The organism is Streptomyces geranii, from assembly GCF_002954775.1.
In the GTDB taxonomy this organism is placed as follows: domain Bacteria; phylum Actinomycetota; class Actinomycetes; order Streptomycetales; family Streptomycetaceae; genus Streptomyces; species Streptomyces geranii.
Window position 1 is genome coordinate 345,252 of the sequence record NZ_PJME01000003.1, and the last position, 57,671, is coordinate 402,922.

Below are 57,671 nucleotides of genomic sequence, written 5' to 3' on the forward strand. Positions count from 1 at the left end.
CCCCACCTCGCGCGCGTGCCGGACGCGGACCGGCTCCTCGCCCCCGTGGACGACTACCTCCTGGTCTGCCCCGGCCTCGCCGACGCCTGGGACCCCGACACCGACGACGGCACCGCGCGCCCCCTGCCCCCGCTCAGCACCGCCCACCTGGCCACCCTGCGCATCGCCGGGCGGAAACTGGCCCTGCGCACGGCGGGACTGCTGCACCAGCTGGCGTGCGCCGCCGGTCCGGGGGCCGCCGACGTCCGGTGCGCGCTCGACCGGCTGATCGACGAATGGTGCGCCGACTACCGCGACGGCTGCGGTGCGCGCTGGATACCGGTCGCCCGTCAGGTGGAGTACCAGTCGCGGGTGGTGCTCGCCGCGTTCGAACTGGCGGGCAGGCACGCGCGCGTGGGCTCACGTTCGGGTGAGCCGGGCTGGGGAGCGGGGGCCGCGGTGCCGATGCACAGGGAATGACCCACACGATCGACACCGGCGCCCCCGGCCGGACCGACAGCACCCTCAGGACCACCGTGCGAGCCGTACGCGGTGCCCTGCTGGCCGTCGGCCTCCTCGCCGCGGCCTCCGCCCCCGCCCAGGCCGCCTCCCAGTACACCGCCGGGGACAACTGGCTCTACGTCACCGTCACCCGGGGCGAGTCCGGTTCCGGCGGCACCCGCGGCACCCTGGTGCTGTGCGACCCGCCCCAGGGACACGCCCAGGCGGACCGGGCCTGCGCGGACCTCGACGCGGCGGACGGCGACATCGCCGGCATCCCGCCGCGGAAGGTCATCTGCCCGATGCTCTACGCCCCGGTCACCGTGCACGCGCACGGCGAGTGGAACGGCCGCCCGCAGGAGTACGACAGGACCTTCTCCAACGGCTGCGAACTGGGCGCGAGGACCGGCTCCGTGTTCGCCCTGTAGCGGTCCGCCGAGGGCGCCCCGCGGAGGCCGAACCGCCTAACTCCTCGGGGCGGCCCCCTCGCGCGCGTGCCGGGCCGCCGCCAGCACCGTGCGGGCCTGGTGCTCGACCTGGTGCTCCAGGGGCACCCAGCGGGCGCGGAAGCGGTCCATGAAGGCCTCGCTCCAGACCGTGACCAGGTGTTCGAGACGGGGTGCCGCGCGGTCGTCGGTCTCCCGCAGGACCCGCAGCAGCATCGCGGCGGCCCGCAGCGGCAGCCGGCGGCCGAAGGCGTCCACGCTCCCGACGTACGCCATCGTCGTGTCGGCGGGCGGTGTCCGCGTCCAGTCGGCGGCCAGTCCCGGCACCAGCTCCAGCGCCCACCGGGCGGCCCGCAGCAGCGGCACCTCGGGGCCCGCCGGCCGGGGCAGCGCGTCCGCGAGGACCCGCTCGACCTCCAGCCCGTCCCGCAGCAGACGGTCCGCGAGCCGCCGTATCGCCGCCGCCGGGGCGGGATGCGGGGCCGGGTCGTCGACCAGGTCGCTGGCCCACATCGGCACCTCGACGACGGCGGTCAGCCCGCCGTACCGGTGGGCGTGGTACCAGGTGCTGTGCCGGGCGTCGTCCGGCATGCTCGGGTACGCCGCGTGCGAGCCCGGCGCCGGCATCACATGCACCCCGGGTCCCGACGCGGGCCAGCCCGCCGCGTCCGAGGCGCCCGTCTCCACCGGGATGTGCAGCTCCGCCGCCGACTTGGCGAACGGTTCGGCGAGCCCGGGGATGTCCTTCGTGAGCTGTACCCAGCTGCCGCCCACGTCGGTGCCGTGCAGGGTGACCTGGAGGTAGGGCCGCACCGCGTCGATGACCCCCATCAGGGCACGGGTCTCGGGCGGCAGCCGGTCGGGCGGCAGCACCGAGGGCGACCACTCCGGCTGCTCGGGCCCGGCGGGCCGGTAGAAGCCGAGGTGGTAGTCGAGCAGGCTGCGCGGCGCCGGAGTGACATGCAGGCTGGCGCCGTCCGGGTCCGCGCACAGCAGGAAGTGCCAGGCGGTGTCCGCCCGCAACTCCCGGTCGCGCAGGGCCCGTTCGGCGAGGGCGAGGAGCGTGGAGCCGCCCGTGGGCTCGTTGGCGTGGGCGCCCGCGACGACGAGCACGGCGCGCTGCGCGTGGCCCACGGACAGCAGGTGCAGGGGCCGCCCCGCGCGGGAGGAGCCCACCTGCCTGAAGGAGCACAGGCCGGGCCGGTGAGCCGCCAGCGCCCGGGCGGACGAGACGAGTTCGTTCACACTGGGGTAGCGCAGCTCCGGCAGGAGACTCACCCCCGTCTGGTCCACCCTGCGTCGCAATCCGCAGTACCCCATGGCGTCCAGGAACTGTCAAGAAGGTGACGGGGCGGCTCCAGGGGGCGCCAAGGAGCATTCGCCGCCGACGCGGCGGACGGACACGGTCCACGGGGGCGGTCGGCGGGGGCACCGGCCGTACGGACGGCACGCGTACACCCGGCCGAGGGCACGCGCGCGTGCCGCCCACCGGGCGCGAGGCGGGCGACGCCGGTCACGACCACGCGCCGGTCGTCCCGCACCCGCTCCGGGCCCGCGCGCGGCCGTGAGCCGGGCGCCGGAGCGCCCGCACAGGCGCGCGAAGAAGCCTCACGCGCTCCACCAACCCCGCGCGCGCCCCCTGGTGCCGTCCCGTCACTCCTCGCCGACCCGCTCCAGCAGCGCCACCGGCAGCCGCGCGAAAAGCTCCGCCACGCGCGCGTGCCCCGTGAACTCCCGCTCCGGGGCCAGCAGATCGGCCCACCGGCCCGGCGGCAGCGGCAGCCGCGTGTCCTGCCAGCCGCCCGTGTCCGCCAGCCGAAGCGACAACCGCGTGATCGCCGTGACCACCTCCCCGGAGCGCGCGAACGCCAGACAGTGCGCCGCCGCCGGACCCTCCGCGACAACAGGCGCGTATGTCGCCGTGTCGCCGAACACCCCGGGACGCCGCGCGCGCAGCCGTAGCGCCGCCCCCGTCAGCTCGGCCTTCACGCCAGGCACCTCCGGAGGGAAGCTGGCCGGGCGCCGGTTGTCCGGGTCCACCAGCGCCCGGTACTCGCTCTCCGTGCCCTGGTAGAGGTCCGGCACGCCCGGCATCGTCAGATGGACCAGGGCCGCCCCCAGGACGTTCGCCCGGACATACGGCTCCAGGACGCCCCGCAGCGCCGCCACGGCCTCGCCGGGCGCCCCGCCCGGCCCCGCCGCCACGAAGGCCGCCACAGCCGCCTCGTACGCCGGTTCCTGCTCCGTCCAGGCGGTGTGCAGGCCGGCCTCCCGGACGTGCTTCAGCAGGGCGCCCTGGAGCCGCTCCGGGTCCGCCGGGCCCAGCCCGAAGGCCGTCTGCCAGGCCGCCCACGCCAGCTGGGCGTCCGGCACGCCCTCGCCGGTGCGCGTGACCTCCGCCAGGACGTCCGCCCAGCGCTGCGGGCACTCGGTGAGCACGGCCAGCGCCGCGCGGACGTCGGCGCTGCGCTTCGTGTCGTGCGTCGACAGCACCGTCCCCGTGGCCGGCCAGTCGCGCTGCACGCGCGCGCAGTAGGCGTGGAAGTCCTCCGGCGACACCGCGGGGCTGCCCGGACCGCCGCCGACCTCGGTCGCCGACAGCAGCGGCACATAGCGGTAGAACGCCGTGTCCTCCACGGACTTCGCCCGCAGCGCCGACGCCGTCTGCGCGAACCGGTCCCGGAACTCGGCCTGCCCGGGCCCGTCCCCGCAGCGCCCCAGGAGCAGATTCCGTACGACGTCCACGGCCCCGCCCTCCTCCGGGACGGTGAACGTCCGCCGGGCCTCCTCGGCGGCCTCCTCGGTGACCAGGGAGGCCGCGTCGCCGGGGGTGTAGGGGCGGTAGACCTCCAGGCGGACCAGCAGCTCGCGCAGCGCGGTCCGCAGGGCCCAGGGGGCGCGGTCGCGCAGGGCGGGGTCCGGGGAGGTGGCGCAGATACGGTTCGCCACCCGGGTCAGCCGGTCCACCTCGGTGGCCAGCTCGTGCGTCACCACCTTGTACGCGGCCCGCCGTACCGTCGCCTCCCAATGGCCGCCACGGTCCGCCTGAGGGGCCGCGAAGCGCCGGTACTGGCCGAGGAGTTCACCGGCGCCCGCCGGGTCCGTGAACAGGCCGTCCACGTGCCGCAGGGCGTCGTACCCGGTGGTACCCGCGACCGGCCAGCCGGCCGGCAGCCGCTCCCCGTCGGCCAGGATCTTCTCGACCACCGTCCAGCGGCCCCCGCTCGCCCCGTGCAGCCGGCGCAGATAGCCGCCCGGGTCCGCGAGACCGTCCGGATGGTCCACCCGCAGGCCCTCCACGACCCCGTCGTCGAGAAGTTCCAGCAGTTTCCCGTGGGTCGCCGCGAACACCTCCGGGTCCTCGACCCGCACCCCGATCAGCTCCGAGATGCTGAAGAAACGCCGGTAGTTCAGCTCGGTGCGGGCCAGCCGCCACCACACCGGGCGGTACCACTGGGCGTCGACGAGCTGCGGCAGCGGCAGTTCCTCGGTGCCCTCGCGGAGGGGGAGGACATGGTCGTAGTAGCGCAGGACATGACCGTCGTACCCCAGGTGCGCGTCCTGCCACCGCTCGACCTTCAGCTCGTCGCTCACGGCGCCGAGCGGCTGCCCGAGCAGCGGCATCAGCACCTGGCCGCCCTGCGCCTCCCAGTCGATGTCGAACCAGCGCGCGTACGGGGAACCGGGGCCCTCCCTGAGCACCTCCCACAGGGGGCGGTTGTGGCGCGGCGACATGGCCATGTGGTTGGGCACGATGTCGGCGATCAGCCCGAGACCGTGCTCCCGCGCGGTGCGCGCCAGTGCGCGCAGCCCGTCCTCGCCGCCGAGTTCACCGCGCACGCGCGCGGGGTCCACGATGTCGTAGCCGTGCGTCGACCCGGGCACGGCCTCCAGGAACGGCGACAGATGCAGGTGCGAGACGCCGAGCGAGGCCAGATACGGCACGGCCGCCGCCGCTGCGTCGAACGGGAACGCGGGCTGGAGCTGCAGCCGGTAGGTGGCCGTGGGCACGACCGGGTCAGGGCGCTCAGGTGTCATGGGAACCTACGTACCCGCCCAGCAGCCTTTCGTGTCATGGGGTCGTGCATCCGGTCGCCGGACGGGCCCTATGCAGGGCGCTGCAGCACCGTCAGGCTGCGGTCCGTCAGGGTCAGCCGGTCGCCCGCCTCCACCTTCGCGCCCGTGCCCGGGGGCACCCCCTCCGGGCGGGCCGTGTCGATCACGACCTGCCATCTGCGGCCGTGGTTGACCGGCACCACGAACTCCAGCGTCTTCGGGGAGGCGTTGAACATCAGCAGGAACGAGTCGTCGGCGATCCGCTCACCGCGGGCACCCGGTTCGGAGATCGCGTTGCCGTTGAGGAACACGCTCATCGCGCCCGCCTGCGACGAGTCCCAGTCCCGCTGGACCATCTCCTCGCCCGCCGGGGTGAACCAGGCGATGTCCGACAGGTCGTCGTGAGTGCCCTCCACGGGACGGCCGTGGAAGAAGCGGCGCCTGCGGAAGACCGGGTGGTCCTTGCGCAGCCACACCATCGCGCGCGTGAAGGCCAGCAGATCGGCCGGCCCGGCCTCGCCGTCGTCGTCGCCCGCGGTGCCGCCGTCGCTCTCCCCGGCGTCCGGCCACGGCACCCAGGAGATCTCGTTGTCCTGGCAGTACGCGTTGTTGTTGCCGCCCTGGGTGCGGGCGAACTCGTCGCCGTGGCTGATCATGGGCACGCCCTGGGACAGCATCAGGGTCGCGATGAAGTTCCGCAGCTGGCGCCCCCGCAAGGCGAGGACGTCCGGGTCGTCGGTCTCGCCCTCCGCGCCGCAGTTCCAGGACCGGTTGTGGCTCTCGCCGTCCCGGTTGTCCTCGCCGTTGGCCAGGTTGCGCTTGTCGTTGTACGACACCAGGTCGTTGAGGGTGAAACCGTCGTGGCAGGTCACGAAGTTGATCGAGGCCAGCGGGCGGCGGCCGTCGTCCTGGTAGAGGTCCGAGGAGCCGGTCAGCCGGGACGCGAACTCCGCGAGCGTGCGCGGCTCGCCCCGCCACATGTCCCGTACGGTGTCGCGGTACTTGCCGTTCCACTCGGTCCACAGCGGCGGGAAGTTGCCCACCTGGTAGCCGCCCTCGCCCACGTCCCACGGCTCGGCGATCAGCTTCACCTGGGACACCACCGGGTCCTGCTGGACCAGGTCGAAGAACGACGACAGCCGGTCCACCTCGTGGAACTGCCTGGCCAGCGTGGCCGCGAGGTCGAAGCGGAAGCCGTCCACGTGCATCTCGGTGACCCAGTAGCGCAGCGAGTCCATGATCAGCTGGAGGACGTGCGGGGACCGCATGAGCAGCGAGTTGCCGGTGCCCGTGGTGTCCATGTAGTAGCGCTGGTCCTCGGCGAGCCGGTAGTACTGCGCGTTGTCGATGCCCCGGAAGGACAGCGTCGGGCCCAGGTGGTTGCCCTCCGCGGTGTGGTTGTAGACCACGTCCAGGATGACCTCGATACCGGCCTCGTGCAGCGCCCGCACCGCCGACTTGAACTCCAGGACCTGCTGGCCGCGGTCGCCCCAGGAGGCGTACGCGTTGTGCGGGGCGAAGAAGCCGATCGTGTTGTAGCCCCAGTAGTTGTTCAGGCCCATGTCGACCAGCCGGTGGTCGTTCACGAACTGGTGGACCGGCATCAGCTCCAGGGCGGTGACCCCGAGCTTGGTCAGGTGTTCGATGATCGCCGGGTGGGCGAGCGCCGCGTAGGTCCCGCGCAACTCCTCGGGCAGCGCCGGGTGGCGCATCGTCAGGCCCTTCACATGGGCCTCGTAGATCACCGTGTGGTGGTACTCGGTGCGCGGGCGCCGGTCGTCGCCCCAGTCGAAGTACGGGTTGACCACGACGGACGACATGGTGTGCGGCGCCGAGTCCAGGTCGTTGCGCCGCTCGGGTGCGTCGAAGTGGTAGCCGTAGACCTCCTCGCCCCAGGTCACCGCGCCGCTGATCGCCTTCGCGTACGGGTCGAGCAGCAGCTTCGCCGAGTTGGACCGCTGGCCGCGCTCGGGCGCGTACGGGCCGTGCATCCGGAAGCCGTACCGCTGGCCCGGCATCACGCCGGGCAGATACGCATGCCGGACGAACGCGTCGCTCTCCCGCAGTTCGACCGCAGTCTCCGAGCCGTCGTCGTGCAGCAGACACAGTTCGACCCGGTCGGCGGCCTCCGAGAAGACCGCGAAGTTGGTGCCGGCGCCGTCGTACGTGGCACCGAGTGGGTACGCCTCTCCTGGCCAGACCTGCATGCACCCGACTCTTTCAGTTGTGGTTCGACGCTGGGGCGACTCCGCTCCGAGTCTCCCCGAAAGTGATGGAACCACCTACGACTTACGTCCCTCTTACCGGTCGACCAGTGCGTACCCGCTCACCCGGGTATGTCAAAACCTTCCTTCTTCACATACTCCCTGGGCTGTGAGGGGGAGTAAGGGGACAATGTGCGCAAGATCGTGCGCCGCCACCTGGGCAAGGTGGTGGCGGGTACGGGGATCGCGGTGGCCGGTACGGCCGTCATGATCGCGGTGACGCTGCCGGGACCGGCGGGGGCCGACGAATCGGGAGGTACGGGGAGCGCGGGGAACTCGGGCAGTCCGACGAGCACGGGCGGGAGCGCGGACCAGTCCGGGCAGCAGGCCGCCGTGCCGCCCGGCGTCGTCGAACAGGTGCCCGCCGAGGGCGCGAAGGGCACCGGCCGCGACCCGCTGACCGACGGCGAGATGGCGAAGGTCGAGCGGATCGTCCTCAACCGCCAGCTGCTCGACTCCAGTGAGAACGTCGAGGGGGAGCGCGGCCCGCAGCGGATCGGCGTCGACCTCGCCGACCCCGAGGCCTCCGAGGTGGACAACGCGAACGCGCCCCGGCGCGCGGACGTGTCGTACTACGACTACAAGGACGACACCCTGGTCACCAGGACCGTCAACCTCGACACCGGCAAGGTCGAGCGGACCGGCACCCAGCACGGCGTACAGCCGCCGCTGACCCGCGCCGAGACCGCCGAGGCGACCGTGCTGCTGATAGCCGACCCGCTGGGCGCGGGCCTGAAGGCCGACTACAAGGACGCGACCGGCAAGGACCTCACCGCACCGGACCAGCTGCTCGTCACCAGCATGATCTACCGGGCCGTCCCGGGCGCCCAGCCCGCCGTGCTCGCCTCCTGCGGTGAGCACCGCTGCGTGCGGCTCTTCCCGAAGGTGAAGAACGGGCCCTGGATAGACGCCCGTTCGCTGGTGATCGACCTGAGCACGCGCAAGGTCGCCGCGCTCGGCTGACCGGGGGCTCTTCCTTCCCGCCCCCTTCCCTCTTTCCCTCTCCTGTCCCTCCCCTTACTCCTGTTACCCCTGTCTCGATCTCTCCTCCTTGGGAGTCTCTTCGTCATGCGCGAAAAGTATGTGCTCGCCGGCCTCTCCGCGGTCGCCCTGGCCGCGGGCCTCACCACGGCGGCGGGCCCGGCCACCGCCCAGCCGAAGGCGGGCCCCGTGCCGCCCGCCCCGTGCAGTGCGCCGTACCGCATCGAGCAGAAGCTCACCACCGGCACCACCTGGCGGATGTGCTGGCGCTACGAGAGCGAGGCCGGGCTCGTCCTGGAGAACGTCACGTACCAGCCCCCGGGCGAGTCCCCCATCAAGGTCCTCAACTCGGCGAAGCTCGGCCAGATACACGTCCCCTACGACGACGGCAAGGCCGAGTACAGCGACCTCACCCAGGCGGGCTTCGGCCAGGGCCTGATGAACCTCGCGCCCGGTGAGTGCCCCGGCGGCACCATCAAGACCGTCAAGGTCCCCGAGGCCTGGGACCCGGACAACGCGAACGTCAAGGGCCTGTGCACCACGACCCGTTCACGCGGCCACGCCTACCGCATGCAGGGCGACACCGCGGGCAAGGTCTGGCAGACCCAGGGCAAGGACCTGCTCGTCTACACCGTCAACCAGGTCGGCTGGTACGAATACATCACCGAGTGGCGCTTCCAGGACGACGGCACCGTCAACATGAACGTCGGCGCCACCGGCAGCCTCGCCCCCGAGGACTACGACGCGGGCGACGGCCGCGGCTGGCCCATCGGCAAGGGCGCCAAGGCGTACGCCACCAGCCACAGCCACAACGTCTTCTGGCGGCTCGACTTCGGCCTCGACGGCTCCTCCAAGGGCAAGATCGAGCAGTACGACTCCGTGGTCAGCCCGCCCGCGAGCGGCGACGAGGGACCCACGAACAGAACGACCCGCACCCAGGTCAAGAAGGAACTCGCGGGCGACGCCAAGAACATGCGCTGGTGGCGGATCGTCAGCGCCACCGGCAAGAACAAGGACGGCCACGCGCGCTCGTACGAGATCGTCCCCGGCGCCAGCACCAAGTACCCGGGCCGCGGCTTCACCAAGCACGACATCTACTTCACCGAGTACAACAAGTGCGAGCAGTTCGCCAGCGACAACCTGGGCAACTGCGGTGCGGGCGCGAAGAAATCGGTCGACGGATGGGTCAACGGACAGACCCTCACACACCCGTTGGTCTGGGTGAACGTCGGCTTCCACCACATAGCCCGGGACGAGGACCAGCAGCCCATGCCGGTCCACTGGCAGGGCTTCGCCATCGCCCCGCGCGATGTCACGGCTATGAATCCGCTCACTCCCGCCGCCCTCGCCGATCAGAACGGGCATGTCGAAAGCGGTAGTTGAGAAACGACCCTGTCCATCCTGCTGCACCGCCGACCGCTCCCGGAGTACCCTTCCTTGATCGTTGGCCGGGACCGGCCACGGGGAGAAGCTCGGGGGAGCGGAAGGCGGTACACGGGTGGGCTCGGGAGGGCTGGAGCTGCCCCCTGGTGACGAGAGTCACGAGGGGAACTCCACAGAGGTCCCGCCCGGCGCGGTGTCCCTGGCACGGCCGATGGAGACGGGTTCCATTGGACCGGAACTGGACTGGGACGCCGACGCCTGGCGCGAGGTGCGTACGCGCGCCCAGCGGGCCGGCCGGGCCTACATCTGGCTGAACCTGGTCGAACAGCGCCTGCGCGCGGTCGTGGCCGCCGTACTGCGCCCGATCTACGAACCTGTCCACGGCGACGAGTGGGTGGTCGCCGCCGCGGGCCCGGCCGGTCAGGAGTGGGTGCAGCGAGCGGTCGCGGTACGTGAAGTCAGCCGCCGCAAGGGCTACTTGCTCGACCCCGCCGACGACAACGTCCTGAGCTTCCTCACCTTGCCCCAGCTGCGCGAGCTGATGGTGCAGCACTGGCCGTGCTTCGAGCCGTACGTCGACGAGCGCCGCGACGTCGAACTCGCCCTGGACGAGCTGGAGGTGACGCGCAACGTCGTCTCCCGCAACCGCGCCCTGTCCGAGGCCGTCCTCAACCAGGCCGAACGCGCCTCCGGCAAGCTCCTGGAGACCCTCGGCGCGGGCGGCGACGTACCCTCCGCGCGCAGGCTGCCGGTGGACGCCGTAGAGGACCTGGTGGGCGACCGGTACGGCGACGTGGTCGCCGTGCACACCGACCGGGTGCGGCTGATGCGCCAGTTCCCGGCCGAGGACATCTTCGGCGGCGCGCGCCGCCTCGACGCCATCGGCATCGGCCTCAACCTGCTGGTGCAGAACTTCTCCGGACGGCGACTGGTGCGCCTCGCGGAGTCCGGCTGCCGGGTACGGCTGCTGTTCCTGAACCCCGCGTCCAGCGCGGTGAAGCGGCGCGAGCGGGAACTCGGCCTCAAGCGGGGCGAGTTGAGCCGAGCCGTGGAAATGAACATCCTGCACATGCGCCGGGTGCGGTCGAAGCTGCGCGACCCCGGCGCCTTCGAGATCCAGGTCTTCGACGAGACACCCCGCTTCACCGCCTACCTCGTCGACGGGGACGGCTCGGACGGGGTCGCGATCGTGCAGACCTATCTGCGGCGGACCCGGGGCATGGAGGCGCCGGTGCTGGTGCTGCGGGGCGGGAGCCGGACGGTCAAGTCGGGCGAGGTGGAGGAGATCGGTATCTTCCCGACGTATCGCGAGGAGTTCGAGGTGGCCTGGGCGGATTCGCGGCCGGTGTCCTGACCTGACCGGCCTGTGCGGCTCCGGCAAGCGGAGTGCGGTCCTCTGATTGTCAGTGGCTCGTGGGATCGTGGAGACCACTGGGGGAAAGCACCACCAAGAAGGGGGGCCAGGCATGGGCTGGCACCAAGAGCTGCTGATCGGCTTCGACCTGGAGACGACCGGGACGGACCCGCGCGAGGCGCGCATCGTCACCGGCGCGGTGATCGAGGTGAGGGGCGGGGAACCGCTCGGCCGCCGGGAATGGCTGGCGGATCCGGGCGTCGAGATCCCGGCGGACGCGGTGGCCGTGCACGGCATCACCAACGAGCGCGCGACGAGCGAGGGGCGCCCGGCCGACCAGGTCGCGGACGCCATCGCGGAGGTGCTGGTGGGGTACTGGAGGACGGGCGTACCGGTCGTCGCCTACAACGCCAACTTCGACCTCACCCTGCTCTCGGCGGAGCTGCGGCGGCACGAGCTGCCGTCCCTGCGGGAGCGGTTGGACGGGCTGGAACCGGCGCCGGTGATCGACCCGTACACGATCGACCGGTCCGTCGACCGCTATCGGCGCGGGAAGCGGAACCTCGAAGCGGTGTGTACGGAGTACGGGGTCGCGTTGGACGCGGCGCACGACGCGTCGGCGGATGCGTTGGCGGCGGCGCGGTTGGCGTGTGCGATAGCCGAGCGGCATCCCAAGGTGGGTGGGTTGGGGCCGGTGGAGCTGCATCGGCGGCAGGTCGAGTGGTATGCGGAGTGGGCGGCGGATTTTCAGGGGTTCTTGCGGAGGAAGGGGGAGGTGGGGGCTGTGGTGGATGGGAGTTGGCCTGTGCGGGAGGTTGGGGTCGGGGTTTGAGGGTGGGGGTTCAGCCTGTCCGGCGTTTGAGGACAAGGCTCGTTCAGCGCCGTAGCGGGGGTTCGGGGGCGGAGCCCCCGAGGATGGTGGGGGTCCCCCCTCTGGGGGAGGGTAGGGGCGGCGGGGGCGAGGGAATTCGGGGGGTTCGGCGGGCCCGGTGGGCCCGTTCCACCGACTGGCCCCAGTAGGTGCCCGTCACCATCAGGGTCGCCCCCAGCGCCGTGAGCGGCGTCAGGTGTTCGCCGCCCAGGGCGATTCCGATCGCCGCCGCCCAGATCGGCTCCGTCCCCAGCAGCAGACTCGCCCGGCTCGCCGACGTCCGCTGTACCGCCCACGTCTGTGCCAGGAACGCGAACACACTGCAGAACAGGGCGAGATACAGCAACTGCGTCCAGGTGCCGGTGTCGGCGCGGGCGAGTGCCGGGAGGTCGGGGGCGGCGGCAGGCAGGAACAGGGCCGTGCCGATCACCGTCTGGAGGGTCGTCAGGTGCAGGGGGCGGATCGGGCGGCCGGCGGTGAGGCGTCCGACGAGGGCCACGTGGACCGCCCGTATCAGCGCCGCGCCCACCATCAGCAGGTCACCGAGACGCGGCGCGTGGAAGCCGTTGCCGGACATCAGCAGGCCCACCGCCAGGACGCAGACCCCGGCGGCTGCGTAGAACGCCGGGGGCAGCCCGCCGGGGTGTCCGGCGCGGTCGAGGAGAGGGGTGAGCACGATGGTCAGGCTGATGATCAGGCCCGCGTTGGCGGCGGTCGTGTGGGCGACCCCGTATGTCTCGATGACGAGGACCGCTGCCTGCGTCAGCCCGAGTGGGAGGCCGGCCCGCAGTTCCTCCCTCGTCCACAGCCGGGAGCCTTGGCCGCGGACCCGGACGCGGACCTGGCCCCGGCCCCCGTCCCCGGCTTTGCTTCGCTCCCTGCCCTGTCCCGCCGCGACCAGGCCCAGACAGGCGACCGCGGAGAGGGCGTACCGCGCGAGCAGGACCACCAGGACGGGCAGGGCGGTGGTGGCCGTCTGGGCGGACAGGTAGCTGGAGCCCCAGACGAGCGCGACAAGGAGGAGTACCGCATCGGTACGGCGGGAGTCGGACACGCGACTACGGTGCACCGGCGGAGACCTTGAAGCCTAGAGCCACCTTCTTCAACGATCTTTTAGTTTCACTACACAGTCCGCCTACACTGGGTCCGTGGACGAACGTCAGCTGCGCATCCTGCGCGAACTCGGCGAGCTGGGCAGCGTCACGGCTGTCGCCGACGCGCTGCTCGTCACGCCCTCGGCGATCTCCCAGCAACTGCGGCTGCTCCAGCGGGCCATCCCAGTCCCGCTAACCGAGCGACAGGGGCGGCGGCTGGTGCTGACCGACGCCGGACAGGCGCTGGCGGGCGCGGCGACCGAGGTGGAGTCGGCGCTCGCGCGGGCCCGGCACACCGTCGAGGAGTTCCTGGACCGGCCGGACGGGGAGGTGTCCGTGGCGGCGTTCAGCAGCGCGGGCGCCGCCTTCTTCCCACTGCTGCTGCGCGCCCTCGCCGGACCGGACGGGCCGGTGCTCGCGCTGGCCGACGCGGATGTCACGCAGGACGACTTCCCGCCGCTGACCAGGGAGTACGACCTAGTCCTCGCCCACCGCCTCGACCACGCCCCGCCCTGGCCGCGCACGGTGACGGCGACCCCGCTGCTGAGCGAACCCCTCGACGTCGCCCTGCCCGCCGGTCACCCGCTCGCCGCCAAGCCACGGCTGACCCCGCGCGATGTGGCCGACCAGCCCTGGATCGCCGTACACGACGGTTTTCCGATCATGGCGACGATCGAGGCCATCGCCACGGCGGCGGGCCGCCGGCCCCGTCTCGCCCACCGCATCAACGAGTTCTCGGTGGCGGCGGAGGTGGTGGCCGCCGGGGGAGGCCTCGCCCTGATGCCCCGCTGGACCTCGCGCCCCCACCCCGACCTGGTCCTGAAACCCCTCAGCGGAGTGCAGGCCAGACGCCGGATCGACGCCCTCCACCGCCCGGAACGTACGGCCAGAAAGGCCGTACGAACGGTGCTCACCGAGTTGCGCGGAGCGGCACGCACGATCAGGGACGGACTCGCCCATGACGACGACGGCTGAACTCCTGCTTCAGTTGCTTCAGTTGTCCGGTAGGAGGAAGCTGCGTCGCTCGTCCTCCGTCAGTCGGCGGAAGACTCGGGAGCGGGCCAGCGCGAGCAGGGTTTCGAGATCCGCCGTCGGGTCCCAGATCCTTGCCGTGCGGTCGCGGGACACCGTGATCAAGCGGGAGCCGTCGGGGTGCCAGGCCAGGGCGTTGACCTCGTCGTCGTGGACGCCGACGACCTTCGACTCCCGGCCGTCGACGGGGTTCCAGAGCCGGACCGTCCGGTCCCAGGACGCGGTGGCGAGGTGCCGGCCGTCGGGGGACCAGGCGACGCCCTGGACCCGTTCGCGGTGGCCGGTCATGACGCGGAGGGCGGCGCCCGTGACCGAGTCCCAGACACGGACCGTGTTGTCCCGGGAGCCGGTGGCGAGGCGTGTCCCGTCGGGGGACCAGGCAATGCTCCAGGCGTAGTCCGTGTGCCCTTCGAGGGTGGTCACGCGCGTGCCCCGCTCGGGGTCCCAGACGCAGACCGCCCGGTCCGTCCACGACGTGGCGAGACGACGGCCGTCGGGCGACCAGGTGGCGCCCCCGAGCCAGTGGCCGCCGCCCCGGAGTACCTTGAGTTCCCCGCCGTCCGAGGCGGCCCAGACGCGGGCGGTGCGGTCCCGTGACGTCGTGGCGATACGGGTGCCGTCCGGGGACCAGGAGATCGCGGTGATCTCGTCGTCGTGGCCGCGCAGTACGGAGAGTTGGGTGCGGTCGCTCGCGTTCCAGAGGGTGGCGACGCCGCCGAGCGAGACCGTGGCCAGCCGGGCGCCGTCGGGCGACCAGGCCACGCCGGACACCTCACCGGCGTGCCCCAGCTCCGCCTCCGCGGCGCCTGCCGCGAGGTCCCAGATCGTCGCCGTACCGTCCTGGGAAGCGGTGGCGACACGGGTGCCGTCCGGTGACCAGGAGACGCCGGTGACCGATGCGGTGTGGCCGCGCAGGGTGGCGCGCTGACCGCCGCGTGCGGTGGCGTCCCACACGGCCACCGTTCTGTCGCGGGAGACGGTGGCTATCCGGGAGCCGTGCCAGGCGATGGCGTTGACGCTGTCGGTGTGGCCGGACAGTGTGCGTTCCGCGCCGGTGTCCGGTTCCCAGATCCGGACTGTCCGGACCTCGTCCCCGACCGCCAGGTACCGGCCATCGGGGGACCAGGTGACACAGCTCAACTTGTCCCGGCACCGCAGCAGTTGGAGCTGGGTCAGGTCGATGGCGGACCAGACGACGACGGTGCGGTCCTCCGACACCGACGCGAGCAGTGTCCCGTCGGGGGACCACGCGACGCCGGAGACAGCGGCCTGGTGTGCAGCCCTTTGGCCGGCCGCCCCACCGGCCTCCACGGACCAGACGCGCACCGTACCGTCGTCCGACGCACTGGCGACCCGCTCCCCGTCCGGCGACCACGCGAGGTCCCGCACCTGTCGCTCGTGGCCGGTGAGCAAGGTCAGTTCCACGAGGGCCGTCGGGTCCCAGATCCGCACTGTGTGGTCACTGCTCGCCGTGGCGACCCGCCGGCCGTCCGGTGACCACGCGACGGCCTGGACGGCGTCGCCGTGCCCGGTGAGTGTGCCGAGCGCGGTACCCGTCGCGGCGTCCCAGACGGTGACCGTGCCGTCCCGGGCGCCGCTCGCCAGGTGGTTCCCGTCCGGCGACCAAGTCACCGTCTGTACGCGGCTGTTGGTGCCGTCGGGTGCGAGGACCGTTGGCCCGGTGCGGGGAGGGGGCCGCTCGTCGCCGTGCCAGATCCGGATCGTGCCGTCGTCGGAGGCCGTGGCCAGCCGGGTGCCGTCGGGCGACCAGGCCACCGCGTTGATGTCCTGCTCGTGGCCCCGGAACACCGCCCGCAGGTGGGAGACGTTGAGCGCGGTGTGCAGTGCCTGCTGGGCGGCCGAGGTCGGGGCCCACTCCTCAAGTGCGGCCACCGCACCCAGGAGCGCCAGCTCCGGATCACCGGCGGCGATCTCCGTCACCCGCGCGGCCACCGCGTCGGCGTGCTGTTCCGCGGACGCCCGGTCCAGCCGCGCCGAGCACTCCAGGAACTCGGCGAGGAGCGGGGCGCCGGTCGTCAAGTCGGCCGCGCCGTCCGCCCGTTGGAGTGCGGTGCGCAGGCGTTCGCCGTTCAGGAGGTACGCGTCCTTGCGACCCGAGTGGTCCCAGTCCCGTGCCCAGCGCTCCAGTTCAGTGCGGTGCCGCAACTCCTCCGCCCGGGCCTCGACGGTCTGCCGCAGCGGCGGCCACTGCCGGAACAGGGCCTCGTGAGCGACATCCAGTACGCCGCCGTCCGCGCCGACGAGCAGACGCCCCGTCACGAACGCCTCGGCCACCACGAGTTCCTGGTCCGTGAGTTCGGCGCGGTCGACCCGGCGGCGGGTCGGTTCGCCGCGCTCCATCGCCACGAACCTCAGCAGTGTGGCGAGGACGGGCGAGTCCGCGTCGGCCGCGCGCAGTTCGGCGCTGATGCGATCCGCCTGGTCGGACAGGGCCCCGGCGACGCCGCCCGAACGACGGTAGTCCTCCGCCGTGACCGTCCCGCCGGCGCCGACCCGCAGGTACAGCTCCTGGAGGGTGTACGCCAGCAGCGGCAGCGCGTCACCGCCTCCGGCGTCGTCCACCATCCGTGCTACGGCCCCGGGTCGGAACGTCAGGCCGACGCATTCGGCAGGCTTCTCGATCACCTCGAACAGCTCCGGGCGGCCGAGCGTCCCGACCAGCGCGGGCTGCCGTACCAGCTCGGCGTGCCCGGCTTCGAGCACGTCCGTCAGGAAGTCGGACCGCAGCCCGGCCACCACCCACAGCAAGGGGTCCGCCGCGAGCGACGCCCTGAGCAGCGCGAGAAACGCGTCCCGCTCCCGAGCCCCGCTCAGTGTGAAGACCTCCTCAAGCTGATCGACGACCAGCAGCACCGGCACCGCACGCCCACCTGGCGCCGCACGTCCGCCGGATCCACGCCTACCCGCCGCCGCCCGCACCCGGTCCACACACCGCCGTACCCCCGAACCCCCCTCGCCCAGCTCCGCCCGAACCTGCTCGACGCTCATGCCGATCCCCGGCGCGGCGGCCAGACTCGCCGCCAGCCCGGCCAGCGGGTCGGTGCCCGGCGTGAAGGGCGGCAGGATCTCCCAACGCCCGCGCCGCAGCCGGAGGGTGGGCAGCAGACCGGCCCGCAGCAGCGACGACTTCCCGCTGCCCGAGGGGCCGATCACGGCGACGAACCGGTGCGCGCGGGCCGGTACGGCGGGATGCAGCCTGCCGACCAGGTCCCTGATCTCCCGGTCCCGGCCGAAGAACACCCCGGCGTCGGCCTCGGTGAACGACTCAAGCCCCGGATAAGGGGGTTGGGCCGCGTCCCAGCTCCGGCTGATCGCCACCGGCCGGTCCAGCAGGTGCAGCCAGATCTGTCCCGCGACCAGCAGCACGATCGCCGTCACGACCAGCGGCAACGACCACTCCCGCAACACCCGCAGTAGCCAAGGCACATGATCCGTGCGGCTGGTGGCGTAGTTGGCCGCGATGCCCAGCAACGCCCCGACCAGCATGATCAGGACGTCCACGATCAGCTTCGCCAGACGACGATCCACCCTGCCCCCACCCGTGACGGATCACCAACACGCCGCCCACCCTACGCACACCGGCGCCCCCGCGAACGGGCGGTCAGAACGGATACCAGCGCACCGCCTCGTCCCCCTCCCGCAGCGACCGCACCCGCCGCTCGAACTCGGCCAGCGCCTTCGGATTCACCGGCGCGTGCTGCGCCACCCACGCACAGCTCGCCGTCTCCCGCGCCCCGCGCAGCACCCCGCACCCCTCCCACTCCCGTACGTCCCACCCGTACGCATCCGTGAACGCGCCGTAGGACTCGGTCGGCAGGCCGTACCGGTCGTGGGAGAGGGCCATGACGACCAGGTCGTGCTCGCGCAGATCGGCGGAGAAGGTCTCCAGGTCGACCAGGACCGGGCCGGCGGGGCCGATGTGCACGTTGCGGGGCAGCGCGTCGCCGTGGATCGGGCCGCGCGGCAGGCGCGGGACGAGCGCGGCTGCCGCTGCCGCGAAACCGTCGCGCCGCTCGCGCAGATACGCCGCGTCGGCCGGGTCGATCGCGTCGCCCGCGAGCCGCAGCCAGCGTTCGACGCCGCTGAGGAGTTCGCGCGGCGGGAGGGTGAAGGAGGTGGGGAGGGGCAGGGCGTGGACGATCCGTAGGAGTTCGGCCAAATCCGTTGGTTCGGCGGGGCGTTCGGGGTCGGGCAGCCGGTGCCACACGGTCACCGGGTGGCCCTCGACGAGGAGCGCCTTCGGGTCGGCCGCGCGGACCGCCGGGACGTCCGCCTCGGCGAGCCAGAGCGCGATGTCCAGCTCCCGCCGGGCGCGGTCGAGGAGTTCGGCGTCGCGGCCCACCTTGACGACCAGGTCACCGGCGGCGAACACCGCGTTCTCGCCCAGCGCGAGCAGTCGTACGTCCGCTGCCGTGGCGGGCAGTACGCCCGCCGTGGCCAGTACGTCCCGGGCCCGTGCCTCGTCCATCGTCCGCCTCCCGCGCAAGTCACGCCCATGATCCGCCGACCATGGCCGCGTACGTATGTGAACGGCGTCGGGTTCACGCCATCCGCCGGTCAGTGTCGCATTCGCACTGGTGGGGGCGTGTGCGCGGTGCCTTGACTGCGCACATCGGCTTCACGACCATGACGGGACCGTCCGGGGACGTCCGGGGCCACTCGGTACGACCGAAGGAGCCGATCGCGTGACACTGGTGACCGGGACCGGACGACCGGCGAAGCGCGCGCCACGCGCCGGACCCGGCGGCAGACGGCCGTTCGGCGGTTACGGCGCCTGGTTCCTCGTCCTGCCCGCCCTGATCCCCATCCTCGTGCTCAGCGTCGGCCCGCTGCTGTACGGCATCCTGCTGGCCTTCACCGACGCCCAGTCGGGCCGGACCGCGTCCGCGCAGTGGATCGGCACCCTGAACTTCCAGGACCTGCTGCACGACCGGCTGTTCTGGGAGTCGTTCCGGATCGGGCTGGTCTGGGCGGTCGGGGTGACCGTGCCGCAGTTCCTGCTCGCCCTCGGCCTCGCGCTCCTCCTCAACCAGGAGTTACGGCTGCGCTGGCTGGCCCGCGCCCTCGCGATCGTCCCGTGGGCGATGCCCGAGGTCGTCGTCGGCATCATGTGGCGGCTCGTCTACAACCCGGACGCCGGTGTCCTCAACGAGACGCTCCGCGACCTAGGCCTGGGCGACGGCCGCGACTGGCTCAGCGGCCTCGCGACCGCGCTGCCCGCCGTCATCGTCGTCGGCGTCTGGGCGGGCATGCCACAGACGACGGTCGCCCTGCTCGCGGGCCTGCAGAACACCCCGCGCGAACTGCACGAGGCGGCGGCGATGGACGGCGCGGGCGCCTGGCGCCGTTTCCGGACGGTCACTTGGCCCGCGTTGCGCCCCATCGCGCTCGCCATCACCGCCCTCAACCTCATCTGGAACTTCAACTCCTTCGCCCTGGTCTACGTCCTGACCAACGGCGGCCCCGGCGGACGCACCCGCCTCCCCATGCTCTTCGCCTACGAAGAGGCCTTCCGCTACGGCCAGTTCGGCTACGCGGCTGCCATGGGCTGTGTGATGGTCGCCCTCATCTCCGTCCTCCTCGCCGTGTTCCTCGTCGGCCGACTGCGGGGAGGGGACGAAAGTTGAGGACCAGCAAGAGCGCCCGCGCCGGTCAGTACGCGGCCCTCCTCGCGTATCTCGCCTTCCTCGCCCTCCCGTTCCTCTGGCTCCTGTCCACCGCCTTCAAGCCCCCACGGGAACTGGGCAGTCTGCACCCCACCTGGATCCCGAGGAACCCCACCCTCGACAACTTCCGCCAGGCCTTCGACGAACAGCCCCTGCTGCACGCCGCGTTCAACTCCCTGCTCGCGGCGGCCTCGGCCGCACTGATCGCCGTACTGCTCGCGACCCCCATGGCCTACGTCATGGCCAGGCACCGCTCGCTGCTCGGGCGGGCGGCGACCGGGTGGGTGGTGGTCAGCCAGGCGTTCCCGTTCGTGCTGGTGATCATCCCGCTGTTCCTGGTGCTGAAGAACCTGCGGCTGATCGACTCCGTCTTCGGGCTGGTGATGGTGTACGTGGTGTGGTCGCTGCCGTTCGCGCTGTGGATGCTCGTCGGGTATGTACGGGCCGTACCACCCGAGTTGGAGGAGGCGGCGGCCGTCGACGGCGCCGGACGCCTGCGCACGCTCGTCTTCGTCACGGCACCGCTGCTCGCGCCGGGGATCGTGGCCACGGCACTGTTCGCGTTCATCACCGCCTGGAACGAGTTCTTCTTCGCGCTGGTGCTGCTGAAGACTCCGGAGAAGCAGACCCTGCCGGTCGTCCTCACGCACTTCATCGGCGCGGAGGGCGTGGCCGACCTCGGCCCGCTGGCCGCCGCCGCGTTCCTGGCGACGCTGCCCTCGCTGGTCGTCTTCGCGGTCATCCAGCGCCGGATCACGGGCGGGATGACGGCCGGGGCGGTGAAGGCGTGATGCGCGCGCGATGGTTCCTGGTCGTCCTCGGCCTGCTGCTCGCCGGGTGCACCGGCGACGGTGGTACGGCCACCGACGGCACGATCACCCTCCGCTTCCAGTCCCTCGCCTGGCAGGACGAGTCCGTCGCCGCCAACAAGGCGCTGGTGAAGGAGTGGAACACGACCCATCCGGACGTCAAGGTCGAGTACGTCCAGGGCAGTTGGGACAGCGTCCACGACCAGCTCCTCACCTCCTTCGAGGGCGGTGAGGCCCCCGACATCATCCACGACGCCTCGGACGACCTCGCGGACTTCGCCTACGGCGGCTACCTCGCCGATCTGCGCGAACTGCTGCCCGCGCGGCTCAAGTCCGGCATCCCGCAGCGCAGTTGGGAGACGACGACCTTCGGGGACGGTGTGTACGGCGTGCCGTTCCTCCAGGAACCCCGCGTGCTGATCGCCAACGCGAAGTGGCTGCGGGAGGCGGGCGTACGGATTCCCACTCCCGAACGACCGTGGAGCTGGCCGGAGTTCAGGCGAATCACCCGGCAGCTCAGCGACGGCGGTGACGGCAAGTACGGCGTCGCCTGGCCGCTCAAGGAGCCCGTCTCCGCCACCCTCAACCTCTCCCTGTCGGCGGGCGGGCAGCTCTTCCACCGGGGTGCCGACGGCAAGGTGACCATCCGGTTCGAGGCGGCCGACCAGACCGTGCCCCGCACCATCCACGACCAGGCCAACACCGACCACAGCGCCTCCCCGACCACCCTCGGCAGCGGCGGCTCCGACACCCTGCCCGGGTTCTTCGGCGGCCGGTACGCGATGGTCCCGCTCGGCTTCTCCTACCGTCAGCAGATCGCGCAGCAGGCCCCGAAGGACTTCGAGTGGCAGGTGCTGCCCGCACCGGCGGGCGCCGACGGACTCACCCAGGGCGTCAGCCCGCAGACCCTGTCCATCGCCGAGGACAGCCGACATCCGCGCGAGGCGGCCGAGTTCATCGACTTCATGCTGCGCCCCGAGAACATGGTCCGGCTTGCCTTGGGTGACTGGATGCTGCCCACCGGCACCGAGGCCCTGAAGTCCCCGTCCCTGCGGACGGAGAAGGACGGCTGGGCGACCGGTACCGCCCTCGCCGGCCACCTCCGCTCGGCGCCCGCCCAGTCCGTACGCGGCTACCCGGAGTGGAAGGACAAGGTCGCGACGCCCGCGTTCCAGGAGTACTACAGCGGGGCGATCGACCTCGCCGAGCTGCGGAGACGGCTGGTGAGGGACGGGAATCTGGTGCTGGCCCGCTACCAGCGGTGAGCGGCTCTCGCGGCGAAGGGCCGTTCAATCAAGTTGCACGAGACGTATCGTCTCGCTTACGGTCGAGAACATGACCACCACCCCCGCGACCACGACTCCGGCGACCCCCACCCGTGTGAACCCCGCTCACATCGCCATGTTCTCCATCGCCGCCCACGGCCACGTGAACCCCAGCATCGAGGTCATCCGCGAGCTGGTGGCCCGAGGACACCGCGTCACGTACGCGATTCCGCCCGCGTTCGCCGAGAAGGTGGCCGAGACCGGGGCGGAACCCGTGCCCTACACCTCGACGCTCCCCGGCCCCGACGACGACCCGGAAGCCTGGGGCAGTACCCTCCTCGACAACGTCGAGCCCTTCCTCGCCGACGCGATCCAGGCGTTGCCGCAGCTCATCGAGGCATACCGGGGGGACACCCCGGACCTCGTCCTGCACGACATCGCCTCCTACCCCGCCCGCGTCCTCGCCCACCGCTGGGGCGTCCCCGCGATCTCCCTCTCGCCGAACCTCGTCGCCTGGGACGGTTACGAGGAGGAGGTCGCCGAGCCGATGTGGGCCGAGCCCAGGCGGACCGAGCGTGGCCAGGCCTACTACGCGCGCTTCGAGGGCTGGCTGAAGGAGAACGGCATCACCCAGCACCCCGACCCCTTCGCCGGCCGCCCGGCCCGTTCCCTCGTGCTGATCCCCAAGGCCCTGCAGCCCAACGCCGACCGCGTCGACGAACGCGTCCACACCTTCGTCGGCGCCTGCCAGGGTGACCGATCCGCGCAGGGGGACTGGCAGCGGCCCGCCGGAGCAGAGAAGGTCGTCCTGGTGTCGCTGGGATCCGCCTTCACCAGGCAGCCCGGGTTCTACCGGGAGTGCGTGCGCGCCTTCGCCGAGCTGCCGGGATGGCACCTCGTCCTCCAGGTCGGCAAGCATGTCGACGCGGGCGAGCTGGGCCCCGTACCGGCCGATGTCGAAGTGCGTTCCTGGGTTCCGCAGTTGGCGATCCTGCGACAGGCCGACCTGTTCGTCACGCATGCCGGGGCCGGTGGCAGTCAGGAGGGGCTGGCCACCGCGACGCCGATGATCGCCGTACCGCAGGCTGCCGACCAGTTCGGCAACGCGGACATGTTGCGGGGGCTCGGGGTGGCCCGGCACTTGCCCATGGAGGAGGCGACCGCCGAGGCGCTGCGCGCGGCTGCGCTCGCGCTCGTCGGCGATCCCGAAGTGGCCGGGCGGCTCAAGGAGGTTCAGGCCGGGATGGCCGGGGAGGGTGGCACCCGACGGGCCGCCGACCTGATCGAGGCCGAGCTGCTGCCCTCGCGCTGAGCCCCCAACTACGTACGCAAAGGGCCCGTTGGCTCCCCGGTGACCAACGGGCCCTCGCCGTGAGGGAACTGGCGATGGATCAGACGCTGATCCGCTCGCCGCCCTCCACCCTCGGCGTGACCGCCTCGGGAGACTCGTCGTGCGTCAGGTCGGGCAGCCGGTTCAGCCACTTCGGGAAGTACCAGTTGCGCTCGCCGAGCAGGGCCATCACCGCGGGCAGCAGCACACCCCGGATGATCGTCGCGTCGATGAGCACCGCCGCCGCGAGGCCGACCCCCATCTGCTTCATGGACTGCATCGACAGCGTCCCGAAGATGGCGAACACGGCGACCATGATGACGGCGGCACTGGTGACGACCCCGGCCGTGGTGACCACCCCGTGCTGGATCGCGTCCTTCGTCGTACGGCCCCGCATACGTGCCTCACGGATACGCGAGACGACGAACACGTGGTAGTCCATCGACAGGCCGAACAGGATCACGAAGAGGAACAGCGGCAGCCAGGTGATGATCGCGCCCACACCCTCCGCGCCCACCAGCGACGCGCCCCAGCCGTGCTGGAAGACGGCGACCAGGATGCCGTAAGCCGCCGCGACCGAGAGGAGGTTGAGCGCGATCGAGGTGATCGCGATCGTCACGGAGCGGAACGACAGGAGCATCAGCAGGAAGGCGAACACGACCACGAAGGCGAAGACCGGGGCGACCGCGCCCGCCAGTTGGTCGTTGAAGTCCTTGGAGCCCGCGACCTGTCCGGTGATCGGCGCCTGGACACCGTCGACCTTGCCGAGCGTGGCCGGACGTACCTCGTCGCGCAGCTTGTCCAGGCTCTCGCCGGCCTTGTCCAGGTCGGAGCCGCCGACCAGCGGGACGTACACGAAGGCGATGTTCTCGGCGTCGTGCAGCTTGATGTCCACCGGGCCGCGCGAGGCGCCCGAACTGATCGCCCGCGCACGGAAGTCTGCGAGCGCGGACTTCACCTCGGGCGCGTTGATGTCCTTCGCCTTGACGATCACCTCGGCGGGGTCGGAGCCGCCGGGGAAGGCGTCGTTGACGCGGTTGTAGGTGCCGACGATCGGCAGCGAGTCGCCGAACTCCTGGTCCAGGGTGAGGTTCTGGGTCTTCATGCCGAGCGCGGGCGCGGCGATGGCGAGCAGCGCACCGGCCGCGACGACGAGGGCGATGGCGGGCCTGGCGAGGACGACCTTCAGCACGGCCGTCCAGAACCGGCTCTCGCTGTTGCCCTTCTGCCCGTTGCCGTTCTTGCGGCGCTTGTCCGGGTGCAGGAAGGGGATCCGGCCCTTCTCGACGCGCTCGCCGAGCAGCGAGAGCAGCGCCGGGAGGACGGTGACCGAACCGACCATGGCGACCGCGACGACCATCAGCGAGGCCAGGCCCATCGCCTCGAAGGTGGCGAGCCCGGTGAACAGCATGCCCGCCATCGCCACGCACACCGTGACACCGGAGACGATGATCGCGCGGCCACTGGTCGCCGCGGCGACCTGGAGCGCGACCTCAGGCGACCGGCCCGCCGCCCGCTCCTCGCGCTCCCGGCGCAGATAGAACAGGCAGTAGTCGACGCCGACGGCGAGCCCGACGAGCAGCATCACAGAGCTTGCCGTGTCGTCCATGGGCTGGAGGTGGCTGACGAGGCCCATCAGACCCATCGTCGCCATGATCGCGGTCATCGCCAGCGCCACCGGCAGCAGCGCCGCGACCACCGCGCCGAACGCGATCAGCAGAATGCCGAGGGCCACCGGCAGGGCGGAGTACTCGGCCTTCTTGAAGTCGTCACCGAAGGCGTCGTCGAACGTCTTGTTCATACTGGCGCCGCCGATCTCCTCGATCCGCAGCTCCTCGTGGTCCTTCTGGACGTCCGCGACGGCCTTCAGCACCGGCTCGACCCGGTCACCGGCGGTCTCGGCGTCGCCCCGCATGTCGAACTGGACGAGCGCGCTGCGGCCGTCCTTCGAGAGGGTGTCCGTGTCGTACGGCGACTGCACGTCCGTGACCTTGCCGGTGCCGTCGACCGCCTTCATGACATCGGCGACGGCGGCCCGGAAGGCGGCGTCCGTGGCCTTGAGGCTCCCGTCCTTCGCCTGGATGAGGACGGTCTCGCTCGCGGGTTCGTCGATCCCGGCGTCCTCGATGATCTTGGCGGCCGTGTGGGTCTCGCCGCCCAGCTGGTCGCTCTCCTTGACCTCGACGCTGCCGGCCGCGGAGCCGAGCCCCATCGCCAGGACGACGAACAGCACCCAGATCCCGACGGCCGCCCAGCGGTGCTTGGCGCTCCAGCCGCCGGCCCGGGCGGCTATGCCCCGCACCCGCGTTTCTCCGTTCCCCATGACGGGCTTGCCCCCTCGTAAGCGGCGACAGCCCCCTGCCATCACCTTTAGTTCGAAGGTATGGGCCGGATAAGAGCGTCTCGTCGTGCTCCCCGGTGAGGTGTGGCGGTCCGGAGTCCTCCCGTCGGATGCCGGGGTCTCCCCACTGGGTAGGACACCGGCCCCCTACATCTAAAAGACGATCTCGGGGTGATGTCTCAGGGACACGGCCACCGGGCGACTGTCAGTGGGCCGCCCTATGGTGTGCGGATGACGACAGGTGAGCGGACGACAACGGGCGAGAGGGCGACGAGGACCTACGCGGCGCTGCTGCGCGGCATCAACGTGGGCGGCAACAAGAAGGTCCCCATGGCCGAGCTGCGCACCCTCCTGGAGGGCCTCGGTTACGGCGGCGTGGCGACGTACCTCCAGAGCGGCAACGCGGTCTTCGCCACTGGGCACGGCGACGAGGAGTCCCTGGCCGGGGAGATCTCGGGGGCGATCGAGAAACACTTCGGCTTCACGGTGGACGTGATCGTGCGCGACCACGCGTACCTACGGTCGATCAGGGACAACTCCCCCTTCCCGGCAGCGGAGTTGGAGCCGAAACAACTCCACGTGACCTACTTCTCCACCCCGGTCGACGACACCCGCTTCGCGGACATCGACCAACCCGCCCACCTCCCCGAGGAGTTCCGCCTCGGCGACCGCGCCCTGTACCTGTACGCCCCGGACGGCCTCGGCCGCTCCAAGCTCGCGGAGCAGCTCGCCAAACCCCGGTTCCTGAAGGGGGTGATCGCGACCACGCGGAACTGGAACACGGTGGTGAAACTGGTGGAGCTGACGGCGGGAGACTGACCCGGGGCGACCGGCCGGCTTCCCTGCTGGCACGCTGATCGGTATGCGCTACATCATCATCGGGGCCGGGGCGGTCGGCGGAGCCATCGGCGGACGGCTGGCCGGTGCCGGACACGAGGTCGTCCTCGTCGCCCGGGGCGCCCAGTACGAGGCGCTGCGCGCGCACGGGCTGCGGCTGGTGACCCCGGACGGACAGCACACGTACCGCCTGCCGACCGTCGACGGACCCGCCGCACTCGGCGACCTGCGCGCCGACGACGTACTCGTCCTCACCGTGAAGACCCAGGACAGCGAGGGCGCCCTCGCCGCCTGGGGGCCGGTGCCCGTCGCGGGCGGCGGTACGGCGGCCGAGCGGTTGCCGCTGCTCTGCGCGCAGAACGGCGTGGAGGGCCCGCGCCTCGCGCTGCGCCGCTTCCGGCGGGTGTACGGGGTCTGCGTCTGGCTGCCCGCGACCTATGTGGAACCCGGCGTCGTCTCCGCCGCCGGCGCCCCGCTCACCGGCATCCTCCACCTCGGCCGCTATCCGCATGGCACGGACAACACCCTGCGCCGGATCGCCGCAGACCTGGAGAAGACGGCGTTCGAGGCACCGGTCGTCCCGGACGTCGCACGCTGGCTGTACGCCAAGCTGCTCACCAACCTCGGCAACGCCGTCCGCGCGCTCAGCGGCCCGGCGGACAGCGAGGAGAGCGCACGGCTGCGCCAGCGGGTGTACGCCGAGGGCGAGTCGGTGCTCGCGGCGGCCGGAATCCCGTACACGAGCGCAGAGGAGGCGAAGGAGCGGCGCGGCGACCGGATCACCCTGCATCCGCTGCCCGGCGTCGAGCCCGGTGGCGGCTCCACCTGGCAGTCCCTGGCCCGGGGCACCGGCACGATCGAGACCGACTATCTCAACGGCGAGATCGTGTTCCTGGGCCGCCTGCACGGCGTACCGACACCGCTGAACGAGCTGCTGCAACGACTGGCCGACACCTTCGCCCGGGAACGGCGACCGGCCGGTTCGCTGCCGTCGGCGGAACTGGTGCGCTTGGCGGACGAGGCGGACGAGGCGGACCAGGCGGTCGGGACTGAGTAGGAGACTTGGGCCGGGCTGCCTCTGGCCTGAGCCGAGCCGTTCGTGGGCGGGCCCCGACTTCCCGCTCGCGCCTACGCGCTCATTGAAGTCCGCCCCGGCAGCGGTGACGGCATCCGCAACGCCGCCTCCGCGTACCGGCGCAGCAGCAGCCGGGCCACCTCGGGGGCCGGGCCCAGGACGTCGGCGAGGACGTCCGCCTCGGCGGCGCCCCGCGCGATGCGGTCGGGCAGGAAGCCGGGGGCGAGGACGTAAGGCGCGACGGCGACGCGGTCGCAGCCCAGGTCGCGCAACTCCCGTACCGCGTCCTCCGTTCGGGGGAGGGCGGCGGAGGCGAACGCGGGTCGTACGGCGTGCCAGCCGGTGTGCCGCCACTCCCGCGCGATCTCCGCGATCACCGCACGCGCCTCCGGGTCGGTGGACCCCGCCGAGGCCAGTACGACCCCGGTCGTGGGCTTGTCGGCGGGCGTCAACCCCGCCTCGTACAGGCGGCGTTCGAGCGCCGAGAGGAGGAGGGGGGACGGGCCCAGCACCTCAGCCTGGCGGATGCGGAGCCCGCGTGGCGCGTCGCGCAGGACCGCCGGGATGTCCGCCTTCGCGTGGAAGGCTCGGGTCAGGAGGAGGGGGAGGGCGATCACGTCACGGACGCCCTCCGCCGCCAGGGAGTTCAACACCCCTGGTACGGACGGGATGTTGAACTCCAGGAAGCCGGTCTCCACGCGCAGCCCCGGCCGCAGCGACCGTACGCGCCGGACGAGGGCGTGGACGGTCGCCGCGTGCCGCGGGTCGCGGCTGCCGTGGGCGATGACGAGGAGAACGGGTTCGTGGTGCATAGGCTTCAGCTCTTCACCAGGAGGCCTCGGCTGCGGAGGACTCGTCGCTCCAGCGGGCTGAAGACGAGCAGGTCGACGGCGATACCGACGAAGAGGATCAGGAAGATCGCCTCGAAGATCATCGGCATGGAGCTGGCGTTGCGGCCGTTCTCCAGCAGCGCGCCGAGGCCGATGCCCAGGTCGGGCGAGGAAGCGATGATCTCCGCCGCCATCAGGGAGCGCCAGGAGAACGCCCAGCCCTGCTTCAGACCGGCCAGATAGCCCGGCAGCGAGGCAGGCAGGACGATGTGCCAGGCGCCCTTCCAGCCGGTCGCGCCCATCGTGCGGCCCGCCCGCAGGAACAGCGGCGGCACCTGGTCGATGCCGGAGACCAGGCCGTTGGCGATGGACGGGACCGCGCCGAGCAGGATCACCGCGTACATCATCGAGTTGTTCAGACCGAGCCACAGCACGGCCGGCGGCACCCACGCCACCGACGGCAGCGACTGCAGACCCGACAGGACCGGACCGATCGCCGCGCGCACGAACTTCACCCGGGCCACGATCAGCCCCAGCGGGGTGCCGATCGCCAGCGCCAGCAGGAAGCCGAGCAGACCGCGCTCGACACTGGTCCAGATGTAGCCGAGGAGCTTGCCCTCCAGCCAGGCGTCCTTGAACTCGGTGGCCACATCGCCGGGGGAGGGCAGCTTGGTCGGGTCGGTGACGACGTTGAAGGTGATCAGCGCCTGCCAGACCAGCAGCACCACGCCGGTCGCGATGAGCGGCGGGAGGATCTTGGCGCGGAAGGTCACCGAGAAGGGCGTGCGCGTGGTGGCCACGTTCTCCAGGGCGTCCAGACCGGCTTCCAGGCCGGCGGTCTGGAGGTTGCCGTCGGACCGGGCCTGACGCGTGTCCGTCAGGCCCGACTTCGTGTCACTGCTGGCCATGACGGCGGATCTCCCCACGCAGTTGTTCGGTGATCTCAATGGACAGTTCGGCCACGGGGGCGTCCTCGATGCGGCGCGGCTGCGGGATCTCGACCGTCCACTCGCGCGCGATCCGGCCCGGCCGGGACGACAGCAGGACGACCCGCTGGGCAAGCCGCACGGCCTCCCGCACGTTGTGCGTGACGAACAGGACGGAGACACCGGTCTCCGCCCAGATCCGGGTCAGTTCGTCGTGCAGCACGTCACGGGTGATCGCGTCGAGCGCCGCGAACGGCTCGTCCATGAGCAGCAGCCGGCTCTCCTGGGCGAGCGCCCGCGCCAGCGCGACCCGCTGGCGCATACCGCCGGACAGCTCGTGCACCCGCTTGTCGTACGAGCCCTGCAGCCGGACGAGCGTCAGCAGCTCCTCGGCGCGCTCGCGCCGGTCGTTCTTCGCGACTCCGCCCAGTTTCAGGGCGAGTTCGATGTTCTTGCCCGCGGTCAGCCACGGGAAGAGGGCGTGCTCCTGGAACATCAGGGACGGACGCCCGTCCGTCTTGATGCTGCCTGAACTCGGGTCGTCGAGACCCGCGACGAGGTTGAGCAGTGTGGACTTGCCACAGCCCGAGGCCCCCAGGAGAGTGACGAACTCGCCCGGTGCGACATCGAGAGTGATGTCGTCGAGGACGAGCTGCCGGCCGACGGGACCGGCGAAGGACTTCGAGACGTGCTCGATACGGGCGGCGTACTCGACCGACTCTGCCGGTCCGGCCTTGGCGACTGCGGTGGCCATGGTCGTCACCTCCTGGGGACTTGAGGGGATCCGGACTTACTTGACGCCGAGGCCGGCGTCGTCGACCGTGCTCTCACCCGCGGCCTTGAGGACCGTGTTCAGCGGCGTGAGGTCGTAGATGCCCGTCAGCAGCGGGTCCTCCAGCAGACCTGCCTTGACCGCGTGCTCCGCCTCGGTGTTGAGGGTGGCGGCCAGCGGGTCGTTGGTGAACTGGATGGACTTCCACGCCGGGTCCAGGACGTCCGCCGGCAGCTCCTTGCCGGAGTCGATGCCCAACTGCGCGTTGGCCGCGGCCTTCGCCTCGTCCGGGTTGGCGTTGATCCACTTGTTGGTGTCGACCGAGGCCTTCAGGACCGCCTCGACGGCCTTGGGGTGCTCCTTGAGGAACTTCTGCGACACGATGATGTTCGTGATCACGAACTTCTTGTCGGGCCACAGGTCGGACTCGTCGAGCAGCACCTTCGCGCCCTCGGCGACCAGCTTGGACGCGGTCGGTTCCGGCACCCACGCGCCGTCGATGGAGCCGGACTTGTAGGCGTCCGGGGTCACCTTGTTGTCGGTGCGGACGACCGACACATCGCCCTTGCCGCTCTCCGCGTCGACCTTCCAGCCCTGGTCCGCGATCCAGTTGAGGAACGCCACGTCCTGCGTGTTGCCCAGCTGCGGGGTGGCGATCTTCTTGCCCTTGACGTCCTTCAAGGTCTTGATCTTGTCCGGGTTGACGACCAGCTTCACACCGCCGGACGCCGAACCGCCGATGATGCGCAGGTTGGTGCCCTTGGACTTGGTGAAGCCGTTGATCGCCGGGGACGGGCCGATCCAGCCGATGTCGATGGAGCCCGAGTTGAGGGCCTCGATCTCGGACGGGCCGGCGTTGAAGATCTGGTACTTGGCCTCGGTGGCGCCCAGCGCCTTCTGGAAGTACCCCTTGTTGACACCGACGAGCGCGGTGCCGTGGGTCAGGTTGCCGAAGTAGCCGATCTTGACGGAGTCCAGCCCGTCGATCTTCTGGGCGCCCGCGGCGACCTTCGCCTTGGAGCTGTCGTCCTTGGAGTCCGACCCGTACCCGCACGCGGCGAGCGTCAGCAGCGGAAGAGCGGCGACCGCGGCGATGCCGCGGCGAAGGAAGGTTGAGCGGTTGACAGGCACGGGAGGTGTTCCTCTCGGAGGCCCGGCGGTCACGGTTCTTCAGGTCGTGGCCGGGAGGTCGGCAGGTCTTCGTCTATGTCGGGACGTCCGGTGGGGGGACAGGGCGCGCAAGCGGTGCGCGTACGTCAGCACGCACATCGCGCGACCCCGCCCTGCCCGCTGCCGAGATCGCCGCTGCCGACGCGGCCCCCCTCTTTCGCGAACGTGGAGTAGTAGTCGGTGGCGTTCATGTCAGAAGTCCCACCCGTCGTCGTCGGACTCGTCGCGGACCGGCTCCGGGGACGCGAACGACTCGCCGACCATGCCCGCGGTGAGCGTGGTGCCGTCGTTCGGGTCGATCAGGATGAAGGACCCGGTGCGCCGGGAGTCGGCGTACGAGTCGACGGGCAGCGGCTCGGCGGTACGGATCTTCACGCGGCCGATGTCGTTGGCGACGAGCTGTCCCGGATGCGGGTGCAGGGACAGGTCGTCGAGCGTGAGCCGGGACGGGATGTCCTTGACGATCGCCTTGACCGTACGGGTGCCGTGCTTGAGGAGCACCCGGTGGCCGACCGTCAGCGGCGCGTCGGCGACATGGCAGACCGTCGCCTCGACGTCCTGTGTGGTCGGCGGCGCGTCCTTGCTGGGCACGATCAGGTCGCCGCGCGAGATGTCGATGTCGTCCTCCAGGAGGACGGTCACCGACTGCGTGGTCCAGGCGATGTCGACCGGCACGCCGAGCAGGTCGATACCGGCGATCCTCGACGCGTGCCCGGACGGGAGGACCGTGACGGACTCGCCGACGCGGAACGAACCGGCGGCGATCTGGCCGGCGTACCCCCGGTAGTCGGGGTGCTCGGCGGTCTGCGGCCGGATCACGTACTGCACGGGCAGGCGGGCGTGGCAGTGGCTCAGGTCGTGGGCGACCGGGACCGTCTCCAGGTGCTCCAGGAAGGTCGGCCCGCCGTACCAGTCCATGTTCGCGGACGGGTCCACCACGTTGTCGCCGGCCAGCGCCGAGATGGGGATCGCGGTGATCTCCGGGACGCCCAGCTCCAGCGCGTACGCCGTGAACTCCTCGGCAATGGCCGCGAAGACCGACTCCTTGTACTCGACCAGGTCCATCTTGTTGACCGCGAGCACGACGTGCGGGACCCGCAGCAGGGCGGCCAACGCCGCGTGTCTGCGCGTCTGTTCGACCACGCCGTTGCGGGCGTCGATCAGGATCACCGTCAGCTCGGCCGTGGAGGCACCCGTCACCATGTTGCGGGTGTACTGCACGTGGCCTGGTGTGTCGGCGAGGATGAACCGGCGCTTGGGGGTGGCGAAGTAGCGGTACGCCACGTCGATCGTGATGCCCTGCTCGCGCTCGGCGCGCAGCCCGTCCGTCAGCAGCGCGAGGTCCGGGGCTTCCTGCCCCCGCGAGGCCGACGCGCGCTCCACCGCCTCCAGTTGGTCGGTGAGGATCGACTTGGAGTCGTGCAACAGGCGGCCCACGAGAGTGGACTTGCCGTCGTCGACGGAACCGGCGGTGGCGAACCGCAGGAGGGTCGTCTCCGCGAGTTCGGTGAGTTCCGTGACTTCGTTGGTGGTGCTCATGGCTAGAAGTACCCCTCGCGCTTGCGGTCTTCCATCGCGGCCTCGGACATCTTGTCGTCGGCGCGGGTGGCACCCCGCTCGGTGAGCCGGGAGGCGGCGATCTCGACGATGACGTCGGCCAGGGTCACCGCGTCCGAGTCGACGGCACCGGTGCAGGACATGTCACCGACCGTGCGGTAGCGCACCTGCCGCTTCTCGACGGTCTCCCCGTCCTTCGGCCCGCCCCACTCGCCCGCCGTCAGCCACATCCCGGCCCGCTGGAACACCTCACGCTCGTGCGCGAAGTAGATGTCCGGCAGCTCGATGCCCTCGCGGGAGATGTACTGCCAGACGTCCAGCTCGGTCCAGTTGGAGAGCGGGAACACGCGTACGTGCTCGCCGGGCGCGTGCCGCCCGTTGTAGAGGTTCCACAACTCCGGGCGCTGGCGCCGCGGGTCCCACTGCGAGAACTCGTCCCGCAGACTGAACACCCGCTCCTTCGCCCGCGCCTTCTCCTCGTCGCGCCGACCGCCGCCGAAGACCGCGTCGAACTTCTCGGCCTGGATCTTCTCGGTCAGCGGCAGCGTCTGGAGGGGGTTGCGCGTCCCGTCCGGCCGCTCCTTCAGCACACCCCGGTCGATGTACTCCTGCACGGAGGCCACATGCAGCCGCAGCCCATGGGCCGCTACCACCCGGTCCCGGTACTCCAGTACCTCGGGGAAGTTGTGCCCGGTGTCAACATGCAGGAGGGAGAAGGGAATCGCGGCCGGCGCGAAGGCCTTCAGCGCCAGGTGCAGCATGACGATGGAGTCCTTGCCGCCGGAGAACAGGATCACCGGCCGCTCGAACTCCCCCGCCACCTCACGGAAGATGTGGACCGCCTCGGACTCCAGCGCGTCCAGATGGGAGAGGGCGTACGGGGCGCCCGTACCCTCCGCCGGCTTGGCAACGGTCGTCGTCATGCCAGTCCCCTCTCGGTGAGCAGCGCGTGCAGCACGGCCGCGGACTCCTGGACGGTCTGGTCCTGCGACTCGATCCGCAGATCCGGCGTCTCGGGCACCTCGTACGGGTCGTCGACTCCGGTGAGCCCGGTCAGCTCGCCCGCGGCCTGCTTGGCGTACAGACCCTTCACATCGCGTACGGAGCACACCTCGACCGGGGTCGCCACATGCACCTCGATGTACGCGGCGCCGCTCTCCTGGTGCCGCTTGCGCACCGCCTCGCGGCTGTCCGCGTACGGCGCGATCACCGGGACCAGCGCCTTGACGCCGTTACGGGCGAGCAGCTCGGCGAGGAAGCCGATGCGCTGCACGTTCGTGTGCCGGTCCTCGCGGGAGAAGCCGAGGCCCGCCGAGATGAACTCACGGATCTCGTCGCCGTCGAGCACCTCGACGAGGTGGCCCTCCTCGCGCAGCCGGCCGGCCAGCTCGTACGCGATGGTGGTCTTGCCGGCGCTCGGCAGACCCGTGAGCCATACGGTGGCTCCGGTCGTCACAGGTGTCTCCTGGTCCTCGGGGTTCGCGGAATTCGCTTGCTGCTCAGGGGCCTTGGGGTGCTCGGTCGCCATCAGCCGTGCAGCCCGCACTCGGTCTTGCCGCGCCCCGCCCAGCGGCCGGCGCGTGCGTCCTCGCCCTCCAGCACCCGGCGGGTGCAGGGGGCGCAGCCGACGGACGCGTAGCCGTCCATCAGCAACGGGTTGGTGAGTACGCCGTGTTCGGCGACGTACGCGTCCACGTCGTCCTGGGTCCAGCGGGCGATGGGGGAGACCTTGACCTTCTGCCGCTTCTCGTCCCAGCCGACGACCGGGGTGTTCGCCCGGGTCGGCGACTCGTCGCGGCGCAGGCCGGTCGCCCAGGCCGCGTACCCCTTGAGACCCTGCTCCAGGGGCTCGACCTTGCGCAGCCTGCAGCACAGGTCGGGGTCGCGGTCGTGCAGCTTCGGCCCGTACTCGGCGTCCTGCTCGGCGACCGACTGGACCGGGGTGAGGGTGAGGACGCGGACGTCCATCACGGCCTCGACCGCGTCCCGGGTGCCGATGGTCTCGGGGAAGTGGTAGCCGGTGTCGAGGAACACGACGTCCACACCGGGCTTGGCGCGGGAGGCGAGGTGGGCGACCACCGCGTCCTCCATGGAGGAGGTGACACAGAAACGGTTGCCGAAGGTCGCGGTGGCCCACTGGAGGATCTCCAGCGCGGAGGCGTCCTCCAGGTCACGGCCCGCCTGCTCGGCGAGCGCCTTCAAGTCGTCGGTCGTACGCTCTTTCTGAACCGTCGTCATATCTCGTCCCCTCCACCGTCGTTGCGCCGAAGTCCACGGGACAGCAGCCCGAGGAACTTCAACTGGAAGGCTCGGTTGCACGCTCCGCATTCCCAGGCGCCGTGACCCTCCTCGTTCGGACGCAGGTCCTCGTCGCCGCAGTAGGGGCAGTGGAAGGGGGCCGCGCGCTCGCTCATGACAGGGACTCCTCGGAGGCACGCGTCGCCCAGGCGGCGAAGCGCTCGCCGTCCTCGCGCTCCGCCTGGAAGTTCTTCAGCACGCGCTCGACGTAGTCCGGCAGTTCCTCCGAAGTCACCTTCAGACCACGGACCTTGCGGCCGAAACCGGCCTCCAGACCGAGGGCGCCGCCCAGGTGGACCTGGTAGCCCTCGACCTGCTCGCCCGCGTCGTTCAGCATCAACTGGCCCTTGAGACCGATGTCCGCGACCTGGATACGGGCGCAGGCGTTCGGGCAGCCGTTGATGTTGATGGTGACCGGCTCGTCGAACTCCGGGATACGGCGCTCCAGTTCGTCGATCAGCGAGGCGCCGCGCGCCTTCGTCTCGACGATCGCGAGCTTGCAGTACTCGATGCCGGTGCAGGCCATCGTGCCGCGCCGGAACGAGGACGGCTTGACGGTCAGGTCGAGCGCCTCCAGACCCTCGACGAGCGAGTCGATCTGCTCCTCCGCCACATCGAGCACGATCATCTTCTGCTCGGCGGTGGTACGCAGGCGGCCCGAACCGTGGGCCTCGGCCAGCTCGGCGATCTTCGTGAGGATCGTGCCGTCCACGCGGCCCACTCGCGGGGCGAAACCGACGTAGAAGCGGCCGTCCTTCTGGCGGTGGACGCCGACGTGGTCGCGCCAGCGGGCGACGGGCTGGGCCGGGGCCGGGCCGTCGACGAGCTTGCGCTTCAGGTAGTCGTCCTCCAGGACCTGGCGGAACTTCTCCACGCCCCAGTCGGCGAGCAGGAACTTCAGCCGGGCGCGGGTGCGCAGCCGACGGTAGCCGTGGTCGCGGAAGATCGAGATGACGCCCTCGTAGACGTCCGGGACCTCGTCCAGCGGGACCCAGGCGCCCAGCCGCTGGCCGAGCTTCGGGTTGGTGGAGAGACCGCCGCCGACCCAGACGTCGAAACCGGGGCCGTGCTCGGGGTGCTCCACACCGACGAACGCGATGTCGTTGATCTCGTGCGCCACGTCGAGGAGGGGCGAGCCGGAGATCGCGGACTTGAACTTGCGGGGCAGGTTCGAGAAGTCCTTGTTGCCGATGATCCGCCGCTGGATGGCGTCGATGGCGGGGGTGCCGTCGATGATCTCGTCCTCGGCGATCCCGGCGACCGGCGAACCGAGGATGACGCGGGGGGTGTCACCGCAGGCCTCGGTGGTGGACAGACCGACCGCTTCGAGCCGCTCCCAGATCTCCGGGACGTCCTCGATGCGGATCCAGTGGTACTGCACGTTCTGCCGGTCCGTGAGGTCGGCGGTGCCGCGCGCGAACTCCTGCGAGATCTCGCCGACCACCCGCAGCTGCTCGGTGGTGAGCCGACCGCCGTCGATGCGGACGCGCAGCATGAAGTACTTGTCGTCCAGCTCCTCCGGCTCCAGGATCGCGGTCTTGCCGCCGTCGATCCCGGGCTTGCGCTGGGTGTAGAGGCCCCACCAGCGCATGCGCCCGCGCAGGTCGTTGGGGTCGATCGAGTCGAACCCGCGCTTGGAGTAGATCGTCTCAATGCGTGTCCGCACATTGAGACCGTCGTCGTCCTTCTTGAACTGCTCGTTCCCGTTCAGCGGGGTGAAGTGTCCCGCTGCCCACTGACCCTCACCACGGTGACGGCTCACCTTGCGGCGGGGCGCGGCGGCAGGGTTCTGCGGGGTGGCGGCCATGGTTCTAGGTCCTCCGGGACAGGCGGGAAGCGGCTCTTACCTGCGCGTACGGGCGCATGGTCAGACTGGCGCGGCTCTGCGCAGGCTGAGGCGTAGGGGAGAGGGCGGCGGTGCTGTGGCTCGTCAGCCCGCCGGACAGATGGCGCTGGACATGCGGCCGAGGTCGACGTGGCGTCGACTCACCAAGGCAATCCCAGTTCCAGACATGACGGAAGCGTGTCATGGCGTTCTGGACACAGTCCAGCATTGTCCGTCATCCGGACGCCCCTGTCTCGTTGGGTGAGACGGCATGTGCTCCTGGCCAGGGGCCGGGGGCGGCGACCTCCTTCTCCTCCTCGACCTTGGTGTCGAAGAGGGCGAAACCGCGGCGGAGGTAGTTGTCCATCGCGTGCGGTCCGTCCTTGCTGCAGGTGTGCAGCCAGACGCGCTTGGTCGGCGTCAGCCCTGGCCAGCGGCTTGCCAGGTCCCAGGCGCGGGCGGCTCCGTAGGAGAGGAGGTGGCCGCCGATGCGCCTTCCCCGGAAGGCGGGGATCAGGCCGAAGTAGACGATCTCCACGACTCCGTCGTCCTGGGGTTCGAGTTCCAGGTAGCCGGCCGGGGTGCCGTGGTCGTAGGCGACCCAGGTTTCTACGCCGGGGCGGTCCAGGTGCTCCTGCCAGCGGGCGTATGTCCAGGTCAGGCGATCTGTCCAGCGGATGTCGCCGCCTACGGAGGAGTAGAGGTAGCGGCTGAATTCGGGGGAGGGGACTTTGGCTCGGGTGATTTTGACGTCGCCGTCGGGGGCTTGGGCGGGGAGGAGGTCGGTTGGTGCTGTCTGCTCCAGGGACCAGGTGGTTACGGCGATGTTGGTCATGGCGGTCAGGGAATCATCTGGGTGGGTTGGGTGTCGATTTGGCCGCGGGTCCGGTGGGGGCTGGTCGCGCCCACGCGGCGGTGCCGCAGATCCAATACAGCCCCGCGCCCCTGAAAGCAGGCCCGCTGTCGCTCACCCTGCTATTTGAGTGAACCCGTGATCGACGAAAGCGGTACCGCGTACAGCACCCGTTCCGGGATCGGGGTGCCCTGCCAGCCCGCTCGGGCGTCCGCTGCCCGTTCCGTCAGGGACCAGACCTCGCCCGTGCCCTCCCAGTAGGAGAGGGACTCGGCGTGTTCGGCCCAGCAGCGGCGGGACTCGTCGTCGGTGCCGCAGCGGGCCGCCTTGGCGCCCTCGGAGTCCAGGCGCCACAGGGTGCCGTGGCGGTCCTTGGCGCCGGGGGCGTGGCCGACGTACCAGTCCGCCTTCTCGTCGCCCGCCGAGCGGTACGACAGGACGCCCTGTATGCCGGTGGCCTTCGTCGAGTAGGCCTCGACCGCGTCCGCGCGGCCCAGAAGGTCGGTGGCGAGGAGGCCCGAGCGGTCGCTCCCGCTGCTGAACGAGTAGCGCCACAGGCGGCTGCGCTGATCGGCGCCGGCCGCCACCTGCTCGCTCGCGACCAGGCTGTCCGGCGTGGAGCTGCGGTCCAGGGAGAGCGAGCCGAAACAGGGGGTGCGGTCGTCCGACCTCGGGTCGCACGTGCCACCGGCCAGGCTGTACGAGGCGACCGCGGGCATGACATAGCCGTAGCCGTGCGCCGACCAGCCGCCGGGCACCTTGCCGACCGCCGGGCTGTCGACCGAGGCCCGCTGGATGCGGTTCATGTCGTACACGTACAGGGAGTTGTGGTCGGAGTCCGTGGGCGAGGCGGTGACCAGCAGCTTGTCCTGGTACCAGACCATGCCGGAGATCGACGACGACAGCTTGCGGTAGTCCGAGCCGTCCTTCGTCGGGACGACCAGCAGCACCCAGCGGTACGTCATGTTGCTCAGGTCGTTCGCGTCGACCACGGCGACCCGGGCCAGGCCCTTGGAGACCGTGGGCTCGTCCGGCTTGGCGTCGTTGTGCGTCCAGCCGGACAGGATCACGCGGTTGGCGCCCCAGCGGCCGTCCTCGTCCGCGTCGCCGGAGGTGGTGACGGACTGCGGCAGCCAGCGCCGGCTCGCCGAGTCGGCGTCGTCCCAGCAGTACGCGCGGGTCGCTGTCGGGGCGACGGGCAGCGCCTCGGTCTCGGTGCGGACGCACTCCGCCGTGTTGCGCATCGTGCGGTTGGTGTGCTCCAGGACGGTGCTCACGCCGACCGTGCCGCCCATGGAAGTGGCCAGCCGGTCGAGCGAACTCTTCGTCACCAGGTGTTCCTTGAGCTGGAAGTTCTTCAGCTCGGCGGCGGACGTGACGGACTTCAGGGGCCCCGGGTTGTCGCTGCTCACGGCCTGGGAGGCGCTGACGATGGTGGCCGCGGCGGTGAGGGCGAGAGCGGTGCCGGTGAGCACGCCGCGCAGCGCTCTGCCCCTCTTCTGCCTGCGGTGTCTGCCGCGATGCTTCATTACATCCTCCCGTGGCAGGCCAACTGCTGGTCACGGTCCGTGCGTTGAACCGCTCGGGCAGTGTGGGGGGGCCGTGTGATGGATGGTACGTCAGGGGGCGCCAGGCCTGGTCGAATACCTCGGAATCGATGCGGCTGTGTTGCTTCCGGCGCCCGTTCGGGTGCGTTTTCTCACCCCGGTGTCACAGTCGGGTCACTGTGTGTCGTCCGGCGGCGCGGTTCCGCGTCCCTGGGCCACCGTGGGCGCCGTCGAGTGCGGGAGCAGATCGCGGGGGTCGTCCGGGAGCAGGACGGTGACTTCCGTGTCCGCGCTGAAGCGGTACGGGCGATGGTCGAGGAACGCTCCGAGATACCGCCGTATCCGCGACATCTCAGCGCGTACGGTCACCGTGCGGGCCGGGTCGCCGAAGACGTCCTCCGCCAGGCCCGCCGCACTGCGGCCCGCCGGACGCAGCGCCAGGAGGTACAGCAACTCGGCGTGCCGGGGACTCAGTTCGTGGGTCCAGGAGCCCGCGGGGCCCGACACCGTCACCGACCGGCGGCGCGGTCCGCCCAGGTCCAGGACGATCCGGGTGGCGCCCTGGGGCTGGGGCTCCGCGGTGGCCCGTAACAGCCAGCCGCCGGCCAGCGGCTCCACCGCGCACAGTCCCAGGGTCGGCAGCCAACGGCAGCCCGGGGAGAGCGACTTGGGCAGGGCCACCCGGTTCGTGTACGGCATCCCGGTGACCGCCGCCGTCCAGCCGTCCCGGTCGACGGCCACGGCCCGCCCGCCGAGCCTGGCCAGCACCGGTGCCGCCACCACCCGTAGCCGCTCCAGCGAGCGGTGGTGCCGCTCCCGCAGTCCCGCCTCGGCGAGTTTGGCGACCGAGTCGACCCAGGCGAGCGTCGCCGGATGCATGCTCTCCAGCGGCCCGCTGACGTCCACCACGCCGATCAGCCGACCGTCGCGCGGGTCGGTGATCGGGGCGCCCGTGCACGTCCAGGTGGCGTGCGACCGGACGAAGTGCTCGGAGGCGAAGACCTGTACGGGGCGCCGCGCGACCACCGGTGTGCCCACGCCGTTGGTGCCGACGACGTCCTCCGCCCAGTCGGCGCCGGGCTCGAAGCCCAGGGAGTCCGCCCTGCGCAGCACCGGCGTACAGCCCTCGCGCCACAGCACCCGGCCGTCCACGTCGGCGACGACCATGATGTGCTGGCTGGCGTCCGCCACCGACAACAGCCCTTGCCGCAGCACCGGGAGGACGTGCCGCAGCCGTGAGGTCTCGCGCCGCCGCTCCAACTCCTCGCGGGTCAGCAGCCCGGCCCGGAAGTCGTGGTCGGGGTCGACGCCGCTGCGCAGCATGCGGTCCCAGGACTGGTCGATCACCGGGCGCGGCGCGAGCCGCGGGCGCTGTCCGGTGAGCCGGGCCGCGCGTACGTCGCTGAGCAGCCGGGCAGCCTGCGCCGCGTCACGGGCGGCGAGCTGTGCGACGTCCATCGGCGGGTTCGCCACTGAGTCCTCCCGTACGTATTGACCGGTTGTCTCATGGTGCCGTCCCGTGGCACCGGAGCGACACACTCCGCACACAGTTGCCGACAAGTTGCAACCCTCTGCAACCCTGGTGAACTGCCCTGCGGTGTTTGAAACTTGGGCGACGCCGCACGCGGCGTCCACGCTCCCGATCCATGCGGGGCCAGCGAGCGGGGGTGGTGCCGTGTCGGCGCAGCACCACCCCCGTGCCGCCCCTTTCGGACGGACCCTCAGCCCGACGGCCGCGCCCGCTCCACCACGGAGGCCAGGTCCAGGCTGTGCGGGAGGGTGCCGAAGGCGTTGCCCCAGTCGCCGCCCAGGCGGGACGCGCAGAACGCGTCGGCGACCTCCGGGGGTGCGAAGCGGACCAGCAGGGAGCCCTGGAGGACCAGGGCGATCCGCTCGACCAGACGGCGGGCGCGGCCCTCGATGCCGTCCAGGTCGGCGAGTTCGGTCAGCAGGTTCTTGATGGCGCCGTCGAGTCGGTGGTCCGCGCCGCGCGCCCTGCCGACCTCCACGAGGAACGCGTTGAGGGCAGCCGGCTCGCGCTGCATGGCCCGCAGTACGTCCAGCGCCTGGACGTTCCCGGCGCCCTCCCAGACCGAGTTGAGGGGTGACTCGCGCAACAGCCGGGGCAGGCCCGACTCCTCGACGTAGCCGTTGCCGCCCAGGCACTCGGCGGCCTCCGCCACCAGCGGGGTGCAGCGCTTGGTCACCCAGTACTTGGCGGCGGGCAACGCCAGCCGCAGGAAGGCCCGTTCCTGCTCGCCTCCGTCGTCGTAGGCGGCGGCCAGCCGCAGCGCGAGGGTGGTCGCCGCCTCCGACTCGAGTGCCAGGTCGGCCAGGACGTTGCGCATCAGCGGCTTGTCGGTCAACTTGCCGCCGAAGGCCTCGCGGTGGGCGCAGTGGTGGACGGCCTGGGCGACCGCCTGCCGCATCAGCGCGGCCGAGCCGAGCACACAGTCGAGCCGGGTCGCCGCGACCATCTCGATGATGGTGCGCACCCCGCGCCCCTCGTCGCCGACCCGGCGCGTCCACGTCCCGTCGAACTCGACCTCGGCGGAGGCGTTCGACCGGTTGCCCAGCTTGTCCTTGAGCCGCTGGACGCGGAACTCGTTGCGTGTGCCGTCGGGCAGGACGCGGGGCAGGAGGAAGCAGGTCACCCCGCCGGGCGCCTGCGCGAGGACCAGGAAACCGTCCGACATGGGCGCCGAACAGAACCACTTGTGGCCGGTCAGCTCGTACGTCCCGTCCTCGGCGAGCGGCCTCGCGACGGTCGTGTTGGCGCGTACGTCGCTGCCGCCCTGTTTCTCCGTCATGCCCATCCCGAAGAGCACCCCGGACTTGCGGTCGGCCGGCCGCAGCCCCTCCTCGTAGACGGTGGACGTCAGCAGGGGCTCCCATTCGGCGGCGAGCGCCGGGTCGGTGCGCAGCGCGGGCACCGCCGCGTGGGTCATCGACAGCGGGCAGCCGTGGCCCGCCTCGGCCTGCGACCAGACCAGGAACCCGGCGGCCCGCCGAACGTGCCCGCCCGGCCGGGTCCAGGCCGCCGTCAGCCCGGCGGAGACGCCCTTGCCGAGCAGCCGGTGCCAGGCCGGATGGAACTCCACCTCGTCGATCCGGTTGCCGTACCGGTCGTGCGTGCGCAGTTTCGGGGGGTTCTCGTTGGCGAGCGCCCCCCATTCCTGCACCTGCGCGGACCCGGCGGACCTCCCGAGCGAGGAGAGGTCGTCCCGGGCCTCGTCGAGAAGCCCGGGGTCCAGATGCCGTTCGACGGCCGCCACCAGGGCCTGGTCGGCGGAGAACACGTCATATCCGACCAGGGGCGGCGCCTGGTTGGTCACGGTGTGGGTGCTGGCTGCCATGAGGGGAACCTACCCGTGGCGCGGCACCCTGTCCGCCCTAGGCCGGGCGGGAGAGAGTCGCCAGTTCGTCGGAGGCCAGGGAGGCCATGTCGCGGTCGGCCAGGTGCTGGTCGGCCTGAAGGGACTCCAGCCAGCCGGGGTGGTACACGGTGTCGAGGTAGCGCTCGCCGAGGTCCGGGGCGATGGCCACCGCCGTGAGGTCGCGGCCGTCGTGCCGGGCCAGCCACTGCCTGGCCCCGCTGATGACCGTGCCCGTGGACCCGCCGAACAGGAAGCCCCGGGAGGCCAGCCGCCGGCAGACCCGCACCGCGTCCGGTTCCTCGACCCGGATCACCTCGTCGATGTAGGACTCGTCCAGCAGCTCCGGCCGTACGCTCGTGCCCAGGCCCGGGATCATCCGGGGTCCCGGCGGTCCGCCGAAGGTGACCGAGCCGACCGCGTCCACGGCGACGATCCGCACCCGCCGGTTCCACTGCCAGAACCAGCGCGCGCAGCCCATCAGCGTGCCGGTGGTGCCCGCCCCGACGAACAGGACGTCCAGGCCCGGGAACCGGCGGGCGATCGCCGGTGCCGTCGTGCGGTAGTGCGCCCGCCAGTTCCCGTCGTTGGCGTACTGGTTGAGCCATACGTAGCGCTCGTCGGAGGCGCACAGCGCGCGGACGTAGCCGATCCGGGCGCCCAGCAGGCCGCCGTGCAGATCGGGCCGGTCGACGACGTGCACCCGGCTGCCCAGCGTCTCCATGAGCCGGATCGCCTGTGCGTTGCAGCGCGAGTCGGTCACGCACAGGAACCCGTAGCCCCGACTGGCGGCGAGCACACTGAGCGCGACGCCCAGGTTGCCCGACGAGGACTCCACGAGAACGGATCCCGGCCGCAGCCTGCCGTCCCGTTCGGCGGCCGACACCATCTCGCAGGCGGCCTTCATCTTGATCGAACCGGCGAAGTTGAAGCCCTCGCACTTCAGATAGAGGGGGAGCCCGACGGTGGCCCGCAGGTCGACGTACAGCTCGTCCTCGTTGAAGTCCGATGGTTGGGAAATGACTGGCATGTTGTCCCCCTGAGTGTGGCGCCCCTGTGTTCGGCACGCCTGATCTGTGGCACGGCGCCCGGTCTCCCGGGCGCTGCCGCCGGCCCCCTGACGGGTCAGCCGTGCCTGCGCAGTTCGTGGAAGAAGCCGTCGACGACCCGGAGTTCGCCGCGCCGGGCCACCTCGTCGTGGACGAACCTGCCGACGGCGAGGTCGAGCACCCCGAGGCCGAAGGGCGAGAACACCACCGGCCGGTCCACCGGCACCTTCGTGCGGCCGGTGAGTACGTCGTCCAGCGTGCCGTCGATGAACTCCCGGCCGCCGGTGAGCTGTTCGGCCAGGTGCGGCGAGGTGTCCGCCTTCAGGCAGTGCTCGACGTCGTCGACGTAGTTCGCCGAGGCGAGCAGGATCTCGGGCGCGAGGTCGCGCAACGAGACGTGCAGCACCAGCGGATGGTGGTCGAACCACGACACGTCGTGGATGTGCGGCTTCGCGGCGACGGTGGCGAACACCAGCAAGTCGCTCGACCTGACCAGCTGTTCGGCGCTGTCGTGGACGGTGATCTTGCCGCCGTTCTCCGACCGTTCCAGATAGCCCCGGAAGCCGGCCGCGCTGTCGGCGGACAGGTCGAACACGCCCGTCTCGTCGAACTCCCAGCCGGTGGCGGCCAGATAGGTGTGGATGTAGCGGGCGATCAGCCCGGTGCCGACGAACCCGACCCGGGTGGGCCGGGTACGCCCCTGGCTCAGCCTGGCGGCGGCCAGCGCGGCCGAGGCCGCCGTGCGGGCGGCGCTGATGATGGAACTCTCCAGGCAGGCGAAGGGATAGCCCGTGTCGTGGTCGTTGAGGATCAGCACGGCCGACGCCCGCGGGATCCCGCCCGCCACGTTCTCCGGGAAGCTGGACACCCACTTCAGCCCGTCCACCCGTACGTCCCCGCCGATCGACGCGGGCAGCGCGATGATCCGCGACGACGGACGGTCCGGGAAGCGCAGGAAGTACGAGGGCGGGTTCACCGAGTCCCCGGCGCCGTGCAGCCGGTACACCGCCTCGACGAGGTCGACGACGTCCGACTCCCGTCCCCGGAGGGCCTGTTGGACCTGCTCGCCGGAGACGACGGAGAACGGCGGGACCGCGACAGAAGTGGTGACAGGGGCGGTGACAGGGTTCGTGGTCATGAGGCTGTCCCTTCGAGCGGGTCGGAGACGTCGGTGCGGTGGACCGGGTCGGCCAGGGCGGCGAGGACCTCGCGCGGCCCCTCGAACGGCTCCCGGCTGTGTGCCGTACGGATGTTGTCGACGAGCAGCAGATCGCCGCCGCGCCACGGCTCGCGCACGGTGTGCGCCGTGTACACCTCGTTGAGGATCTGGACGACGTCCTCGCCGACCGGATCGCCGTCGCCGTAGCGGGTGTTGAAGGGGAGGCCGTCGGCGCCGTACACGTCGACCAGGTACTCGTGGACCTCCGGGTCCATCGTCCACTCGTTGAGGAAGGCGATCTGGTTGAACCAGCAGCGGCGGCCGGTGACCGGGTGGCGCAGGATCGCGGCGCGGCGCTGCCGGGTGCGCAGGGAGCCGTCCGGCTCCCAGGCGAACTCGATGGCGTGGGAGCGGCAGTAGCGCTCGACGGAGGGCCGGTCGGAGGTGCCGAAGGCCTCGGCGAGCGTCGCGCCTATCTCGTCGTTGAAGGTCCGGGTGAGCAACCAGCCCTCCCGCTCGAAGCGTTGGACGAGTTCGGCGGGCAGCGCGTCCAGCACGGCCGCCGCGTCGGCCATCCCGGTGGCGCCGCCCTCGGCGGGCGCCTCCAGGCAGGCGAACAGCAGCAGGCCGGGGAACTCCTGGGCGTAGCTCAGCTCGTGGTGCATGCACATCGGCTGGTTGGGCGGCCACTTGGAGGAGGAGTACACGCCGTCGGCGTACTTCCGCCGGGGCGCGAAGGCCTCCTGGTCGCGCATCAGGCCGTCGGCCAGCCGCCGCAGCACGGCGCCGGTCGTGGCGGGCTCGCGCAGTCCGAGGCCGCGCACCAGCAGCGATCCGTGCTCGGCGACGGCCGCGCGCAGCGCGTCCCGGTGGGCGCCCGCCCACTCGGCCGGGTCGGCGACGGCCGGGGTGTGCAGGACCGGCGGCCGGCCGGGAAGCAGCTCGATGCCGGGAAGTGCCGTCCTGGGCACGGGTGTCGGCGTCGCGGGTGTGGATGAGAGTGCCATGTGTCGTTCCGTCTCTTTCCTGTTCCTGGTCTTCTTTTCCTGGTCGCGGCGCGTCGTCAGGCGGTGGCGGCCGGTGCGTCGAGCAGCTCGGCCAGGTCGGCGAGGACCGGGTGGCGGATGACGTCCTTGTGGGTGATCGCCCGGTCCAGCGCGATCGACAGCCGGACCGCCGCCAGCGAGGTGCCGCCCCGGTCGAAGAAGTGGTCAAGCCGTCCGATCCGGTCGGCCGGAACACCGAGTACGTCGGCCCACGCGGCGGCCAGCCGCCGCTCACCGGCCGTCTCCGGACCCTGGACACCCTGGTCGGCGGCGCCGAGTTCCTCGGCGAGCGCGGTGAGCGTCCTGCGGTCCGTCTTGCCGTTGGGCGTGAGCGGCAGCCGCTCACGCCAGTGCACGGCCGCCGGAACCATGTACGCGGGCAGCGACTCGGCCAACCGCTCCCGCACGCCGCCGAGTTCGGCGCCGGTGCAGAACGCCACCAGCCGGGCGCCCCGTACGACGACCACGGCACCGTCGCGGACGCCGGGCACCCGCAGCAGCGCGTTCTCGATCTCGCCGATCTCGATCCGGAAGCCCCGCAGCTTCACCTGGGTGTCCCGGCGGCCGAGGAACTCCAGCCTGCCGTCGGGCAGCCACCGCCCGTGGTCCCCGCTGCGGTAGAGCCGCTCACCGGGCCGGTACGGGTCCAGGGTGAACGCGGCTGCCGTCCGCTCGGGGTCGTTGACGTACCCGCGCCCGACGCACACCCCGGAGAACACGATCTCCCCGGGCGCCCCCAGCGGCACCGGCGCGAGGTGCTCGTCGACCACGTACACGCGCACGTTGCGCACGGGCCGCCCGAGCGGCACCCGGGGCCCGTCCGGCACCCGGTCCATGACCTCGTGGTTGGTGTCGTCCGAAGTCTCCGTCAGACCGTAGGCGTTGGCGACCTTGATGCCGGGCTGGGCGGCGAACCAGCGCTGCACCAGCTCCCGCTTCACCGCCTCCCCGGTCACCGACACACAGTGCAGCTCGGGGAGTTCACGGGGCCGCTGCTCCAACTCGGCGAGCACCGCTTCGAGATACGACGGCACGATCTGGAGCACATTGACCCCGCCCCGCACGATCGTGTCCACGAACCGGGGCACGTCCAGGATCACGTCCTGCCCGACGATCAGCGTCCGGCCGCCCACCAGCAGGGCCGACACCAGCTGCCACAGCGAGATGTCGAAGCACTGGGGAGCGGTCTGCGCGACCGTCTGCCCCTCGCCGACCTCCAGGTCCTCGATCTTGGCGAGGACGTGGTTCACGAACCCCGCGTGCTCGCACATCGCACCCTTGGGCTCCCCGGTCGACCCCGACGTGAAGTAGATGTAGGCCAGTTGATCCGCGGTGACCTCCACCCCGAGGTCGTCGTCCGCGTGCCCCTCCGCCGCGATCTCGTCGACGTACAGCCTCGGTACGTCCGTCCCGGTCGCGTCGAGCGTGGTCGTGCTGCCGTGCTCGGTGACGACGAACGCGCACTCGGCGCGGGTCAGGGTCGCGGTGATCCGCCCGGCCGGGAAGTGCGGCTCGACCGGGAGATAGACACCGCCCGCCTTCAGCACGCCGAGCACGGCGGCCATCCAGTCGAGGTTGCGCTCGGTGACCACGGCGACGACGTCCTCCCGGGCCAGCCCGCGCGCCAGCAGGGCCCGACCGAGCCGGTTCGCCCGGGAGTTGAGCTGCCGGTAGGTCCACACCGTCCCGTCTTGCACGGCCGCGACCGCGTCCGGGTGTTTCCGCGCCCGCTCCTCGAACAGCTCGTGCACCCGGTGGTCCGGGAGTTCGCGCTCGGGGCCCGCCAACCCGTCCAGCTGGAAGGCGAGTTCGGCCCCGGACAGCAGGCTCTGCCCCTCGTGGTCGGCGTCCGGGTCGGCGGCCATCAGGGAGAGCGCGGTGAGGTGGTAGCCCGCGATCCGGGCCGCCGCCGCGCCGTCCAGGACATCGGTGCGGTGCCACAGCCGCAGGGCGCGCTCACCGACGCTCAGGTACAACACGGCGCCGTCCGCGCCGGGTTCACCGCCGTGCGGGTCGAGGACCGTCTCGTACGACGGCTCGTCCGCCCCGCCCGGCTCGTCGGCGAGGTCCGTCAGCGCCAGCAGCTCCCGCCAGGAGCCGGGGGCGACCGTCATCCGGCGGGCCACGGGCCGCTCGCCCTTCACCGCCACGTACCCGGTGGTGACCTCCCGCTCGCCGGACAGCGCGGCGAGCACCTTGGCGTGCGCGGCGAGCAGCGCGGACTCGAACGAGGCCGACCTCAACAGGCTCGCGTCGAACGGGACTTCGTACTCGGCGTACACCGGGTGGGGTCCGCTCTTCGGGTTCTCGCCCGGCACCGGGCCGGATATCCAGCGTGGAATCGTGTTCATCGTTCTGCCCCCGTGGGAATTTCCGTGTCCGTCATTTCTGCGGTCGTCGTCCGAATCTCCTTGGCCCTTGCGGACCTTGCGGGTGGTGCGATCTGGTCGCTGCGCAGGGCCACCGCCGGGTTGCCGCCCCAGCGGGCCAGGCACGGCATGTCCTCGCCCTTCATGAGGAAGGAGTCCGGGGCGAGTTGGGCCCCGTCGCCCACCGACACCCCGTAGTGCACGAGCGCTCCGGTGCCGACCGTGACGCCCGCGCCCAGGACGATGTGGTCGGACTTGAAGGTGCCGTCCTCCTGCGAGTGGGCCTGGAGGATGCTGCGCGGGCCGAGCGTGCAGTCGTCGCCGATCGTCGTCAGCGTGCGCTCGGTGATGGCGGCGCCGTCGTCGAAGACCCGGCGCCCGATCCGCACCCCCAGCAGCCGCCAGGCCAGGCTCTTGAACGGCGTGCCGTTGAGCGCGACGAGATACGCGGCGGGCACCTTCCACAGCCGCTCCTGCCACCAGAAGTGCGGCTCGTAGATGGAGCACAACCTCGGCACCAGGGACCGGAAGCGGGTGATGAGCCGCTCCACGAGCACGTAGTACCCGGCGGTGAGCACGAGCCCGAGGAACAGGGAGGCGCCCACCAGCGCACCGGCGGCCACGCCGTGCGTGCCGTGCACGGCGAGGGCCGCGAAGCCGAGCACCGTGAAGAGCAGCGAGTGCAGCCAGCGTACGAACAGGAACAGGCCCATCGTGCGCAGGTTGTAGCGGTTCTTCGCGGTGAGCCGGCGGCGGAACTCGTCGCCCTCGCGCAGATGGTCGAAGCTGCTGTCCCGCTCCACCGACCTCGGGATCTCGAAGGACGGCGAGCCCAACAGGCCGACGTTCTCCCGGACTTCACCGTCCAGCGGCACCATCACCTTGGTCGCAAGGAGGACGTTCCCGCCGGTGCGACCCCCCGAGGGGTAGGCGATGTGGTTGCCGAGGAAGCTGTGCGGCCCGATCTCCGCCCGGGTGACCCGGAACGACGTGGCGGAGTAGTCCGCGTTGAGGACGGACAACCCGTCGGCGACCATCGTGCCGCGCCCGACGGAGACCAGGTAGGGGGTCTCCTGCCGTACCTCCGTACCGAAGTTGGAGCCGGTCTGCTCGACGTGCGAGAGGTCGTAGCCGATCGCCCGCAGATAGTGGACGACGTACGAACTGTCGCCGGTCAGCCACAGGAAGAACTTCAGGTTGGTCATCCGGGTGATGGCCCGCTGCGCCCCGTAGTGCAGGCCGTACAGCGGATATACGCGGTCCGGCCGGATCAGCAGGTTCAGCACCCGGGGGACCAGGGTCACGCTCACGGCCCCGACGACGAGCACGGCCGCGAAGAACACGACGGACACGCCCAGGGCCTCGGCGTAGAAGCGGGCCGAGGTCATGTCGGCCACGTCCGGGTCGAGCAGCACCTCAAGGCGGGGTGCCAGGTCCAGCAGCAGAAAGCCGCCGCCGACCGCCAAGGGCACATAGACCAGCAGGAGTTGGAGCAGGCTCGCGAGACCGTAGGCGGCCCGGCGGGCGGTCGAGCAGGGCGCCGCGGGCACCCGGACGTAGTCGACCTCCGTCGGCTGGGCGGGCGAGCCGTGCCAGCGTCGGCCCGCCGGGACCGCCTGGCCCTCGAACAGGGCGGACGAGTGGCCGAGTTGGGCGCCGTCGCCGATCGAGGTGCGGATGTCGAGGACGGTCTTCTCGCCGACGTACACATCCCGGCCCAGGGTGACCGGGCCGGTCTCGACGCGTCCGGCGACCGCCCGGTAGCAGAGGAAGAAGGAGTCCTTGCGGATCACCGAACCCGCGCCGATCGTGAGCAGGTCGGTGCAGACCGGCAGGGAGGGCGAGAGGATCGTGACGCCCTTGCCGATGCGCGCGCCGAGCGCCCGCAGGTACAGCACGTAGAGCGGGTTGCCCGCGAACAGGCGCATCGGGTTGGCGTGCAGCAGCGCCTTCACGGTCCAGAAGCGCAGATACGCGAGGCCCCAGACCGGGAACTCGGTCGCCTTCCAGCGGCCGATCAGCACCCACTTGGCGACCACCGGCAGCACGCACATGCCGACGAGGACCGAGCCGCCGAACACGACCGAGCGCAGATAGACGTCAACAGCCCCCACGCCGGCGTCGGTCCACTCGTAGCCCTCGACGGTGACCAGCCCGGCGAGGAAGCAGTACGCGGCGAAGACCAGCAACTGGGCCGCGCCGCACAGGACATACCGCAGACTGCTGCCGGGCGCCGGGGCCTCGGCGGGCGGTGCGGCGGGTGCCTCGGCCGGGGCGTCGGTGAGCGCCGCCGCCAGACCCCGGATCGTCGGATGGCCGTACACGTCCTTCATCGACACCGACGGCAGATCGTCCCGCTTCCTGACGCGGGCACAGAAGTGCGCCATGACCAGGGAGTTGGCCCCCAGATCGTCGAAGAAGTGCTGGTCGACCGGTACTTCGTCCGTCTTCATGACTCCGGCGAGCACCTCGGCGAGAATCCGCTCGGTGTCACCTCCGGCACCGGATGTGTGCCTGCTCGGACCGGTCGGCGGTATGAGCGCCAACTCGATCGGTTTTCCCCCCACTTGTCCCCCCACGGTGAACTCCTCAGCGGTGCTGGTCCTGGCTCTCGGTTCGGTCGGATCGTTCGACGGGCGCTTCGGCCGGGCTCCCCTGCGCCGACCCCTGCCCCCGCCCGCCCTGCCCTCGTCGGTCCTGCCCCCGCCGGTCCCGCTCCCACGCCTTCGCGCGCCGGGCCGCCCCCGCGACCAGCGCCTCCAGGGGTCCCCGGCCCCTGGTGAACCGCCAGCCGGCCGCGAAGAGCAGCGAGCCCGCGACCAGCACGGCGTACTGGAGGTCGGGGGAGCCGTTCAGCGCTCCGGTGGCGAGGAAGAGGACATGGGCGGTGTACAGGGTCAGCGGCATGCTTCCGGCAGCCGCCAGCGGGAGCAGCGCCCGCCGGACGACGGTGATACGGGTCAGCAGCAGGACCGCCGCGAGCAGTGCGGTGGCCGCGCCGAGGGTGTGCAGCACGTCGAACGGCGAGGTGGAGTGCGGCGCCCGGGAGACCATCGCCCACCAGGTCTCGCCGTCCGGGGTGTCCCACAGGGCCTCGTCCCGGGCGTGCGGTCCGGTCGCGTCGTGGAACTCGTTCTCCTGGAGGCGCGCGAGCCCGCCCCAGCGCAGCAGCCACAGCGAGCAGACCAGCCAGGAGGCGGCGGCGAGCGCCAGTCCGGCGGTCAGCAGGCGGGTCGCGACGCGCCGGTCGAAGAGGTCCAGGCGCCCGATGGCGAGCCCGGCGCAGAGGTACGCGGTCCAGGCCAGGACCGGGTAGTCGCCGTGGACGAGGAGGTCGCCGAGGAGACCGGCCGGGTCGGTGACCACGTCCTGGAGCGTCGGGTCGCCCTCGAAGGCGGGTTCGGGCAGCGCGCCCCGCAGCAACTGGACCAGGAACGGCGCGACCACGCCGAGGCCGAGGGCGACGTACGCCAACGTCCGGGTGCGCAGGGCCAGCAGGGGCAGCGCGAGCAGGAACAGCAGGGCGTAGAAGGCGAGGATGACGTCGACTTCGAGGCCGGCCGCGTTCGAGGCGTAGCCCAGCAGCAGCCCGATCAGACCGACGGTCAGCGCGCGGGCGGCGACCGCGGCCAGCGAACCCCGGTCGGTGCGCGGCGTACGGCCGCCGGTGGTGAAGGCGAGGCCGACCCCGGCCACCAGCGCGAAGGTCGCCGAGGACCGGCCGCCCGCCAGTTGCCAGGCGACCGTCGGTGAATCGTCCGGCTCGAAGGCTCCGAATACGTGCACGGAGAACATACCGAGTAACGCGACACCGCGGGCCACGTCCACACCGGCTATGCGCGGTGTCGATAAAGGCATGGCTAGCTCCGTAAATTGGCAAATGGGCACGATGGATTTCGCGTCGGCCGTGTGCCCGCGATGCCGCTGAGGGCGGGAGTGGCGGTGGACGCGATATGAGAAATGGCGTACGGGACGAATGGGCGGGTGAGCGGAAGAAAGCGGTGAGGTGTGCCGGGCACGGCGTCGAGCCGCACGTAGGCCGTGCGGATCAAGGGCAAACGCGGCTTGATCGGGCTTGGTCGGAGCCCGGATGCCCCCGTGTCGTGATGCTTCGCACTCCCTTGGGTGGGTGTGCCCCGGAGAATGCAATCCGAATTGTTTCGACCCGGTTATGAAGGGGTCAAGGTCGCTCGGCGTAATGTCGCTTTCCTGTTACAGAGTCACGACTTTTCGTACGGATTGCGACCGCGTGTGCGGAGCCCTCACCTGGGAGCTTTCCGTAGGGCAGGTGTAATTGCCGGGCGGTATTCCGCTTGGGCGCGCCGAAATATAGCCGCCGAGTGCATGACAGAATTAGTATTCGATTTCTCTGCTGAATCGTTCCTTTCCGTTTCCGCTGGGTTTCTCGTCGTTTTCTGCCGTGTCACGGGAAGGGAGGGAAGGGGGAGGGAGGGGAGCGGTGCGCGGGCGCGGGGCCCGGACCGGGGTACCGGAGGGTGAGAGGGGCACCGCCCGCCCGATACCGTTAGGGCGTGCAGGCAGCAAGTGAACTTCCCGAGAGCCCCAGCGGCCGACTCCACCGCGCGCGCGTCCTCTACCGGAACGTCTCGAAGCGCAGGACCGCCTGGCTGTTGCTGAAGGACACCGTCAACTCGTGCATCGAGTACCGGATCCTGGGGCTGGCCGCCGAGGCGGCCTTCTTCACGCTGCTCTCCGTACCGCCGCTGCTGCTGAGCCTGATCGGCCTGCTCGGCTACGTCGACGACTGGACCGGCACCGACACCATCACCAGCCTGGAGAACAACCTCCTGGAGGCGTCCCGCACGGTCCTGTCCGACAAGGGCGTCACCGAGATCGCCCAGCCGATCCTCAACGACGTGATGAAGGGCGGCCGGCCGGACGTCATCTCCATAGGGTTCCTGTTCGCCCTCTGGTCCGGCTCGCGCGCGGTGAACGTCTTCATCGACACCATCACCGTCATGTACGGCCTCGACGGCGTCCGGGGCATCGTGAAGACCAGGCTGGTCGCCTTCGTCCTCTTCGTCGTCGCCCTGCTGATCGGCTCGGTGGCGCTGCCGCTGATGGTGGCGGGCCCGGACGCCGTACTCAAGGTCCTGCCATGGTCGGAGACGCTGGTACAGGTCCTGTACTGGCCCGTCGTCATCCTCCTGTCCATCGCCTTCCTGACGACGCTGTTCCATGTCTCGGTCCCGGTGCGCTCACCGTGGATCGAGGACGTCCCGGGCGCGCTGATGGCACTCGGGATGTGGGTGCTCGGCAGCTTCCTGCTGCGCATCTACCTCACCAAGACGGTCGAGGGCGCCACGATCTACGGCTCGCTCGCCGCCGCCGTAGCCGTCCTCCTGTGGGTCGGCGTGTCCGCGTTCGCCGTGCTCGTCGGGGCCGCCGTCAACGCGGCGATCGACCGCGTCTGGCCGGCCGCCTCCACCGCCGCCGCGCGCGCCGCCAACGAACGGATCCGCGAGGAGGAGGCCGCCGAGTACGTCGCCCGGATGACCGCCGCCCGCACCTACGAGATCGACGACGACCCCGACGACCCGGCGGACATGCCCTCCGAGTTCCCCGAACGCTGGTCACGCTTCCTGCCCCCGGAGGACGTGACCTCACGACTGCGGGCGCAGGTGAAGAGCACACCCAAGACGGGAGAGAGCCCGCCCTCCGCCAAGTGACGCAGAGCGGGCCGCGGTTGCCGACCGGCCGGCGCCTCCGGTCTCACACCTTCCACACGCCGGCCGCCGCGTTCTCCCGTACGAAGTCGGAGAACTCACGCGGCTCACGCCCGAGGACCTGCCGAACGCCGTCCGTGAGACGGGAGTTGCGGCCGTCCAGCAGCCCCTCGAAGACCTCCACCAGGAACGCGGCCTCCTCCGCGGGCACCCCGAACCCCGCCAACGCCTCGCCGTACGCCGCCGCCGGCACCGGCGTGTACGTCAACTCGCGCCCCGTCACCGCCGAGATCTCCGCGACCGCCTCCCGGAAGCTCAGCAGCCGGGGCCCGGTCAGCTCCAACGTCCGCCCCACGTACCCCTCCCCGGACCCGAGCGCGGCCACGACGACGTCCGCGATGTCCCGCACATCGAGGAACGGCTCCGTCACCTCCCCGGCGGGAAAGACGAGTTCACCGTGGCGCAGCCCCTCCACCAGCGGCCCCTCGCTGAAGTTCTGCGCGAACCACGAGGCCCGTACGACCGTCCACTCCGCGCCCGACGACCTGAGCGCGTCCTCCGTGGCCCGCGCCTGCTCCTCGCCCCGCGCCGACAGCAGCACGAGCCGCCGCACCCCGAGCCCGACCGCCTCCCGCGCGAGCGCTCCGACGCCCTCGGTCGCGGGGGGCGAGCCGACATCGGACGGGTACATCAGATAGGCGGCGTCGGCACCGGCGAGGGTGTCCGCCCAGGTGGTCGGGTCCTCCCAGTCGAACCCCCGCGCGCGGGACGCCGCCCGCACGGTGAGCCCGGCGCCCCGCAGGGCCTCGGCCACCCGGCGGCCGGTCCGCCCGGAGGCCCCGGTGACGACCACGGTCGTGCCACCCCGGCCGGTCTCTCCGCTCTGCCCGTTCTCCGAGTTCTGTGTCATGCCTCCAGTCAACGGCCGCACGCTCCGGGCGCCCATCGCCGAACGGCTCATTCCCATGCGTACGCGTCTACGCTGACGTCATGGACGCCCTTGCAGGCCTTCTGGAGGGTCCACGCGCGCGTGGCGCCTTCATGATCCGCGCGTGCTTCGAGCCGCCGTGGTGTGTGCGCATCGAGGACGAGGCACCCCTGACGGTGATGCTCATGGTGCGGGGCGACGCCTGGATCACCCCGGACACGGGGGACCGGCTGCACCTGCGCGCGGGCGACCTCGCCATCGCCCGCGGCCCCGACCCCTACACCTGCGCCGACGACCCCGGGACGCCCCCGCAGGCCCTGATCCTGCCGGGCGCCGAGTGCCGCTACCCCGACGGCCGCTCCCTCAACGGCGTGATGGACCTCGGCGTACGCACCTGGGGCGACCGCCCCGACGGCTCGGCCGTGCTGCTGATCGGCACGTACCTCATGCGGGGCGAGATCAGCGGCCGGCTGCTGGACGCCCTGCCGCCGCTCCTGTCGCTCCCCTCGGGGGCGTGGCGGTGCCCGCTGACACCGCTGCTCATGGAGGAGGTGGTGCGCGACGAACCGGGCCAGGAGGTCGTCCTCGACCGGCTGCTCGACCTGCTGGTCATCGCGGCCCTCAGGGCCTGGTTCTCCCGCCCCGAGGCGGCGACCCCGGCCTGGTACCGGGCACTGGCCGACCCCGTCGTGGGCCGCGTACTGCGCCTGGTCCAGGACGACCCGGCGCACCCCTGGACCGTGGGCCTGCTCGCCGCCGAGGCGGGGGTGTCCCGGGCCGCCCTGGCCCGCCGCTTCACGGACCTGGTGGGCGAACCCCCGATGACCTACCTCACCGGCTGGCGCCTGGCCCTGGCCGCCGACCGCCTCCGCGACACGGACCACACCCTCGACGCCATCGCCCGCCAGATCGGCTACGGCAGCGCGTTCGCCCTGTCCAGCGCCTTCAAGCGGGTCTACGGGATCAGCCCGCAGGAACACCGCGCCCTGCGGCCGAGGTGAGCGGCGGCGTAGCCTTTCGTACGTGTACGAGGAACGGCCCTCCCGGCTGCCGGGCGCGGTGGTGTGGACGAACACCCCGGCCGGGCCCGGTGTGCGGCCCGTACTGCCCGACGGCTGCATGGACCTGCTCTGGCGCGAGGGGCAACTGCTGGTCGCAGGCCCCGACACCCGCCCGTACGTCCCCGAAGGTGCCCCCGCGCGTTGGGCGGGCGTCCGCTTCCACCCCGGCACGGCCCCGGCCCTGCTGGGCGTACCCGCACACGAACTCCGCGACCGGCGCGTCGAGTTGGCCGACCTGTGGGGAGTGGCCGAGGTGAGGCGGCTGAGGGCGCGGGTCGACGCGGCGCCCGATCCGGCGACGGGACTTGAGGAACTGGCACGGGAGCGGGCGGCGGACACTCCTCCGCCGGATCCGCTGCTCGGCGCCCTGGTGGCGGCGCTGGAGACGGGCCGCCCGGTCGGCCGTACCGCTGACGAACTGGGCCTCAGCGCCCGCCAGTTGCACCGCCGCTCACTCTCCGCCTTCGGCTACGGCCCCAAGACGCTGGCCCGCATCCTGCGCATGCAGCGCGCGCTGGGGCTGGCCCGGGAAGGGGTGCCCTTCGCGGAGACGGCGACACGCGCGGGGTACGCGGATCAGGCCCACCTCGCGCGGGACGTAAGGGAGTTGGCGGGGATGTCGCTGGGGCGACTACTCGGCGGAGGGGTCGGAGGCCGGCCTACCGGCGCGTGAGGTCGGCCGTCACCGCATGTCTCGGCCGTCTCACCGCATGTCCGGGACGGTGACCCTGCGGTGTTCCTGGTGGGCCGATTCCGCGAGGGTTTCCGCGCCGCACCGGGTGAACAGCGTCCTCGCCCGCGCGAGTTGGGCCGGGGCATCGGTGGGACGGCCGGAGGCGGACAGGGCGCTGCCCGCCGTCAGCCGGGCGGAGGCCTCGTAGAGCGGCATGCGGGCCGTGCGGAACACCTCGGCGGCTCGCAGCGCGGTGGACGCTGCGGAGGCGTCCCGCCGGAAGAGGCCGACCTCGGCGCGGGCGAGCAGGGCGAAGCCCGTGCGGGCCGGTGGTCCGTCAGAGGACGCGGCACCGGCGGCGGCACGTACCCACCGCTCGGCGGCCGGGACGTCGCCCCGGGCCAGCTCTGCCCCGGCCAGCACCCGGAACCACAGCGGACGGAAGGGGGCGTCGTACCGGGCGAGTCCGGGCCCGCCGCCGCCCTCGACCACGGTGCGGACACAGCCGTCCGGATCCCCGGTGAGCAGCATGGCCTGACCTAGCAGCGCGGTGACCGTCGGCCTACGGGAGCCCGGGTCGGTGCTGGTCCGGGCCAGTGACTCCTGGCAGATCTTCAGCGCTCCCGCGCCGTCCCCGCGCCACATGAGCACCCCGGTGTGCACCGCGGTGGCCAGTGAGCAGGGTTCGTCGGTCCCGACCAGTGTGGCCGCCTCCAGCGCCTCGTCCGCGTACGCCGACGCCTCGTCCAGCCGGCCGAGCCACAGATGGACGTAGGCGGCGATCTCCAGCAGGTCGGCGCGGAGGACGCTCTGGCCCGTGTGGCGGCAGACCTTCAGTCCGCGTCCGATCCTGTGCAGGGCGGATTCGAAGTCGCCCTGGAACATCTGTGTCCAGCACGTGGAGACCACGGTGTCGAGGTGGTCGGCCAGCCCCTGGTCGTCGGCGGCCTCCAGCGCGTCGTTCGCCGGGCCGAGGTGCCGCGTCGATCGTGCGTGGTTCCCGGACATGGTGTGGGCCAGCGCCAGCATGCCGTGCGCCTCGGCGGTGTGCGGCGCGTCCCCGTCGTACCGCGCCGCGCGCAGGGCGCGTTCCGCCCGGTCGACGGCGGCGGGCAGGTCGGAGGTGCGCAGGGCGACGGCCGCGATCCCCAGGTGCAGGGGCACGGTCCCGGAGGCCCCCAGGCCGTCGCTGTCCGCCAGTTCCCGTTCCAGCAGGTCCCTCGCCTGCCGGTACCGGCCGAG

At 71.4% G+C, this 57,671-nt stretch carries 45 protein-coding genes and 1 pseudogene (2 of these 46 cut by a window edge); 16 read left to right on the top strand and 30 right to left on the bottom strand.

The genetic code is table 11. The features are described 5' to 3' along the window. Window positions 1–459 carry the 3' portion of a M14 family zinc carboxypeptidase gene (locus tag CW359_RS06485; RefSeq protein WP_105968785.1) on the top strand. 867 nt of this gene lie to the left of the window's left edge, so the window shows 459 of its 1,326 coding nt (coding positions 868–1,326); its start codon lies beyond the left edge, outside the window; it ends in the stop codon at window positions 457–459. Next, window positions 456–908 carry an SSI family serine proteinase inhibitor gene (locus tag CW359_RS06490; protein ID WP_105968786.1) on the top strand — a complete coding sequence of 151 codons (453 nt, stop codon included), beginning with the start codon at window positions 456–458 and terminating at the stop codon, window positions 906–908. Before CW359_RS06485 ends, CW359_RS06490 begins: the two co-directional genes overlap by 4 nt. A 36-nt stretch (window positions 909–944) precedes the next feature. On the opposite strand, the gene CW359_RS06495 is transcribed toward CW359_RS06490, so the two are convergent. From CW359_RS06495 to glgX, 3 genes are all read right to left on the bottom strand, one after another. Beyond that, window positions 945–2,204 carry a M14 family zinc carboxypeptidase gene (locus CW359_RS06495; RefSeq protein ID WP_105968905.1) on the bottom strand — a complete coding sequence of 420 codons (1,260 nt, stop codon included), beginning with the start codon at window positions 2,202–2,204 and terminating at the stop codon, window positions 945–947. Window positions 2,205–2,579: 375 nt separating this feature from the next. Next, a complete protein-coding gene (gene treY, locus CW359_RS06500; RefSeq protein ID WP_105968787.1) occupies window positions 2,580–4,964 on the bottom strand; it encodes a malto-oligosyltrehalose synthase in 2,385 nt (794 codons plus the stop codon). 68 nt (window positions 4,965–5,032) lie between these two features. After that, window positions 5,033–7,189 (bottom strand): glycogen debranching protein GlgX, encoded by a 2,157-nt coding sequence (gene glgX / locus CW359_RS06505; RefSeq protein ID WP_105968788.1) that lies wholly within the window; start codon window positions 7,187–7,189, stop codon window positions 5,033–5,035. Between the two features lie 189 nt (window positions 7,190–7,378). On the opposite strand from glgX, the gene CW359_RS06510 reads away from it, so the two are divergent. From CW359_RS06510 to CW359_RS06525, 4 genes are all read left to right on the top strand, one after another. Further along, window positions 7,379–8,209 carry a Tat pathway signal sequence domain protein gene (locus CW359_RS06510; protein ID WP_105968789.1) on the top strand — a complete coding sequence of 277 codons (831 nt, stop codon included), beginning with the start codon at window positions 7,379–7,381 and terminating at the stop codon, window positions 8,207–8,209. Window positions 8,210–8,314: 105 nt separating this feature from the next. Beyond that, window positions 8,315–9,610, top strand: a complete 1,296-nt coding sequence (locus tag CW359_RS06515; protein ID WP_105968790.1) for a copper amine oxidase — start codon at window positions 8,315–8,317, stop codon at window positions 9,608–9,610. 115 nt (window positions 9,611–9,725) lie between these two features. Then, window positions 9,726–10,964, top strand: a complete 1,239-nt coding sequence (locus tag CW359_RS06520) for an SAV2148 family HEPN domain-containing protein (protein ID WP_105968791.1) — start codon at window positions 9,726–9,728, stop codon at window positions 10,962–10,964. A 112-nt stretch (window positions 10,965–11,076) separates the two neighbouring features. After that, window positions 11,077–11,796, top strand: a complete 720-nt coding sequence (locus tag CW359_RS06525; protein ID WP_105968792.1) for a 3'-5' exonuclease — start codon at window positions 11,077–11,079, stop codon at window positions 11,794–11,796. 43 nt (window positions 11,797–11,839) lie between these two features. Here the strand turns inward: CW359_RS06525 and CW359_RS06530 are convergent, their stop codons facing one another. Further along, a complete protein-coding gene (locus tag CW359_RS06530; RefSeq protein WP_232838253.1) occupies window positions 11,840–12,889 on the bottom strand; it encodes a DMT family transporter in 1,050 nt (349 codons plus the stop codon). Window positions 12,890–12,983: 94 nt separating this feature from the next. Here CW359_RS06530 and CW359_RS06535 point away from each other — a divergent pair, with 94 nt between their 5' ends. Next, window positions 12,984–13,904, top strand: coding sequence for a LysR family transcriptional regulator (locus CW359_RS06535; RefSeq protein WP_105968793.1), 921 nt, complete (start codon window positions 12,984–12,986; stop codon window positions 13,902–13,904). 18 nt (window positions 13,905–13,922) lie between these two features. Here the strand turns inward: CW359_RS06535 and CW359_RS06540 are convergent, their stop codons facing one another. Further along, window positions 13,923–17,510: an nSTAND1 domain-containing NTPase gene (locus CW359_RS06540; RefSeq protein WP_105968794.1), complete on the bottom strand. Its 3,588-nt coding sequence runs from the start codon at window positions 17,508–17,510 to the stop codon at window positions 13,923–13,925. Window positions 17,511–17,583: 73 nt separating this feature from the next. Beyond that, complete coding sequence (locus CW359_RS06545; protein WP_105968795.1) at window positions 17,584–18,450, bottom strand: phosphotransferase enzyme family protein; 867 nt, start codon at window positions 18,448–18,450, stop codon at window positions 17,584–17,586. Between the two features lie 217 nt (window positions 18,451–18,667). Between CW359_RS06545 and CW359_RS06550 the strand changes: the two genes are divergently transcribed. From CW359_RS06550 to mgt, 4 genes and pseudogenes are all read left to right on the top strand, one after another. Continuing rightward, window positions 18,668–19,609 (top strand): carbohydrate ABC transporter permease, encoded by a 942-nt coding sequence (locus tag CW359_RS06550; RefSeq protein WP_105968796.1) that lies wholly within the window; start codon window positions 18,668–18,670, stop codon window positions 19,607–19,609. Further along, window positions 19,606–20,439, top strand: coding sequence for a carbohydrate ABC transporter permease (locus CW359_RS06555; protein ID WP_105968797.1), 834 nt, complete (start codon window positions 19,606–19,608; stop codon window positions 20,437–20,439). Before CW359_RS06550 ends, CW359_RS06555 begins: the two co-directional genes overlap by 4 nt. After that, window positions 20,439–21,722 carry an ABC transporter substrate-binding protein gene (locus CW359_RS06560; RefSeq protein WP_105968798.1) on the top strand — a complete coding sequence of 428 codons (1,284 nt, stop codon included), beginning with the start codon at window positions 20,439–20,441 and terminating at the stop codon, window positions 21,720–21,722. Before CW359_RS06555 ends, CW359_RS06560 begins: the two co-directional genes overlap by 1 nt. A 27-nt stretch (window positions 21,723–21,749) precedes the next feature. Further along, window positions 21,750–23,034, top strand: a pseudogene (gene mgt, locus CW359_RS06565) (macrolide-inactivating glycosyltransferase). Window positions 23,035–23,113: 79 nt separating this feature from the next. Here the strand turns inward: mgt and CW359_RS06570 are convergent. Next, window positions 23,114–25,375, bottom strand: coding sequence for an MMPL family transporter (locus tag CW359_RS06570; protein ID WP_105968800.1), 2,262 nt, complete (start codon window positions 25,373–25,375; stop codon window positions 23,114–23,116). 249 nt (window positions 25,376–25,624) lie between these two features. Here CW359_RS06570 and CW359_RS06575 point away from each other — a divergent pair, with 249 nt between their 5' ends. Beyond that, window positions 25,625–26,212 carry a DUF1697 domain-containing protein gene (locus CW359_RS06575; RefSeq protein WP_105968801.1) on the top strand — a complete coding sequence of 196 codons (588 nt, stop codon included), beginning with the start codon at window positions 25,625–25,627 and terminating at the stop codon, window positions 26,210–26,212. Between the two features lie 43 nt (window positions 26,213–26,255). Further along, window positions 26,256–27,287, top strand: a complete 1,032-nt coding sequence (locus tag CW359_RS06580) for a ketopantoate reductase family protein (protein WP_105968802.1) — start codon at window positions 26,256–26,258, stop codon at window positions 27,285–27,287. A gap of 71 nt (window positions 27,288–27,358) precedes the next feature. On the opposite strand, the gene CW359_RS06585 is transcribed toward CW359_RS06580, so the two are convergent. The 21 genes from CW359_RS06585 to CW359_RS06685 all read right to left on the bottom strand — a co-directional run bounded on the left by CW359_RS06585 (window position 27,359) and on the right by CW359_RS06685 (window position 51,938). Beyond that, window positions 27,359–28,117 (bottom strand): sirohydrochlorin chelatase, encoded by a 759-nt coding sequence (locus tag CW359_RS06585; RefSeq protein WP_105968803.1) that lies wholly within the window; start codon window positions 28,115–28,117, stop codon window positions 27,359–27,361. Between the two features lie 5 nt (window positions 28,118–28,122). Next, window positions 28,123–29,043, bottom strand: coding sequence for an ABC transporter permease (locus CW359_RS06590; protein WP_105968804.1), 921 nt, complete (start codon window positions 29,041–29,043; stop codon window positions 28,123–28,125). Next, a complete protein-coding gene (locus CW359_RS06595) occupies window positions 29,030–29,815 on the bottom strand; it encodes an ABC transporter ATP-binding protein (RefSeq protein ID WP_105968805.1) in 786 nt (261 codons plus the stop codon). Before CW359_RS06595 ends, CW359_RS06590 begins: the two co-directional genes overlap by 14 nt. Window positions 29,816–29,851: 36 nt before the next feature. After that, the gene (locus CW359_RS06600; protein ID WP_105968806.1) at window positions 29,852–30,964 is read right to left on the bottom strand and encodes an aliphatic sulfonate ABC transporter substrate-binding protein; all 1,113 of its coding nucleotides are present in this window, start codon (window positions 30,962–30,964) and stop codon (window positions 29,852–29,854) included. Between the two features lie 231 nt (window positions 30,965–31,195). Continuing rightward, window positions 31,196–32,542: a sulfate adenylyltransferase subunit 1 gene (locus CW359_RS06610; protein ID WP_105968808.1), complete on the bottom strand. Its 1,347-nt coding sequence runs from the start codon at window positions 32,540–32,542 to the stop codon at window positions 31,196–31,198. Window positions 32,543–32,544: 2 nt separating this feature from the next. Further along, window positions 32,545–33,483 (bottom strand): sulfate adenylyltransferase subunit CysD, encoded by a 939-nt coding sequence (cysD, locus tag CW359_RS06615; RefSeq protein WP_105968809.1) that lies wholly within the window; start codon window positions 33,481–33,483, stop codon window positions 32,545–32,547. Then, window positions 33,480–34,016, bottom strand: coding sequence for an adenylyl-sulfate kinase (cysC, locus tag CW359_RS06620; protein WP_105968810.1), 537 nt, complete (start codon window positions 34,014–34,016; stop codon window positions 33,480–33,482). Before cysC ends, cysD begins: the two co-directional genes overlap by 4 nt. A 71-nt stretch (window positions 34,017–34,087) precedes the next feature. Next, window positions 34,088–34,798 carry a phosphoadenylyl-sulfate reductase gene (locus CW359_RS06625; RefSeq protein ID WP_105968811.1) on the bottom strand — a complete coding sequence of 237 codons (711 nt, stop codon included), beginning with the start codon at window positions 34,796–34,798 and terminating at the stop codon, window positions 34,088–34,090. Further along, a complete protein-coding gene (locus CW359_RS06630) occupies window positions 34,795–34,974 on the bottom strand; it encodes a hypothetical protein (RefSeq protein ID WP_105968812.1) in 180 nt (59 codons plus the stop codon). The genes CW359_RS06625 and CW359_RS06630 overlap by 4 nt, the downstream gene beginning before the upstream one ends. Continuing rightward, window positions 34,971–36,665, bottom strand: a complete 1,695-nt coding sequence (locus CW359_RS06635) for a nitrite/sulfite reductase (RefSeq protein WP_105968813.1) — start codon at window positions 36,663–36,665, stop codon at window positions 34,971–34,973. The genes CW359_RS06630 and CW359_RS06635 overlap by 4 nt, the downstream gene beginning before the upstream one ends. A gap of 123 nt (window positions 36,666–36,788) precedes the next feature. Continuing rightward, on the bottom strand, window positions 36,789–36,872 hold the full coding sequence (locus CW359_RS47290; protein WP_309500612.1) for a putative leader peptide: 84 nt from the start codon (window positions 36,870–36,872) through the stop codon (window positions 36,789–36,791). A gap of 46 nt (window positions 36,873–36,918) precedes the next feature. Beyond that, a complete protein-coding gene (locus CW359_RS06640; protein ID WP_105968814.1) occupies window positions 36,919–37,518 on the bottom strand; it encodes a GNAT family N-acetyltransferase in 600 nt (199 codons plus the stop codon). A 140-nt stretch (window positions 37,519–37,658) separates the two neighbouring features. Further along, entirely contained in the window at window positions 37,659–39,065 is a 1,407-nt protein-coding gene (locus CW359_RS06645; protein ID WP_105968815.1) for a hypothetical protein, read from the bottom strand. Window positions 39,066–39,257: 192 nt separating this feature from the next. Continuing rightward, window positions 39,258–40,541: a helix-turn-helix domain-containing protein gene (locus CW359_RS06650; RefSeq protein ID WP_105968906.1), complete on the bottom strand. Its 1,284-nt coding sequence runs from the start codon at window positions 40,539–40,541 to the stop codon at window positions 39,258–39,260. Window positions 40,542–40,804: 263 nt separating this feature from the next. Continuing rightward, window positions 40,805–42,439: an acyl-CoA dehydrogenase family protein gene (locus CW359_RS06655; RefSeq protein WP_105968816.1), complete on the bottom strand. Its 1,635-nt coding sequence runs from the start codon at window positions 42,437–42,439 to the stop codon at window positions 40,805–40,807. Between the two features lie 37 nt (window positions 42,440–42,476). After that, window positions 42,477–43,487: a 2,3-diaminopropionate biosynthesis protein SbnA gene (gene sbnA / locus CW359_RS06660; protein WP_105968817.1), complete on the bottom strand. Its 1,011-nt coding sequence runs from the start codon at window positions 43,485–43,487 to the stop codon at window positions 42,477–42,479. A gap of 95 nt (window positions 43,488–43,582) precedes the next feature. Further along, a complete protein-coding gene (gene sbnB, locus CW359_RS06665) occupies window positions 43,583–44,644 on the bottom strand; it encodes a 2,3-diaminopropionate biosynthesis protein SbnB (RefSeq protein ID WP_105968818.1) in 1,062 nt (353 codons plus the stop codon). Beyond that, complete coding sequence (locus tag CW359_RS06670; protein ID WP_105968819.1) at window positions 44,641–45,672, bottom strand: TauD/TfdA family dioxygenase; 1,032 nt, start codon at window positions 45,670–45,672, stop codon at window positions 44,641–44,643. Before CW359_RS06670 ends, sbnB begins: the two co-directional genes overlap by 4 nt. A 56-nt stretch (window positions 45,673–45,728) precedes the next feature. After that, window positions 45,729–48,062 (bottom strand): non-ribosomal peptide synthetase, encoded by a 2,334-nt coding sequence (locus tag CW359_RS06675; protein ID WP_105968820.1) that lies wholly within the window; start codon window positions 48,060–48,062, stop codon window positions 45,729–45,731. After that, window positions 48,059–50,533 (bottom strand): Pls/PosA family non-ribosomal peptide synthetase, encoded by a 2,475-nt coding sequence (locus CW359_RS06680; RefSeq protein ID WP_232838263.1) that lies wholly within the window; start codon window positions 50,531–50,533, stop codon window positions 48,059–48,061. Before CW359_RS06680 ends, CW359_RS06675 begins: the two co-directional genes overlap by 4 nt. A gap of 136 nt (window positions 50,534–50,669) precedes the next feature. Beyond that, window positions 50,670–51,938 carry a heparan-alpha-glucosaminide N-acetyltransferase domain-containing protein gene (locus tag CW359_RS06685; RefSeq protein WP_105968822.1) on the bottom strand — a complete coding sequence of 423 codons (1,269 nt, stop codon included), beginning with the start codon at window positions 51,936–51,938 and terminating at the stop codon, window positions 50,670–50,672. Window positions 51,939–52,612: 674 nt separating this feature from the next. On the opposite strand from CW359_RS06685, the gene CW359_RS06690 reads away from it, so the two are divergent. Then, window positions 52,613–53,770, top strand: a complete 1,158-nt coding sequence (locus tag CW359_RS06690; RefSeq protein WP_105968823.1) for a YihY/virulence factor BrkB family protein — start codon at window positions 52,613–52,615, stop codon at window positions 53,768–53,770. Between the two features lie 43 nt (window positions 53,771–53,813). Here CW359_RS06690 and CW359_RS06695 read toward each other — a convergent pair whose 3' ends face one another. Next, entirely contained in the window at window positions 53,814–54,677 is an 864-nt protein-coding gene (locus CW359_RS06695; protein ID WP_105968824.1) for an NmrA family NAD(P)-binding protein, read from the bottom strand. A gap of 80 nt (window positions 54,678–54,757) precedes the next feature. Here CW359_RS06695 and CW359_RS06700 point away from each other — a divergent pair, with 80 nt between their 5' ends. Continuing rightward, window positions 54,758–55,696 carry an AraC family transcriptional regulator gene (locus CW359_RS06700; RefSeq protein WP_105968825.1) on the top strand — a complete coding sequence of 313 codons (939 nt, stop codon included), beginning with the start codon at window positions 54,758–54,760 and terminating at the stop codon, window positions 55,694–55,696. A gap of 22 nt (window positions 55,697–55,718) precedes the next feature. Continuing rightward, window positions 55,719–56,429: a helix-turn-helix transcriptional regulator gene (locus CW359_RS06705; RefSeq protein WP_105968826.1), complete on the top strand. Its 711-nt coding sequence runs from the start codon at window positions 55,719–55,721 to the stop codon at window positions 56,427–56,429. A 30-nt stretch (window positions 56,430–56,459) separates the two neighbouring features. Here CW359_RS06705 and CW359_RS06710 read toward each other — a convergent pair whose 3' ends face one another. Continuing rightward, a protein-coding gene (locus CW359_RS06710) for an ATP-binding protein (protein ID WP_105968827.1) crosses the window boundary here: on the bottom strand, window positions 56,460–57,671 show its end. It continues 2,250 nt past the right edge of the window; only the last 1,212 of its 3,462 coding nucleotides appear in the window; its start codon lies off the right edge, out of view — the gene reads right to left on this strand; its stop codon occupies window positions 56,460–56,462.

Coding starts and splice junctions, on each gene's coding strand:
- CW359_RS06490 (WP_105968786.1), top strand. CDS start 456: ATGACCCACACGATCGACACCGGCGCCCCCGGCCGGACCGACAGCACC.
- treY (WP_105968787.1), bottom strand. CDS start 4,964: ATGACACCTGAGCGCCCTGACCCGGTCGTGCCCACGGCCACCTACCGG.
- glgX (WP_105968788.1), bottom strand. CDS start 7,189: ATGCAGGTCTGGCCAGGAGAGGCGTACCCACTCGGTGCCACGTACGAC.
- CW359_RS06515 (WP_105968790.1), top strand. CDS start 8,315: ATGCGCGAAAAGTATGTGCTCGCCGGCCTCTCCGCGGTCGCCCTGGCC.
- CW359_RS06525 (WP_105968792.1), top strand. CDS start 11,077: ATGGGCTGGCACCAAGAGCTGCTGATCGGCTTCGACCTGGAGACGACC.
- CW359_RS06545 (WP_105968795.1), bottom strand. CDS start 18,450: ATGGACGAGGCACGGGCCCGGGACGTACTGGCCACGGCGGGCGTACTG.
- CW359_RS06560 (WP_105968798.1), top strand. CDS start 20,439: ATGCGCGCGCGATGGTTCCTGGTCGTCCTCGGCCTGCTGCTCGCCGGG.
- CW359_RS06570 (WP_105968800.1), bottom strand. CDS start 25,375: ATGGGGAACGGAGAAACGCGGGTGCGGGGCATAGCCGCCCGGGCCGGC.
- CW359_RS06575 (WP_105968801.1), top strand. CDS start 25,625: ATGACGACAGGTGAGCGGACGACAACGGGCGAGAGGGCGACGAGGACC.
- CW359_RS06580 (WP_105968802.1), top strand. CDS start 26,256: ATGCGCTACATCATCATCGGGGCCGGGGCGGTCGGCGGAGCCATCGGC.
- CW359_RS06585 (WP_105968803.1), bottom strand. CDS start 28,117: ATGCACCACGAACCCGTTCTCCTCGTCATCGCCCACGGCAGCCGCGAC.
- CW359_RS06590 (WP_105968804.1), bottom strand. CDS start 29,043: ATGGCCAGCAGTGACACGAAGTCGGGCCTGACGGACACGCGTCAGGCC.
- CW359_RS06595 (WP_105968805.1), bottom strand. CDS start 29,815: ATGGCCACCGCAGTCGCCAAGGCCGGACCGGCAGAGTCGGTCGAGTAC.
- CW359_RS06610 (WP_105968808.1), bottom strand. CDS start 32,542: ATGAGCACCACCAACGAAGTCACGGAACTCACCGAACTCGCGGAGACG.
- cysD (WP_105968809.1), bottom strand. CDS start 33,483: ATGACGACGACCGTTGCCAAGCCGGCGGAGGGTACGGGCGCCCCGTAC.
- CW359_RS06625 (WP_105968811.1), bottom strand. CDS start 34,798: ATGACGACGGTTCAGAAAGAGCGTACGACCGACGACTTGAAGGCGCTC.
- CW359_RS06630 (WP_105968812.1), bottom strand. CDS start 34,974: ATGAGCGAGCGCGCGGCCCCCTTCCACTGCCCCTACTGCGGCGACGAG.
- CW359_RS06635 (WP_105968813.1), bottom strand. CDS start 36,665: ATGGCCGCCACCCCGCAGAACCCTGCCGCCGCGCCCCGCCGCAAGGTG.
- CW359_RS47290 (WP_309500612.1), bottom strand. CDS start 36,872: ATGTCTGGAACTGGGATTGCCTTGGTGAGTCGACGCCACGTCGACCTC.
- CW359_RS06640 (WP_105968814.1), bottom strand. CDS start 37,518: ATGACCAACATCGCCGTAACCACCTGGTCCCTGGAGCAGACAGCACCA.
- CW359_RS06645 (WP_105968815.1), bottom strand. CDS start 39,065: ATGAAGCATCGCGGCAGACACCGCAGGCAGAAGAGGGGCAGAGCGCTG.
- CW359_RS06650 (WP_105968906.1), bottom strand. CDS start 40,541: ATGGACGTCGCACAGCTCGCCGCCCGTGACGCGGCGCAGGCTGCCCGG.
- CW359_RS06655 (WP_105968816.1), bottom strand. CDS start 42,439: ATGGCAGCCAGCACCCACACCGTGACCAACCAGGCGCCGCCCCTGGTC.
- sbnA (WP_105968817.1), bottom strand. CDS start 43,487: ATGCCAGTCATTTCCCAACCATCGGACTTCAACGAGGACGAGCTGTAC.
- sbnB (WP_105968818.1), bottom strand. CDS start 44,644: ATGACCACGAACCCTGTCACCGCCCCTGTCACCACTTCTGTCGCGGTC.
- CW359_RS06670 (WP_105968819.1), bottom strand. CDS start 45,672: ATGGCACTCTCATCCACACCCGCGACGCCGACACCCGTGCCCAGGACG.
- CW359_RS06675 (WP_105968820.1), bottom strand. CDS start 48,062: ATGAACACGATTCCACGCTGGATATCCGGCCCGGTGCCGGGCGAGAAC.
- CW359_RS06680 (WP_232838263.1), bottom strand. CDS start 50,533: ATGAAGACGGACGAAGTACCGGTCGACCAGCACTTCTTCGACGATCTG.
- CW359_RS06685 (WP_105968822.1), bottom strand. CDS start 51,938: ATGCCTTTATCGACACCGCGCATAGCCGGTGTGGACGTGGCCCGCGGT.
- CW359_RS06695 (WP_105968824.1), bottom strand. CDS start 54,677: ATGACACAGAACTCGGAGAACGGGCAGAGCGGAGAGACCGGCCGGGGT.
- CW359_RS06700 (WP_105968825.1), top strand. CDS start 54,758: ATGGACGCCCTTGCAGGCCTTCTGGAGGGTCCACGCGCGCGTGGCGCC.